Raw genomic sequence first — 57,671 nt, 5'->3', positions numbered from 1 at the left:
TATCAGCAGCAGATACGATAACCTCTATGGTTCGTCCAATTCCAAGTGTATAGATGTCAATGGTGAACTCTATCTTGAATATCGTCCTATAGGCGGAATATATTCATTCTACAACGATACGCCTGTTATCGTTGCATCGGAGAATTATGAAGAAGGGTACTCTATTAAGCTGAGAGCTAACTGTTATGGTTCTGATATAATAGTTGTTGTGGATGTTATTAGGGAAGACGAAAGATGGAAGATCATAGATGTTCAGTGATGACTTTTGATATTTGAAAAATAAGCATGATTATGGGAATTATCAGACAGTTCACGGTGAAAACAAAAGCCGTGGACTGTTTTTTATTGTCCTGCGATTACAAATTTGTGATTCTGCGCACAAAGCTAAAAAATATGCTATTATATAATCAAAGTATGAAAGAGTATTTATATTTATTTGGAACAGTAAAAGCTAAATTGTTCAGCTTACTCAGAAATTTATAGATGATTACACGGTTCGCTGGAGTATCCCTGAACGCTGTCTGATAGATAATGTTGTTTCGTATTGCAATGAAGAATCATTTTTAGACGATCTTCGTGAGGCATTAATAGTATATGGCGCTTTTGGAGATGAAAGTGATTTAAATAAAAAATGCAATACCATAGTTGATTTTTGAGCGAATCTTGTGACTGTTTTCACTTTCACTTAAATAACTTGAGATGGCTGTCATTATTATTACGAATTTTTTACAATATATTTAAAAAACTCCTTTTTTATTGAATCACCTCCTTAACGGTGCTATAATAGTGTCATGCCAGATAGCAATAAGGTCAGATCAGCAATATGTATATCCTTGCAGCAGAGGTTCTTGAAGAAAGGAGCGATTGTAAATGAAAAATATATCAAAAATATTTGAGATCATCGTTGAATTAAGCCTTTGTACAGCCATGATCACAAGCTGTGCATCAAACAGAAGGAACAGTAAAACCGATGTAACAGTCACAGAAACGACTGCTGAACAGAATGAAATTATAACTACAGAAACTGCAGCAAAGAGTGAACTTATAACCACAGAATCAACAACAAATATCGAATTATCAACTCGCTATCCCAGGAAAAAAATTTCTGATATGCCTACTATAGAAGAACAGGTCCTTGTGGATAATGAAACGGTAAAAATCACTGCCAAAGAATTTATCGTATATGATAGGTATGACGAAAGCATAAAGGTATATGTTGAAAACAAATCAGAAGAAGCCTTTGATTTAAAATGTGGGGATATTATAGTAAATGATTATATTTGTCACTCGTATTCTCAGCTTTCGTTGAAGGCAGGAGAAAAATCAGATTTTGAAATAGGATTTCATCCTCAATCGGATTATATAGAAAAAGCCTTCAAAATAGGCGAAATAAGGCTTAGATTTTCTTTGTTTGAATCTGGTTCATATAATGTAATACAGGAATCAGACTGGATTACTATTAATGCATCTGACATTGAAGTAGAAAAGGATAAAACTGATGTAGATGGTATAACATTATTTGATCAGGGCGGAATAAAGATCATTGCAACTGAAAATGACGGGTTTGACTTAGACAGTGCATCGATCTGGGTTTACGTTGAGAATAATACAGATAATGATATATATATAGATAGTAAAGATTCATATGTGAATGGTTATATGGTTGACGGTTCGATAATGAAAAACAACATCTATGCACATTCAAAACGCTTAACATATATAGATTTTTATTACTATCAAAATCCTGATAAAGAGAAAATAGGAATAATAGATGAAGTTGGCGTGTCATTTGAAATAAAAGACAATAATGATATTATACTGATGGATACAGAAAAGGTCAATTTCAGTGCTAAAGATTTAAAGGACTATGATTATTACATCAACATTTTTAACGAAATGTCTTCCCAGTGAATTTGTACCACATAGAAAATAAAAAGCTCCCTGTGTCAATAAGCACAGGGAGCAGTTTTGTAATCAGAGAATGTAACTTTTGAATTTAATATTAAATCATATTACTAATACATTGCGATACACAGCTATATAAGTGTGAATCCTTATAGACCAAAAGAAAACGGCATATACCAAAAGAAAACGCAACAACCAAAAGAATTCGTGGTATAGCAAAAGAAATCGCGAGGTACCAAAAGAAAACGCCCTTCTGGTTGTATCAAAATTGGCGTACTTTGGCAAATTATAAACCGCTTGAATTCGAGAAAATCCTGATTTCAAGTGGTTTTCTTGTATTCTGATTGCATTTATAAATTCCATATTTGCACTCAGAAAGTTAGTAAAAACACTGTAATTGTCAAGAAATGTGCAGTCAGAGAATACCCAAAATCTTGGATAGGCAGGAGTCAGGCAGCGTGGTGAGCCAGCCCAGTTGAAGTCCTTAGTGCCACAGGTGGGAGACCACCTTCATTGAAGCTATTGATCCTTTGCGTATTGTAGTAGCCGAAGATGTAACGGAAGATAACAGTTTTGACCTCTTCTCGCTTCATTCGGTATGTAGGTATCTGATACAGCTTTTCTTTTTTCAGTGTGGCAAAGAAGCTCTCCATACGGGCGTTGTCATAGCAATGAGCAGTGCCGCTGAGGCTTTGAATGAGCCCATTTGTTACAAGCTCCCTGCGGAATGCATAGCTTGTGTACTGGCAGCAACGGTCACTGTGAAGGACCGTTCCGTCGAGCCTGCCGTACTTCTCACGCAGCTGTTTTACGGTATCTATGCAGAGTTCTTTCTTCATATTATCACGCATTTCAAGAGCTACGATCTCGCCGTTGAAGCAGTCGAGGACAGGCGAAACATATAGTTTCCCGTCAGCGCATTGAACCTCGGTGATATCCGTCAGCAGCTTTTTCATCGGCTTGTCTGCACTGAAATTTCTTTTGATCAGATTTTCTCTGTTCTGGGTTTCAGTATCAGCCTTTGTGATACCGTGAGGTCTGCGATGCCTGTGAATGAGCCCGACTTCGCTCATAGTGCGGTATACCGTCCTGAGGCTTACATGAGTGCCTCGCTGTGCAAGAGCTGTCTGCATCCTTCTGACTCCGTAATTCTTGTTATCTGGATGCTCTGAAAGAATTCCTTGTATTTTGACCAGAAGAAGCTGCCTTGCACCGGGCTTGCCCTGATTCCTGAGCCAGCGATAATAGCCTGATTCGCTTATTTTCAGAAATCTGCATATTGCTTTCGCTCCGTACTTGCTACGGAACTCATTGACGAACAGGTGACGTTCGCTTGTCTTTACTTCTTCCGGTCTTTTGCGAAAAAACCGAGTGCGTCCTTGAGAATATCATTTGCTTTGCGAAGCTCGGCATTTTCACGCTCAAGCTCCGTAATACGCAGCTTTGCTTCATCATCGGTCATCTGATACTTTTTAGCTTTGGCAGCAGCATTTCGCTTTGTACGCCAGTCTGAGAGTGTGTAATACTGGATACCTAGCTGCTGAGCAGCCTTTTTCAGTCCAATCTCATCCGAGAGCTTTAATGCTTCTTCTTTGAATTCTTTACTGTACTTCATAGTCGTTTTCCCTTTCCGGTTTTGTTATTTATATTCTACCAGTTTTTTGGGTGTTTGTCGACTGCTCTTTCAGTATAACACTTCAAAGAATGAAAGCAAACCCGTATTAGGAACATGAAGCTACTAAAAAGCCTGAATCCGTGTTGAGATTAGCCCATTTCAGGCAATCAGACTCACGGATTCAGGATAAAATTATCTTATCTATAAAATTTTCTGTTCATCTTTCCGTTGTAGGTTCTTGCAACCTCATCAACCTCTTCGATCTTATTAGGAGTTTTGTAAGGCTCAAGGCTGTGTGAAAGCTGACGGCGGATTTCGTATGCATCCATAGTGCCCTTTTCTTTCATTACAACAAGAAGTTTAAGTGAATTGCCGTAAAGCTCATTTTTTTCTGCAATACAGATACAATCCTTTATTCCTTCAATGCGGATAGCGGCTGACTCAACCTCCTCCGGCGCAACCTTAAGTCCGCCTGTGTTGATAACATCATCAGCACGTCCTCTTACAAATACAAAGCCGTTTTCATCAACATAGCCGAAATCATTTGTATAGACTATTCCATCTTCAAGAATTTCAGCTGTAAGCTCAGGCTCGTTGTAGTAGCCTTTCATTACTGAATTGCTTCTGAATGCAAGTTTGCCCATGTTTTCCTTAGATGATTTTATCGGCTTACGCTCATCATCTACAACAATTGCTTCATTATTCGACAAAAGCTGTCCTATGCAGTATTCAAGACCTTTATGCTTATTGAAAACAAGATTTGAGAGAATACCTGCCTCAGATGAACCGTATGCGTTGTGAAAATTAGTATTCGGGAGCAATTTCATTGCAAGCTCCTTATCATGCTCAAGCAATGGTGCTGTACCGAGCTTGATGTCGCCTATTTTGTCAGCATATTTTGCAAATTCATCAGGTACCATAGTTATAAGGATTCTGAGATTTGCGGGAACAAGTGAAAGGACCAATTTTTCACACGGATAGTCAAGTGCCTTGAAGTATGCCTTTAAATCAGCCATTCCACGAAGGATGTAAACTGTTCCTCCGCTGCGGAGCATTCCTCCTGTTTCCCATATTCCCTTTGCGTGATTAAGCGGAGTAGGAGTAATAAACACACCATGCTCAGCGTAGTACTTCATATCAAGGAAATCAGCGATTTTTTGTTCAGATGCCCCCATTGCTTTGAATGAAATTTCAACACCCTTTGATGCGCCTGTTGTACCTGTTGTAAACATGATGATCTGTGTGTCATTTTCAGACGGAAATTCAAGACCGCTCATGTCATCTGCAAGTGAGCTGCTTTTTGAACGAATTTCCTGCATTGAGAAATATTTCAGATTATCAGGTAGATCATTTATGGCAATTCTTTCGGAAATAACAGCAACTGTTTTCAATTTTAAGGCAACTTGTACTGTTGAACTTGATGGCATATTTTGTTCAAGAGCACATGGAACAGCGCCTGCAAGCTGTAATCCGTAGTAGCAGATTAAATAGCTCGAACTCTGTGCAGCTTTTATGGCGACCAAATCCCCCTTATTTATGCCGTTTTCTCTGAAAAAATGAGCTGCTCTGCAGATTTCTTTCCAGAATTCTGAATATGTAAGCTGTTCTTTATTTGATATAACAGCAATTCGATTGGATTTTGTAACTGCGTAACCCGAAATTACGCTAAGAATGGTATTATTCATTTTAGCTCCTTTATAGATTTTTGTGCTGATTAAGCTATGTATCTATGGAGTGATTAAGTTCCCACACTCGATCAAACATTATATAGCAGTATCTGCACACAACACGTTTACATTATATCATTGAGCAATCAGTTTGTCAAGAAACAATTATAAAAATCACAATCATAAACAAGAATTAAGAAGCATATAATTATGTTGTTTATAGCGGCGGATTTACATGAAATTTGCTGTATTTCTTCGTTCAGGCAATAGCGCATTGATTTTACAGCCCAAGTTCTTTTCTGAGCTGTTTCTTCACTTCGTCAGTTGTAAAGGCAGAATCAACGGCGTTCTCAAGCAGCTGTTTTTCCTGCCGGGCAGTCAGACCGAAGTTCTTTTCCATATAGCGGAATTCATCTGCCAGAGTAGTTCCTTCGATACCCATATCGTCGGTGTTCAGCGTTACAGCAAGACCTTTGCTGAGATAATCCATAAACGGATACTGAGACATATCCTCAACTGCATGAGTCTGACGGTTGCTTGTGGGACACATTTCAAGAGCTATGCCTTTTTCTTTCAGCATTTCGATGACCGCAGGCTGCTCATAGCTTCTGACGCCGTGTCCGATACGGCTCGCTCCGAACTCAGCGGCGAGCTTTACGCTGTCTGCACCGTCGGCTTCGCCTGCGTGTATGGTGAAAGGAATATTTGCTTCCTTTGCTTTTTTGAACAGTTCGCGGTATTTTTCAGTAGGGAAAAGGGCTTCTGCGCCTGCGAGGTCAATTGCCACAACGCCGCCGTCCTTTACAAGGTATTTCTTTGCCAGCTCGACTGTTTCGTCGTTGGCAGCCTCGTTTCCCTCTCCGCGCAAACAGCACAGTATCAGATTGACCTTGAGCTCGGTTTCGGATATGCCTTTGAGAGCAGCCTTTACTGCGTCCTCCTGCGTCATGCCCTTTTCTGTATGGAGCTGAGGCGCAAAGCGTATTTCCGCATAGACAACGCCCTGTGAGCGGATATTCTCCGAAACAAGTCTGACTGCTTCGCTGAGCCCCTCTTTCGTCTGCATGAAAGACAGCGGCAGAGCAAAGCATTTCAGAAAATCATTCAGATTTTCGCAGCCATTTGGAACGGTTAGCTGTTTTTCAAGCTCTGAATCGTCCTGCGGAAGGGGAATGCCCTGTATTTTTGCTAATTTTCGAGCTATATCAGTTGTTACTGCGCCGTCCAGATGCAGATGGAGCTCTATATATTTGTCGGCATATTTCTGAGGTGCAACTGCTTTTTCCATAGTAAACTCCTTTCAATTCGGATATTACGCTCAGCAGCTGGCATTGTTTGCAGCTGTCACAGCTACGATAGCAGCAACTACTGCGGCTTCCTGCGCTGCAATGATAGCAAGTGTAGAAGCGGATACTGCCGCCTGAGCATTGTCGGTGCCTTCGTAAAGGTCAGCCGTAAGCATAGCTGCGTGCATGAGCCTTGTTTTCTTATCGAGACTTAATGCTCCGTAGCCCTTCTGACCGCTGAGCCTGTTATCTATATCTATAACAGTATCAACAAGCACTTTTTCGTCGGCTTCAATAACGGAAATTGCTGCAAGAGTTGAAAGCTCATAGTGCTTGCCGTACTTATGTCCTGCTGCCGCCAACATATCGAACATTCTGAAAAGCCTGCCCGCTTTTTCCTCGGGAGCTCCGCCTGTCATGGCGAGAATATGCGATACTGTCTGAACAGCGTTCTTGTCCGAGAACTTCCTTCTGAGAAGCTCAAAGCACTTCTCGGCTTCAGCCATAAGCTGCTGGTCGTTCTTTTCCGAAAAAGCCATGAAGCCTGCCATTATGTTGTCCTCGCTTGAAGTGAGTATGGGGTGCTCCTTTTTCATCATATTATAAAGGGCACGACCTCTTGCAGCTATGTACTCAGCTTCTTCTGCTGTAGCTTTCTCGGCAAGGAGAGTTGCAAGAAAAGCAAGGTATTCCGACCTGCTGAAGTGCTTTTTAAGGATAGCGTACATATCCATTACCTTTGCAAACTGAGCCTCGGGAGCGTCGGTCACAGCGAGCTTGGCTGTAAATACGGGGAGAATAGTTCCTTTAAGATACGACGCAAAGCCTGCATTTTTCTTGATGATATCCCTGCATTGGCGGAGCTTGTTTTCATCTGCCCTGACGCCTGCCGCACAGAATACATTTGCTGCCACAGGGTATATATATGAGCTTTCAAGCTTCATAACCTTTTTAATAGTATCTCTGTTTGTGATAAAGTCCATTGTGATCTGTTCTGTATTGTTATTCATAGTGATTTCTCCTTTTGGTGAAGTAGTTTTTTGCTTCTGTAAACATAGTATAACATATTATCGCATTAGTGTCGGTCTTTTAATATTACCGTATATTACAATTCTGAAATGTTCTGAATGCTGTGCTCCTGTCTGTTTCTTTAATTAAAGATTATCATAATTTTATTTCTGTGTCAATACTATTTCAGGCATATCAAAAATGAGCTTTTTATATTGCAATCTCAGACTCATCATGATATAATATGCTTGACAGTCAAAAAAGAAAAAAGGAGTGAAACTATGGAAAAGACAGTCAGCATAATGAGTTTTCTGAAGCGTTCTGCCGCTGTTGTGTGTAGTGCGGCAATGCTTCTTACTATCGGCAGTTTTAAAGTGAACGTGGATAACTGCGCAGAAGCTGCTTCCGTGACAGTGTCTGACGATATAGGACTTGTGGGAAATCTCTTCTGCATTGCCGACGGAAAAAAAGCAGACCATGCCGCTCTACAGTGGGCGACAACGCTCTCAGCGGACAGCTATACGCTCTACCGCTCAACATCGCCCGATAACGGCTTCGAGCCTGTATATCAGGGCAGCGGCAATTCCTATGAGGACGACGATATGGCTTCGGGAACGACCTACTATTATCAGCTCAAGGTCACCTCAAAGGGAAAGGAGCTTTTCTCATCGGTGAAGTCCCTTACGCCCTGCGCTCTGCCGTCAGGTCTGAGTACCTACGACAACCAGAAGGGCAGCAATCTTGTCTATGAAACAAGCGGCTACAAGGTCGGAAATACATACTACAGCTACTCCCTGAAAAAGCATAGCGGCAAGGATGATATTTACCTTGCGGAGACAACTTCGAGCGACGGCAGACACTTCGGGAACGAGAAAAACGTGGCTGACAGCACACAGAACTCCGCTCTTGCAAGCTGTAAGATAGAGTCGGTCCATATCGACTATATACCCGAGAAAAACAAGGTGGTCGTGTGGGCGCACTGGGAAAAGCCCAGCGGCTACAGCGACGGAAAGGCTCTCGTTATCACGGGAACTCCGGGAGGACAGTTCACGGTGCATCATGTGTATAATCCACTCGGCATACAGGTTCGTGACATGGCGATATTCTTTGATGACGACAGCACAGGCTACCTTATTGCGGCTGCAAACAAAGAGGGGCAGGGCGCTAACGCTACCATGTACATCTTCCGCATGAACGACGACTACAGCGATGTTACCGAGGTAGTGACTACACTTTTCGAGGACCAGTACCGCGAGTTCCCGAACCTTGTCAAAAAGGACGGCTACTACTTCCTGTTCACCTCGCAGGCGGCTGGCTGGTACCCCAGCAGCGGCGCCTACAGCGTTACAAAGGATATCGCAGGCAAGTGGAGCGAACTCCGCAGTATAGGTAACACCTCTACATTCTCCTCACAGTCGGGCTGGATAGTGAATATGCAGGACAAGAACTACCTCATGCACGCATACCGCTGGCTGAGAGCTTCTTCCACCAGCGGAACTACCCTGTGTCCGCTGTATTTTGACAAGGGCTTCGCGTTCTACGACTACTATCCGTATTTCAAGTACAATACCTCTACAGGCGACCTCTTCCCTGTTCAGCAGGGACAGCTTCTCTCGCAGGACAGACCTGTCTCGTCATCACTGGCGGCAAAAAGCGGAAATGCTCCTGCAAAAGCTGTTGACGGTTCATATCAGAGCTGTTTTGCGGCGATAGGAGATTACAAGAAATGGCCGTTTTACTTGCAGGTTGACCTTGAAAAGGTATGCGACCTTGCAAATGTTCAGACCTCGTGGTACATATGCAAGGGCTCGGAGGGCTACTACACCTACACCGTTGAGGGAAGTCTTGACGGCGTCAACTGGACGAAGCTCCTTGACCATACCGACAAGAGCAGCGAGACAGTAAGCAAGACCTACGGCTTCAACAGCGATATGCTGTCGGGCAAGGCAAGGTATGTACGACTTAATGTGCAGAATGCAACGCTCCAGAACAATCCAAACAATAACTGGTATACGCCTACAGTCTATGAGTTCAAGGTATTCGGAACTCCTGTGAGCTCGGCGGATAAGCCCAAGCCCTATGTGGATATCGACTTTGAGGATGGTACGGGAAATCTCAGCCTTAACGGCGGAGCTTCCGTGAAGCAGGACAGCGAAAAGGGCAAGGTGATTTATCTTGACGGCAGCGATGATACATACGGAGAGTTTCCCACGGGTATGCTTGACGGGCTTCGTGACTATACTGTCAGCATGGATATAAAGTCGGAGTCAGAGGGCAATTTCTTCACCTTTGCCGCAGGAAAGAATGACGAGAAGTATGTGTTCTTCCGCGTTGCAAAGGAGCTTTTCAGATTTGCTGCAACTACCGATTCATGGCGGGACGAGACCGAGCTTGTATGCGACCTTGACGGTTCACAGTGGCATAATTATACCCTTGTGGTGAATGGTGCTGATACAAAGCTCTACATCGACGGCAGTGAGACTCTCCACACCACCGAAACTCACGGTCAGGTGGCTGATATGGGCTCGGGAACAAGCTGCTATATCGGAAAGTCCTACTATTCCGACGACAGCTATTTCAAGGGCAGTATCGACAATATCAGAATATACAAGACTGCTCTGACTAAGGGCGAGATAGTCGGAAAAGCCGATGTAAAAGGCGACGTCAACGGCGACGGTCAGCTCTCAGTGGCAGACCTCGTGGCTTTGCAGAAGTTCGTTCTCGGTATCGGCGAGCTTGCCGACTGGCAGAAAGGAGACCTCTGTCAGGACGGCAGGATAGACTCCTTTGACCTTTGCCTTATGCGCAGACTGCTAATAATCGGTTCTTAACAATAACGATAAAAGGCTGCTGATTTTTACATACAAAAGGAGTTATAGTAAATGATAAGAATCATGTTCGTTTGCCACGGCAATATCTGCCGTTCCCCAATGGCTGAATTCATAATGAAAAAGCTTGTCTCGGAAGCAGGGCTCAGCGAAAGATTCTGTATAGCTTCAAGTGCTACAAGCACCGAAGAATTGGGCAATCCCGTTTATCCCCCTGCGCGCTCGGAGCTTGCCAAGCACGGCATAGGCTGCGCAGGAAAATACGCTGTGCAGCTAAGGAAGTCCGACTATGAAAAATATGATTACTTCATCGGCATGGACACTGCGAATATCCGCAATATGAACCGTATTTTCGGCAGTGACAGGGACGGAAAAGTTTACAAGCTCCTCACCTTTGCAGGCAGAGGCGACGATGTTTCCGATCCATGGTACAGCCGTGATTTCGGCACCGCCTATGCGGATATCGAGGAAGGCTGCAAGGGACTTCTCAGCAGTCTTGCGGAGCGTTAAATGAAGACGATAGAAATAATCAACGACGGCCTTGCACAGGGCGGCTTCACATCAGGAAATAACGGTATATGGACGAGAAACGAACCCTTTGATCCGCCTACCGAAGATTATACCGCTCTCAGCCGCAGACTGGACATTCCCCTTTCCCGATTCATACGTCCCTATCAGGCAAGCGGCGACAATGTGAAAATAGTCACCGCTGAACACGGCGGTTCGGGAGTTATCAAGGACAACGAGCTGAAAAAAGTCGACGGACTTGTAACTGCTGAAAAGGGCGTAGTTCTCAGCGTTATCGCCGCCGACTGCGTACCCGTGTATCTTATTGCAAGAAGCGAAGGAGTTATAGGGCTTCTGCACTGCGGCTGGAGGTCAGCGGCAGGAGGACTTCTTCACAACGGGATCGCAGCCATGAAAGAGCTGGGAGCTTCTCCTGCTGATATACAGCTCATTATCGGACCGCATATATGCGCCGATTGCTATGAAATGGGAGAAGAAGTCAGAACTGAATACGCTAAGGCTTTCTCTGAAAAAGAGCTTGAAGCAATATTCAAAGTCCGAAATAAAAGGCTGTATCTTTCGCTTTCAAAAGCTTTACAGCTTAAAGCAGAAGCCGAGGGCATACTCCGAGACAAAATCTCCGCTGTAAATGAATGTACCTTCCATGATAAGTCCTATCACTCCTACAGACGCGGTGACCGCGGCAGACAGGATCTGGCATATCTGATACTTAAATGATAGAATTAATGTAATGCAGTCCATTTGGGCTGCATTGGTTTTATAATATGCTTTTTCTGCAAAAAAACGAGAGAAAAGACCTGAGAATGTTTGACGGACAGGCTTTACGATATAATGCTCAAAAATTGCGAAAGTCCGAGTTTAAAGCAAAAATTGCGGCTTTTTGTTATTATTGAACATAATTGTTCATGATTTATTGACTTTTCATTACTGCAATGCTATACTTGAAGCATAAATACTATTTCATAGTGAAAGGAGCTTTTGTAATGAAATTTAACAGAACGGTTTCGAAGCTTATTGCAGGTTCTCTCGGAATGCTTCTTGCATTGGAAGCTTTTCCCGACAGCGGCTTTATTGCTCCAATGAAAGCTTCTGCCGAAACTATCAACGCATACGGAACTATCAACTACAACACCGATGACAAATTGTATGTGTATACTCTTTCGGGCTTCACCTATGACCATTCCGACGTTTATAACGGTACTCCATGTATCACTATCCAGAACAGCGAAAGAACTCATCTCGAAGGAGTCGGCGACGAGCTCAACATATACGATACAGATGAAAATAATCTTAAACTGCTTGAAAAGCTCAAAAGCGGCGAAAGCTACGATATCACCTTTGAATCAAAGGTGTTCTATGACTTCCTGAACACTGAAAAAGGTCCCTCTTTTGAAGAACTCACACCTGAAGAAATGGGGCTGTTATTCAAAGGAGAACTTGAGTTAGGTCCTCCCATAAATCCCGACCTTGGCTTTGATCCCTTTGATGACTGTGATCCGGGCTACACAAGTACTTATGATGATGGTACATGGAGCGACTGGAGCGCCTTTGGCGGCTACAATACGAAGTATTATTCTCTCCGCGCCGATAAGCTCATTTCAGTCAAGCGCCATAATTTCAACTACTACGGAGATATCAACGGCGACGAGGTAGTTGATTCCTTTGACAGACTTGAATACGGCAAATACATAAACGGCTGTCTCGGCAGGGAGCTTACAAGAGACCAGTTCCTCAATGCCGATATCAACAAGGATAACAGAATAGACGAGGAAGATTTTCAGCAGATAACTGACTTTATCCTCGGAAAAGTGACTGAATTCAACGGCGTTACGGAAATAGGCAGTATCCGCCTCGACGACAACATCGACGTTCAGCGCTCTGAGGGCAAGGAAGCAGATGAGAAATTTGCAGAGGCTCAGATGAAGTTCGGCGTTGACCTGCTGAAGCAGTGCTTTGATCCCAAGAAAAAGGAAAAGAACGTACTTGTTTCGCCGTTCTCGATATCATCTTCGCTTTCCATGATGGCAAACGGTGCCGACAATAACACATTAAAGGAAATGGAAGAAGTCCTCGGCGGTTCAAAGCTCTCATTAGACGATATCAACGAGTATATGTCATATTTCCTCAGCAGGACTCCCGATGAGGATGGCAAACACCTCAATATTGCCAACTCGCTCTGGTGCAAGGACGCTGAATACTTCAAGCCCCTTGACAGTTTCCTTGAGACCGATAAGAAGTATTACGGCGCTGAGATATACAAGACCAACTTTGATGACGGAACCGTAAGCGATATCAACAGCTGGGTGAACAAGAACACAAACGGAATGATACCTACTGCCGTGCGCAAAAGCGATTTTAACGACCTTACCCGCATAGCTCTTATCAATACCCTTTACTTTGATATGGAGTGGGATAAGAAGTACGAAAAGACCAACGACGGAAAATTCACCGACCTCGACGGCAATACCCACAGTATCAAGGAAATGAAGAGTAAGGAATACCTCTATTATGAGCTTGAGGACGCAGACGCTTTCAAGAAGCCTTACCTGAACGGCGATTATTACTTCCTTGGCATAATGCCGAGAGACAAGGATATAATCCAGTACGTGAAGGACCTTGACGCCGAGAAGCTTTCAGAAGCTCTCACAAAGCCCTATGAGTCCGATGAAGTTCCTCTCGACCTTCATGTAATGATACCCGAGTTTGAATACGACTATTCAGCAAGTCTGCCCGATACTCTCAAAGCACTGGGCATGAAGGACGCTTTTGATTATAAAAAAGCAGATTTCTCAAGGCTCTGCGACTGTACTGTTCCGGGTTCTGATCCTATATATATCGGTGATGTTATCCACAAGACCAAGATAGAGGTCAGCAAAGAGGGCACAAAGGCAGTAGCAGTTACTGTAACCTTTGGCAACGCAGGCGGTATGACTCCACAGGTGAAGACCGTAAATATCAGGCTCGATAAGCCATTTGTATACATGATAGTGGATAAGAACAATATTCCGCTGTTTGTAGGCGCTGCTACAGAGCTTGGCAAATAATAACTAAGCAGGCTCCGCGTAACCGTAATACTCATATAGAAGCTTATAGTTAATTATGGGGGAAACCTTTCTGAAGAAAGGTTCTTCCCCATACCCCTTTCCAAAGACTTTTATCTGGTTTTTCCTCAGATAGGGCGCTCCATAAATGAAAAAATCCTGTAAAAATGCAGGTGCGCCCTATCTGAGAAAAAACAAAACGAAAGTTTTAGGGAGAGAGTTTGAGAGTGACTCCCCGCAGTGCGGGGAGATGTCACGCAGTGACAGAGGGGACGTCCTCCGTCAGAGGTGCCCCTTTTTCAAAAGGGGTTCTCTCAATAATAAGCATAAAACTTCTATATAAGTACTACGGTTAATGCGGAGCTTGCTCTTTTAGCGCTTTTATGCTATAATAAAAAAAGTCTTTTATATTTCGCTATAAATGCTGTAATTACCGAGGAATACGACAATGAATATCATTTTAAAGAAGCTTATACGTTTTTCTATGAGAGATTTTACGAAGCTCAGCAGGCTTGACAATCCCGAATTCGGTGAGGGACTTGCAGAGCTGAAGAAAAAGCTGCCGCAGGACTCCGCTCCGTCAAAAAGAATAAGACGTGAAATGAAAGTAAAAAAGCGCCGTGTCAAGAACGGGATATATTACGTTGCCCGTGACAGGCACAACAGAAGCAATAAAAAGGTGCTGTTTATCCACGGCGGCGGATTTTTCCTTGAAGCTTTGCCCCTGCACTGGAGACTTTGTCAGCGTCTTGCAAGAGATACGGGCTGCGAGATAATATTTCCGCAGTATCCCATGGTTCCCGAGAGCAACGCAAAGGAATGCCACATTATGCTCATGGAGGTCTACAGTGAGCTCATGAAAAACAGCCGTCCCGAGGATATAACCATTATAGGCGACTCCGCAGGAGGAACTCTGTCCCTGTCGCTGTCTATGCTGGCAATAGGAAGGGGACTTCCCGCTGCCAATGAGATAGTCCTTATCTCTCCCGGCTTCATAATAGGAAAAATGACCGAGAAAGAGCAGAAAAGAGCCGATCACATCAGGCAGCAGGACTGTATCATAGGTCATTTCCCTGTGGAAAAGGTAAGCGAGCTTTGGCTGGGCGACCTTGATGTGAACAACTACAGAGCCGACGCCACAAAGGGCAGCATAGAGGGACTTCCTCATATCACCATGTTTTCGGGAACTCATGACATAATGAATATTCCTGCAAGGCGGTTTGCCGCAAAAATGAAAAAAGAGCGCCACCCGTTCTCTTATTATGAGAAAAAAGGTGGAGCCCATGATTATGCCCTGTTAAAAAAGAGCCGTAAGGAATACGATATCATCGTATCCAGAATATTATGTTCAGAATAATTACTGCCCACAGAGTTTTTCATCTGTGGGCAGTTGTTTTTTTGAGCGATATACTGGCTCTTTACTATGTCAGGATTTGTCCGCTGTCAAGCGCGTGTGTGTATCTGACCGCCTGCAAGTGTCTTGCCGTGAGCCTTAGCCATATCAGAGATATTTACGTTCTGATAGCCGTTCTGAGCCAGCCATGGGAGAACTTCTTCCATAGCAGAAGCTGTTGTAGCATATGTCTCGTGGCAGAGCACGATAGCGCCCTCAAGGGAGCCGTCCTGAGCAGCCTGCTTGATCTTGTTTACGATCTGATCCTTGCTTGCGTTGTTCCAGTCGCCTGTGTCGATAGCACAGCTTATAAGCGGTACATCGTAGAGAGCTGACTTGACCTGTCCGCTTCCGTCGAGATATGGGAGTCTCATGATGTGTGACGGCTCAGCGCCGATAATGCTCTTGAGCTTGCTGTTGCACTGCTCCCACTCGCTGCGAACCTGCTGAGAGCCAAGTGAACCAAGCTTTGGATGTGAAGTGGAGTGGTTTGCGACCTCCATGCCGTTCTTGTATGCGAACTTGACCTCTTCATTGTCGCCTGCTGTTGTTGTCCAGTTACCTACATAGAAGAAAGTAGCTGTCATTTTGTTCTTGATAAGAGCGTTGAGTATTCTCATTGAAGTATCAGATGAGTTGTTGCCTACAGCGCCGTCATCGAATGAGATAGCGCAGAGCTTCTTGCCTGCCTGAACGCCCGGTGTTGTAACTGCCGGAGCTTCGCCAACGTGTCCCTGACCTGTTACTACAGAAGATTTTGTGCCCTCGGTACCTGCAAGTACATCGTCAATATAGAAGTTCATAAGGTCACCAGACTCCTGAAGTGTTTCAAAATAAAGTATCATATCGCCTGAGTTTTCAGGGATAGTGAATGAAGTGTTCTCGAGCTTTGTCCACTCGTTGTTTTTGCAGGTAGCCTTAGCGATAGATGTGTATGTTGCATTATCGCCGTCACCCTGCTGGAGTGAAAGCTGGATAGCAGCGTCCTTGCCTGACTGCTGGAGTACAGCAGCGCTGAAGCTGTATGTTTCGCCAGCCTTGAAGTCTGAACCGAGAGTTAAAGCTGCGCCGTTCCACTCAGCTGATCTGCCTGTTACGTACAGGGATTTGCCTGAGTAGTAGCTGTCGCCGCTTATCTCAACAGAAGCATTGCCTCTGCCTGCCCAGCTTTCAGTGCTTGAATCGAAAGAATTTTTTAAGATAGTCTTTGCAGCAGGAGCCTGAGTTGTGGTGGTTGTTGCCTGAGTTGTAGGCTGTGTGGTCGGCTGAGTTGTTGGTGCCTGTGTAGCAGGCTGAGTAACAGGCTCAGCAGTGAGGTTGCTTGACCAGCTCTCAGGGAGCTTTGTGATAAGGCTTAACAGATATTTCTGGATAGAAAGTGCATCGTTTGAAGTAATGCCGCTTCCTGCTTCAAAAACGTCCGCATTGTAGCGGCCTGGCTCTGAAAGCTTGTATTTATTGGGGTTAGCGAGTGACTGCATGATAAGAACTACGTCGCCCATATCAACTGTGCTGTCGTTGTTAGCGTCGCCCCACTTTGAAACCTTAGCTTCAAGTGCAGACTTAGGATCCTGTGTTACAGGAGGTGCAGTTGTAACAGCTGTTGTAGTAGTGGTCGTTGTGGTCGTAGTTGTAGTAGTAGTTGTTGTTGTTGTTACAGCAGCAGGACCGTCAACCTTTATACCTGCCTTAGCAACGACAACTTCGTCAATGCTGAAATCGCCTGTGCCCTCTTCTGTCTCAACATAGAGAATATAGCCTGAGCCCTCTGGGAGCTTGAAGTTTGTGTTTGAAAGCTGTACGTACTCGCCGTTGGAAACGCCGTATGCAATATGTGCATAAGCTGTTGTGCCCGTAGAATCCTTGTATTCAAGGGACAGCATCATGTTTCCTGAGCCCTTTGCAGCAACGCTGAAGCTGTACTCCTGTCCAGCCTTGAATGTCAGCGAATCAAGAGCCTTAGCAGCACCGTGCCATGCGCTGCTTCTGTCGGAAACTGTAAGAGCCTTATTTCCCTTGTAAGCTGTGCCGCCAGTGTTTACAGAAGCTCCGCCTCTGCTCTCCCAGCTGCCGTTATCATCTTCAAATGTATCGTGGTAGTAGTAACCGTTTGCGTCTGGCTCTATCGGCTCTGGAGGAACTGGATCCTTGCCGCCCTCGAAGCCCTTGCCGTCGCTTACAAGGCTTACAACGAATGTGGAAACGCTGTTTGCAGGGAGCTGTGAGCTGAATCCGGAACCGCTTGAAGCGATACCTGTAGTCTTCTTTATGTTTTCGCTGCCTGATGTTCTGTAGCTTGTAACGTCAGTGATAGTTCTGCCGCTGAGGTTGAACTGCTGATTTACGTTGTTGTTGCCCTTGTTGATAGCAACTATGGTAGCCTGTGTATCGCTGTGCTTGTAAGCCGATACGAGAATGTTGCTGTCTGGCTGTTCTGTAGCGTCGATACGTACATCACCTGGGCGAACCCACTTTGAGAACTGAGCCATAGCATAGCCACGCTTTGAGATCTTACCTGTATCCCACATCGGACTGTACTGACGACGGATATACCACCAAACATAGGCGTTCATATTGCCCACAACGAGAGCATTGTGGATATTTTCAGCAACCTTAACGCCCTCAGGCCAACGGTCTGCCGAGTTATTATCGCTGTTTGGAACATAAACCTCGGTCATCCATATTTCCTTGCCGCACTGTTCAAGTGCAGGGAAGTCCATCTGGCTGCGCTGAGTTCCGTAGAAGTGAGTGCCGAACATATCGCAGTTTGCCATAGCTTTGGAGTTATTCAGAATTGCGTTGTAGAAGCTCTTGTTGTAGCTGAAACTCTCAGGCGACATCAGCTTTGTAGTTGTGCCTGCTGTTACGGATTTACCGTAGTTTGCAATGAAGTTTGCAGCTCTGTCGGCACTCCATGCTGTCCACTCACCTGACCAGTCAGGCTCGTTCTGAACTGAAATGGAGTTGAGCTGAACGCCCTGATTGTTACAGTACTTGATGAAGTCATTGAGGTGCTGAGCGTACTGAGCTTCTGCGCCGTTTTTGAGAACGTACTTACCGCCTGAAGGACCGCCCGAGCCATTCTGTCTCATTGATGCAGGCGGATTCCACGGTGTTGCGAATACGGTTGCGCCAAGCTTCTGAGCTCTCTGAGCTGTCGGGATAGCGTTTTTCCATGCGTTCTTGTCATCGCTTACGAAGATACGGAGGATTGTCAGACCAAGCTCGTTATCGCCGTTTCCGAATGCCGTCTGCACCTGTGCGGCTGTCATGTCTCCGGGAGCTCCGTTCTGAGCGTTGTAGCTCTGCCACTCAGGGTGGTTCATACCGCCGAAGCCGCGGATAGTCTGGTATTCCTTGTTTGTGTTGATGTTGCACGCGCTGGCAGCATCAGCTACCATAGGTGCAGGCGACGGGAAAGAGGATGCTGTGCCTATCAGCATTGCTCCCGCCATAACTGCTGAAACAGCAGTTTTGAATTTCTTTGAGATATTCATTATTTTAACCTCCTGTACGCAATTTTTTAGCCTATGTTTGCGTAATTTAGCGTTTTACTATTATTCATTTTACCATGATTCACATATGTTGTAAACTCAAAAAATGCTGTTTGGGTGGACAAAACGCCACTTGTTTGACTTATTTGTAGAGCGCAAAAAACTTTTAACAGCAAGACTCGTTGAAAAAGCCGATTTCAGACGCGGTTGAAATAAAAAGGGATATATTATATAATTAGAAAGAAAAAATATTCAGAATATATGTTACACTTTGGAAAGTTTCAGCAAGTGTATTATATGAAAGCACTTACAGGTGCCGAGCTTTTGAATAATATAAGGTGGTGATCCTATGACGGATAGCGAATACAAAAAATTATATGAAAAAGATCCAAGTGAAGCCCAGACGGCATTGTTCAACGAATATCTCAGCTATGTTTACGCCATAGTTTACAATAAGCTGCGAAGCTGCGGAAGCCGCGAGGATATGGAGGAATGTGTGGGAGATGTCTTTTCCGCTGTCTTTATAAGCTATGACCGAAAGGGCTGCTTTGACGGCGATATGAAAGGCTTTATCGGCACTATAGCGAGCCGTACCGCTATTCAGATGTACCGCAGACTTGTGCGCAGCAGCGATACGGTCTATATCGAGGACGAAAATACAGAGATAGCCGATTCACAGCGAGTTGAGCGTATAACGGAACGCAGTGATATGCGCAATACGCTTCTGCGGCTGATAGAAAGCCTTGGCGAGCCCGATTCTGATATCATAATACAGAAATACTACTACAACATGAATTCAAATGAAATAGCAAGCAAACATTCCATGTCGCCTGAAGCGGTCAGAATGAGATGCAGCAGAGCGCTAAAAAAGCTCAAGGAGCTTCTTACCCGAGAGGGATATGATATGAAGGAGGGAAATGTATGAGCGAGAATAAAGAAATAGGCTTTGATATCCTCGAGGATTCTGATATAAACACAGTTGAAGAAATAGGAACAGAGAAAATGGAAATAGATGAAGAAGCAAGAGAGAGAATGCTTAAAATTACCATGAAGAAGTACGAAAAAGAGAAAAAGCTTCTTGGTAATGAAACTGAGGGAGCAGCTTCGGCTGAGGGATATGCTGATTCGGTGTCAGGCGTGGACAGCTATAAGCAGCATAAGATAACGCATTTCATATATATTGCCCTGTGTTCGGCAGCTGCCGTGGCAATAATTGCAGGAAGCCTCTTTATGCTGAAAAATAATGGCAGAACATATAAGCCTCAGATATCTGACCCGATCATTGAAGCCACAACAGTAACCACTTCTGCGGCAGTTACAGTAACTGATGCAGCAGTTCAGACAACGGATAAGTCAGCAGCTAAGTCATCGACTGCCAAGAGCACTACATCTTCGACCACAACGACAACATCAACTACTACTGCCGCTGTGACTTCCACAAATGCTCCTGAGCCTGTAACAGACGCTCCCGAACCTGAACCTGAACGTGAACCGACAGAAGAAGACAGGGAAAAAGAGGTACTTGACGCTGTTTACAATATTACACACGACGGTTATTATCCTACCTATACTGAAACTAATGGTACTTTTGAGCATTATACCTCCGACGGTACTCTGGTAGATTTCAAAAACATTATAAACTATATGGCCTATGAAGCTGAAACCCTTCCCTTTGACAGAACGCTGGGAGCTGTTGCTGACGAGCAGGACGCTATAGATAAGGGAAGATACGTGTTACTTACCTGTAAAGGTCAGGAGTTCATGGATTGGCTTGAAAAAGAACCCACACGTTATCCTGATGTTGAGTTTGTACGTGATTATCCGCCGATCATAGCAGAGTATTATGATGAATATGATGTGTGGTATATACACACTACAGGTCCGAGCTGGAGCCCTGTAGACGGAGGATATCCACATATCGTTGCATTGACCGAGGGAATATCATATCAGATGTTTGTACGCGGCAGTGACGGTAAGATATTAGGCAGCTTTATCAATTATTGATATATTACAGGCATAGCTATTGATTTGAGAACGGGACTGTGGTATACTGAATATGTTCAAAAATCTATCTTCGGAGGAAAATAATATGAAACTTTCATTTGAAAAAGGCTTTTTCGCACCGCTCCCTGTACTTATCATCGGAACCTACGACGCAAACGGCACGCCTAATGCCATGAACGCAGCATGGGGCGGTCAGATAGGCATGACTCAGATATCTGTCAGCCTTTCGAGCAGCCACAAGACCACTGAAAACATCAGGCTGAACAAGGAGTTCACCGTTGCCTATGCAACAGCTCAGCAGGTAGCTGCCTGCGACTATGTGGGCATTACATCGGGCAACAAGGTGGAGAACAAGTTGGAAAAGTGCGGATTTACCGTAACCAAGTCTGATAAGGTCAATGCTCCTGTTATAGACCAGCTCCCTGTAACTATTGAGTGCAAGGTCATTGATATACAGGAGGAATTCGGCGAGACAAGAGTTGTTGCCGAGGTAGTCGGACTTAAAGCAGACGAGAGCGTTATGACCGACGACAAGGTGGATTACAGCAAGGCAGGTCTTGTTATATATGATACGGTTTCAAAGACCTACAGATCTGTCGGCGAAAGCGTAGCTGCTGCCAGAAGCGTCGGAAAAAAGTTTGAATAAAAAAAGCTTCTCATAACCGTGATACTTATATAGAAGTTTTATAATTATTATTGAGAGAACCCCTTTTGAAAAAGGGGCTTCTCTCAAACTCTCTCCCTAAAACTTTAGTTTTGTTTTTTCACAGATAGGGCGCACCTGCATTTTTGCAGGTCTTTTTTTTATTTAAGAAGCGCCCTATCTGCGAAAAAACCAGATAAAAGTCTTTGGAAAGGGGTATGGGGGAGAACCTTTCCTCAGAAAGGTTTCCCCCATAATTAACTGTAAGCTTCTATATAAGTGTTGCGGTTATGAGGAGCTGTTTTTATCTTTTCAGATAATACTCATGCACCAGACTTCTGAGCCCTAAGCTGCGGATATCCTCATATCTGACATTGAACCGTGATTTGGTGCGCTTTCCGCTGACAAGAAAACGGACGCAGTCCTGAGCAAAGTTGTCGATGATTCTTAGACTTGTATCAGTATTTATAACCGAGAAAAACCACTTGTTCCACGTAAGGTCGCTGTTTTCGGAGCATTCAAAAAGCTTGCTGTTGAATATGCGTATAAAGGCAAGAGCAGCCTTTTCGCCGCTGAGCTCGTTGCGCTGCCTCCAGCGCTGTAGGGCTCTGGTCTTGCGGCGCATTTTGTTCTTCATCTTTTCAACAGAAGCAGGAGCTATGTCTATAACTCCGCTTTTGTACGAAAAGCCGAGGAAAGTCCAACCCTCATCGGGAGTGCAGAAGCTTTCCTTTTTCGGATTTATATCCAGTCCCCGTTCGGTGATAAAGCTGCGGAGAAAGTCTGCGTATTCCCTGCATTTTTCCTCAGTTTCCGCGAAGAGTATCACATCGTCGGAGTACCGCCCGTAGGGGATATTCTTTTCTGCAAAAGTACGGTCAAGCTCCATAAGGTAAAGGTCGGCGTAAAAGGCGGACAGGGGAGTACCTGCCATTATGCCCTTTTCCTCGATAATGACCTTGTTTCCGTCTATAACTCGGGGCTCGGTGAGCAGACGGCTTAGGAAAGCATAGAGCTCCTCATCGTCGGAAAGCACCTCTTTCAGCATGGGCAGCAGCCTTTCAATGGGAACAGAGTTGAAATAGTTGCTTATATCCGCCTTGTAGGAATACATTTCACTGATATGAGGAGTCCTCGTCAGCTGCCGAACAGCGTCCTTTGCCGTTTTATTGGGACGGAAGGAGTACAGTCCAGTGCTGAAAAGCCCGTCGTATTTCCTAAGAATCAGATAGGTCAGCAGCTTCAAAACCATGTTTTCGGCGTCGGGATAGGTGTATACCACCCGCTTTTTCTGAGTATCCTGCTTGCTGATGACGGACTTCCGAGGCAGGGGAAAGGCTTCGCCGCTGATTATACGCTGATACACAGGGATATATTTTTCGCTGTCGATGAAGCTGCGCAGCTCCTTGACCAGCTGACTGCCGCCGATAAGCGAGGACTTGTATTTATAAAAGCTCTCCCAGCATTCACGCTGAGAAAGCTTACTGAGTAATGACATAATTATCTCCTTGAAAATGGAAAAACAGAAAGAGAAATCGTTAAATCCAAGAAAATTCTTGGATGTACAAGATCGTACACGGTTCGGCTACCTGCGAAGCTCTGTGCTGAACCGTGCCTGATCCGCCGCAGGCGCAAAGCGTTCTCTTTCTGTTTTTTTCAGTTTTATAGTCCGAGGGCGTTGCTGGCACGGTGTTTCACGTACTCTCTTGTGTTCCACCAGCCGTCATAGTCGTAGTAAAAGCGCAGATAGGGGATACCCTCTGCCTTGCAGTCGGCGCGGAGCTTGTATACCGAGCTCTTTCTTGAGAGGAGCTCCACCACCAGCGCCTTTTTATCGCCGCTCCAGAAGGTAAATACTGTAGTCCTGCCGCCGTTTACGTCAACGGATTCTATGTGATAGTTAGGAAAATCGCTTCTGAACACATGGTCGAAGTATTCCTTGTAGGTGCCGTTGAAGTTATACTGATTCTCTTCGGGGGGCATAACAGGTCCCCATGAAAAGCCCGAAGGACCTGTCTCACGGTCAGTTTCGATGACTTCCGCATTGTCGTTTCCGTAGGTGGTCTCGGTCTTGGTCTCCTCGTTTTCGTGCAGGTTTACGGACTCCTGCTTGATAGCGTTGGCAACGTCCTTGATAAGTCCTCCCAGCTCGGAGTTTTCACCGAGAAGCTTTGAAAACAGTCCCATAGTATAGTCCTCCTTTGGCATTAAGCTAAATTTATATCCTTATTTTAACATATAGGCAGAGCAGCTTCAATCTGCATTTTTACTAAAATTTTCAGGAGCTCATTGTTTGCTTTGAACAAAGGCAGAAGTTGTCAGCCAAAAGGATATAAAACAAGCCATATTCTGCTATTTCAGCAGGATAGGGCTTTAAAACAGCGCTCATATATTGTCGTTATCTCCGAGAACATCAAAATGACGGCTGTAGCGCTTGGGGATATTTATTCCCACAAGATAGCCTATAGAGTGCAGAAAATCGGAGATGACCGCAAAGCCGTCCTTATAGAAGGCTTCAATGCGCTTATCCTTGAATGTTATGTTTTTGTAGTCGGGCGGACAAACAAATGTCCAGTCAGCTCCGCTTCGGTCAAGGACTATGCGGAAGAATTTGTCTATATCCGTATCCTTGAATCCTGTATTAAGGAGAAGTACATGGTGCTCGACGGCTTCGTCGACCTGACTCATCACAGCTGTTTTGCCGTCAAATGAAATAAGGACAAGGAGAGGCTCATCTGCTGCCATTGCCTTTGTCACGGCTTCTGCTGACGGGTATTTTATTATATTCATGGGATATCCTTTCATTTTGGTTGAAAAACAAGTATTATAGATATATTATATCATTGAAGCGCCATAAATGCAAGAGAAAAACGCAAAAGCTCATGTATATCAAAAGGGACGGCAGCAGCCGTCCCTTGATATATATATCTTTCTTTGTTCGTGTTTTTATTTATTCTTTTGGTAATTTGGAACTCTCAAGTACTTCGTCGAGCATTGTCTTGACCTCTGCGTAATCAATACCGCAGCCGTCAGAGCCGTAAGGCCACCATTCGCCGTTTTCAAATTCATAGTAGTATACCAGCATATGACCGTATTTGTGTATATAGTAGTTTGAATATTTGAGCTTTCCGTCTTTATCTATATATTTTCTTAAAATATTATATTCCACAGCCCAGTCCTGAGCTTCTATGTCAGTTGGAACAGGTATTCCCATATCAAGAAACGGATCGAGCTTCTCCTTGGAGAAAGTGTTAAGGGCTGCAAAGTCATGGGTTTTAGGCGAAGCGATAAGCTTATCGTTCTTATCCCAGATATAGACGCCCGTTTTGGCGGAAAGGAAAATATCTCTGCGGTCTTCAGGCTCATCATTTTCTTCCGAAACTGTTGCGGGCTCGGTATTTTCAGGTATCTGCTGTTCCTGACGCTCGTCAGGTGCGGCAGTTGTTTGCTGCTCTTGCTTTTCGGTTGTTGGCTGAACGTCCTCGTGTTTTTCTGTGTTATTTTTGTTCTCGGTCTCATGCTTGGGTTTGTCAGCATACTTTGCATCATTTTTGCCGCTTAAAACGTCATTGAGCGCAGCGTCAAACTCTTTGACATCAATGGAAAAATTCACAGGGAACTGCGGTATTGAATCGCCGTTGGCGATGACATACGCACAGAGGCTGACAGAACCGTTATTCGTGATAAAATAGGTCTCTCTGCGTTCTGTATCGTCACCTGTCTTATAGTAACGCACAATGGTGTAATCTGCTTCGCTGTTTTCATTATCGGTTGAGTCGCCTTTTTTCAGCATATGCATGAAATCATTTTCGAGGAAGCCTTCAAGAGCTTTTCTTGTTGACTCTTTTTCAGGTGTTACTATTTCACTGTTACCGGTCTTTTCAAGGTACAGCTCGGCATATAAGAACTCTCCGTCGAAATACTTCATCAGGTCTCTCTGTGACAGATATTCGCCCTTATCGGACACGTTTTGGCTGAGTATATCCTTTACGCCTGCGTCAAATGCTGCATAATCGATTTTATAAATATGGCTTTCGATATAGTTGTAATCAAAGTAACCGTTGTTTGGCTGACACTTTTGTACTATATAATACACTGTTTCATTATCAAGAACAACTACAGAGTAATTAATATCAGCTTTATCCCAGCTGATAATATATCCTTCGCCCTCATATTTATAGAAATCAGGGATATCAATTGGCTCGATATCTGTGCCTTCACCCCAGTCAAGAGAGTTCATGAACTTTGCAAGTCTGTCATAGGTAGCGCTTGAATAGTCTTCGTAATCATCAAATGAGATATCCTCGTGAAGGATACTTAGACTTAAATTCGCTTTTCCCATATCACCGAACGGTGAGACCTTACCATTGTCTTCATTAGTGAGCTGTGTCGTTTCTTCTGCTTCCGTAGAAATGGTACTATTATCTGTCTCAGATGATTTCTGCGGCTTATTCTTGTTAAGGAGCAGACCTGTAGCGCCTATGCCTGTTACAAGCACAGCTCCTGCTGCGATTGCACTTACCATACGCAGCATACGATGTGAGGTCTCAATGCGTTCAGTGCCGCTGACTACTTCGATATATCCGTCTTCACTTGTTTTTGTCTCTTCTTTTTTGGTTTTTGGCTTTATGGCAGAAATTATATTTTTGAATGTAGAATGTTTCATTTTCTTCTCCTCCTCATATTGAGCTATGCGGCGGTGTACATTCTCGATCATCTCTTCATGTTTCAACATATTCAAAACCCTCCGTTTCAAGCTGTGATCTGAGTGATTTACGAGCACGGTAAAGGATAGATTCCAGACTGCGCAGACTCTTTTTCATTATCTTTGCAGCCTCTTTGTTGCTGAATCCTTCAAAATAAATGAGCCATAGCACCTGCTGATATTTCTGGGGCAGCTTTCGCATTGCCTTGTGCACTGTTATCTGCTGCTCTTTTTTGATGTAGGCTTCTTCAACAGCAGCCTCATCGTCTGTCAGTTCAGGTGTATCATCAATAGAAACACAGTTCTTTTTTGAATATTTGCGAAGATGATCTATCGCAATATTTCTGCCTATGGCGTAGAGCCATGTCTTAAAGGAGCTTTTTTCCTTATACTTCGGCTTTTTTGTGCCGAGCAGGACAAAAGTGTCTTCCGTAAGCTCTTCCGCCGTCTGAACGTTTCCGACTATGCTTGTCAGGTACAGTATCAGACCGTCGCTGTATTCTATTATGATCTCATCTAATCCTTGTACATCACCATTGTCAAGAAAACGGCGGTAGCTACTTGCACCGTTGTCCATAGACTTACTCCTTTCTGAAAGCCTGTTCCCGAGCTTTCACTTATTAGACGGGATGAGAAGAAAAAACTACGCGCTTATTTCTGCAATTTTTTGTAAAAAGCCAAACTTTGTGCAGTTTGCAGTAATAAGCGCTCTTGTCTTTGTTGATTATGCTGTGATTCAGTCCCTTTTGAAAAGGTCGCGGGTGTAGACCTTTTCCGCAACATCGTCGAGGACGCTGCTGTATCTGTTTGCGACTATGCAGCCGCACATCTTCTTGAATTTTTTCAGGTCGTTGACTACCAGCGAGCCGAAGAATGTACTGCCGTTTTCGAGGGTAGGCTCGTATATGACTACAGTAGCTCCCTTAGCCTTTATGCGCTTCATAACGCCCTGAATAGAGGACTGGCGGAAGTTATCGCTGTTGGATTTCATAGTCAGGCGGTAGATACCAACGACTACATTCTTTTCCATGCGGCTGTCAAACTGATTATTTGACATATAGCTGTAGCCCCCTGCCATTTCGAGGACTCTGTCAGCGATGAAGTCCTTTCGCGTCCTGTTGCTCTCAACGATAGCCGTCATCATGTTCTGGGGTACGTTCTGATAGTTTGCAAGGAGCTGTTTTGTGTCCTTGGGCAGGCAGTAGCCGCCGTATCCGAAGGACGGGTTGTTGTAGTAGTCTCCCACACGGGGATCAAGGCAGACTCCCTTTATAATATGTGCGGTGTTGAGATTCTTGACCTCTGCGTAGGTGTCAAGCTCGTTGAAGTATGACACGCGTAGAGCAAGGTAGGTGTTCACGAAAAGCTTTGTAGCCTCAGCCTCTGTGGTAGCCATGAAAAGCACGGGCATATCAGCTTTTACAGCGCCCTGCTGAAGCATAGCCGCAAAGGTCTCTGCGGACTCCTTGTTTGCTTCGTCAAAGCCCACTATGATACGGCTCGGGTAAAGGTTATCGTAGAGAGCCTTTGATTCGCGGAGAAATTCGGGGCTGAATATGATATTGTCCATGCCCAGCTTCTCGCGCACCTGCACGGTGTAGCCAACAGGGATAGTTGATTTTATAACGACAGTGGGCTTTTTCTTATGGTCAGCCGTGACTTTTTTTATGAGCTCAAGGACTGCTTCAACAGCGGAGCAGTCAAAGAAATTAGTCTTTGGATCGTAGTTTGTGGGAGCGGCAACGATGATAAAATCTGCGTCCTTATATGCGGCTTCGCCGTCGGTTGTGGCTCTGAGGGAGAGCTTCCGCTCCTCATGCTCGGCGAGGTATTTCTCGATATAATCGTCCTGTATGGGACTTGTCCAGTTATTGAGCTTTTCCACCTTTTCGGGGATTATATCCACAGCGGTAACGTCGTGGTGCTGAGAGAGCAGTACAGCAAGGGAAAGTCCAACGTAGCCTGTTCCTGCAACGGCTACCTTTTTTCGCGGGACAGTCATGACCTCTGCCGAGTCCTCAACAAAGAGGTCGGTGTAGTCAAAGCCCAGAACATCGGACAACGCAAGGAGCTGGTCTACAGAGGGGCTGTAATCGGCGGCTTCGAGCCTTGTGAACATGGTTCGGTTAATGCCTGTCTTTTCGGACAGGGCAGTCTGTGACATACCTGCGGCTTTTCTCTTGGCGATGACCGTTTCAGCAAGCTTCTCCAATGATAAATGTTTCATGATATCTCTCCTATATAATGTCGTTTTTGATGACAATTTGTCGTATTAGTATATGCATATATTATATCAAATGTTAATAGTAAAGTCAATACTGTGCTCGGAATATATTTTTGTATAAAACCTACAAAAACGCCCCTGAAAAATTCTGCATTTTTTCTCTGAAATAGGTGAGAGTTTCTGCATTCTCAAACGTCTAATAAGTGAGAGCTATACAGTATTGGCTGATTTTGGGCTTTAATAAATAATTTTTTATGAAATATATTGCATTTTCCCATGATATGTATTATACTGATAGCAAGAACAGATATACAGGGGAGAGAGGTGGTAATTCTGGATTATACTATCAGCATTACAAACAAATGCAATCTTAAATGCAGTTACTGCTACGAAAGACACCTTAACACGGAATACGGCTGTATAAACGATGAAACCCGTGATAAAATTGCTGATTACATAAAAAGTCAGAATAATGCAGGAACAGTTTATCTTTTCGGCGGCGAACCCCTTCTCTATAAGGATACAGTAAAATTCTACTGCGAGAACCTTACTGCAAAGGAGTTTGTCATCACCACAAACGGTACTCTCCTTGACGAGGATTTTATCAAATGGTGCGCAGAGAGAAAAATAATCATCAATATGTCTCACGACGGCATAAAATGTACCGACAGAGGCGCTGATACGGCGCTCCTTGACGCTAATCTGAAATTACTGCTGAAATATCAGCCCGAGACTCTTGTACAGCTTGTCTATACGGAGCAGACTCTTCCCGAGCTGTACGATAATATCATGTATCTGAAAAACATGGGCGTGAAAAAGGTCTCTGCGGCTATGGACGCATTCCTCGTTCCCGACGACGCCGACAGCTTCGGCGATATAATGAGGGAGCAGTGGCGCAAAATAGCGGAGATACCCGACCTTTTCGTGTACGAGCTGGCTGTAAAAAAGAAGAACATCAGGGAAAACAAGAGAAGTCTCTGCGAGATATGCAAAAAGAAGATTTTCATAAACTGGGACGGAAGCTTTTATCCCTGCGTTCAGTTCCAGAACATACCCGAATACCGCTGCGGCGATGTTTTCGTGGGTATACAGGCTGAAAAAGCAAGAAAAGAGCACCCCGACTATTCAATGGTCTCGGAGCGGTGCAGGGGCTGTGAGATAGCGGAATACTGCCGCAACTCATGCGCCTGTCGAAAAATGGCAACAACAGGCACGGTAAGGGATATTTCCGAAGCCGCCTGCATGGAGGAACAGGTGCATATACTGACCGCACTTGAAATTATCGCTAAAGAAAATGGAGGTAAGAAGATATGAGAAAGTTTACGAAAGAGATATCGTCACTTTTAGCTGCTGTAACTGTCAGCGCTACAGTGAACGCGACTTATGTTTCATCGGAAGAGAACATACAGCTGTCAGGTCAGATGACAATGTCTGACGCCGACTATTTAGAGATACCTGAGACGGCAGGTGTAATGGTTCTTCCTGATGAAGAGCCCCCTGTCGTTGGAGCAGAAGCTCCCTCGGATATTGTTACAAAGCCGCCTGTAACGACTACTATACCTCCTCTTATGGGAGATGTAGCACCTGAAACTACTACAACAGTCACAACTCTTCCGCCTCTGGCAGGCACTATGACTGCTCCGAGAACGACGACCACCACTACTACTACTATTCCTTCTTTTGCAGGAGGAATGATGGGACCTTCGACAACAACTGCTGAGGAAATACCGCCGTTCATGGGAACGATGACTGCCGCGACCACTACTACGATAGTGACTACAACCACCACATCTGAGGAGGAGATCCCGCCGCTTATGGGCGAGATGGCCGATATTCCGGGTGATGCAAATGGTGACTTTGAGTTCAATGTTGCGGATATCATCACACTTCAGAGATATATCCTGCATATGCCCGATGCAAAGATATATGACTGGTATCAGGCTGATATGTGTAAGGACGGAGAGATAAACATCTTCGACCTTGTAGTCATGAGACGCGAGCTCTTGAAGCAGATGAGATATGACGCTGAAAGAGTGTTTGATAAATAATAAAGGCAATAGAACAAGCTCCGACTGTATTTGCAAGGTACAGTCGGAGCGTTTTTTTTGAAAAAAGCACAAAATATGTCTTGAAATTACCATTATACAATGATATAATGAGTAAAAGCCATATGGCTGCAAAAAAATAATATAAACGGCAGGTGATAACAATGAAACTTAATAAAATTACGGCTGCTCTTATAGCGGCTGTAACAGCTTTTGTTCCATTTTCCACAACATTTTCAGTATCGTCTGAGCCCTCAGCTGTGTATGCGGCAGACTATACCTCGAATCTCAAACCCGTAAAGGTCAATGCAACGACCTTTCCCGATCCGAATTTCAGGTCGTATATCTCCAGCGCCTTTGATAAGGATAAAAACGGCACCTTAGACGCAGATGAGCTTCTTGTTGCAAGAAACATCTGGTGCAACAACATGAATATCAAGTCCTTGCAGGGTATAGAGTATATCACGGAGCTCCGCGGACTTTACTGCATGGATAACCAGATATCCACCATGGACCTCAGTAAGAATCAGCAGATAACAGGCATATGGTGCTCGGGAAATCTCTTTACCTCGCTGGATTTCTCATCAACTCCGACGTTGCAGTGGGTATACTGCTATGACTGTAAGCTTACCTCGCTGAACGTTGCGCAGAATCCCGAGATGTCCTATATCGAGTGCAACTCAAATCCGCTGAAAAAGATAGACGTAAGCCACAACCCCGTGCTGGAGCACCTTATGTGCGGAGACTGTGAGCTGACAGAGCTTGACCTCAGCCATAATCCGAGAATGCAGCACCTTGACGCGTTCAGAAATAAATTCAAGACGCTGGACGTTACCTGCTGTCCGCTGATGAAAAGGCTTGATGTATGGGATAACCCGGATTTAGGAAGTATCGACGTCAGCAAGTGCCCGGGACTGCAATACTATAACTGCTCCAACAATAACGCCACAAGCGTTGATGTCAGCCATAATCCAGAGCTTAACAAGCTCATATGCTCATATAATAAGCTTAAAAGTATTGATGTATCAAAAAATCCCAAGCTTGCCTACCTTGACTGTATGCAGAACGAGCTGACAGGTCTCGACCTGTCACACAATCCTAATCTGCGCTTTTTGCAGGCTTTCATAAACGAGTTTACCGAGCTTGATATCGGCTACAATCCGTTCCTCATAAAGACTCACAACGAGGGAAAGGACGAGGATATCTGGAACTACGGCAAATTCCACGCATGGAAGATAGATTACGGCGGAGATACCTCCACAGGCGGAGACAATATCTTCTTCATCGCCTTTGATAACAAAGTAAAGCTTGATAAAACTCCAAAGGCTGCTGCTGTTGAATATGCTTCCGATGATGACAACATAACAGATACAAGCCAGCTCATCACCCGTGAAGCAGCTGTGCAGACTCTCTATGAAATGGCAGGAAAGCCAAGCGTAAGCGGCTTGAAGTCAAGATTCAAGGACGTAGAGCACGGCGCATGGTATGAGAACGCCCTTCTCTGGGGCGAGAAGAACTCCATGTTCTTCGGTTATCCGAATGTTCTTTCCGATACCTTCGGCGTTGGCAAATGGGTGACAAGAGAGGACGCAGCTCTTATGCTTATGAGATATTCTGAATACAAGAATTATGAGCGTGCTATCGACTTCGGAAGAAGCGACGATTTCATGGATTATTTCGATGTTGACTTCGACCACTGGGAGGCTATATGCTGGGCTTGCACATGGCATATCATGGAAGGCAAGGGCGAGGAAGGCGCTCCAAAGGAAGAACGCCGTCTTGATCCAAAGGGAAAGGCTACACGCACAGAGTACACCGAGATGATAAACAGAATGCTGGAGGTAAACAAGACCTCGGCAGAGTTTACTATCCCTGAAAATCCCAAGACTACTGTAACTACGGCGTCTCCTGTAACAACTACAGCTGCGACAACTACCACAAGACCTGTAAAGCCCGAGATAACAGCAGATTATTCGCTTGGCGACGTAAATAACGACAAGGCGGTAAATGCAGTTGACGCTTCAACAGTCCTGACCTATTATGCAATGACTTCAACCAATAAAAAGGGCGACCTCAGCGATAAACAGATGACTGCGGCTGACGTTGACCGCGACGGTAATATAAATGCCGTGGACGCTTCTCATATCCTGTCTTATTACGCTTACGTTTCCACTGCAAAGGCAAAGATAGAAACAATGGAAAATTTCATGAAGCAGCAATAAAAATCAGCGATACACTATAACCATAGTATTTATACAGAAATTTTATGTTAATTATTGAGAGAACCCCTTTTGAAAAAGGGGCTTCTCTCAAACTCTCTCCCTAAAACTTTCGTTTTGTTTTTTCACAGATAGGGCGCTCCTGCATTTTGCAGGATTTTTTTATTTATGAAGCGCCCTATCTGCGAAAAAACCAGATAAAAGTCTTTGGAAAGGGGTATGGGGGAAACGCTTTCCTCAGAAAGGTTTCCCCCATAAATAAATATAAGCTTCTATATAATTATTGCGGTTAATGTGTATCGCTGATTTTTATTATCTCTTAGGTTTACTGCTGCCTGTATTTCTGTTTTTATTGACGTTTTTGTTCTGTATCTGAGCGTCTGTCATCTTCGGAGCAGGCAGGATACTTCTGTTCGGAGCAACGAACTTATTGTACTTCTTGTTGGTCTTCATATCGTTGATGATGAATCCAAGCATATTTGCCTCGAAGAACTCGATTCTGCTCATTGCAGAGTCGATATCGGCAGCCGATGTTTCCTTGTATCTTACTACCATTATCATGCCCGAGACCTTCTTAGCGATTTCAACTGCGTCAGTGAAGAAGTTTACGGCAGGTGTATCTATAATGATGTAGGTGTACTTTTCCTCAAGCTTTTCAAGGAGCTTATCCATATTCTCGGAAGCTACCAGCTCTGACGGATTAGCTACAGCGTCGCCTGCTGAAAGGATATCCAGCTTATCCATAAAGGTCTTCTTTATGCATCTGTCAAGGTCGGAAATATTGGTAAGAGCATTTGCAAGACCTTTTTTCTCGCTGATGCGGAATATCTCATGCTGAACAGGATTTCTCAGGTCGGCGTCGATAAGGAGCACCTTGTTTCCGCCCTGTGCAAGGGTGATTGCGATATTAGCAGCAGTAACGGATTTGCCCTCGAATGGCTCTGCCGATGAAACGGAGATGACCTTCTTGTCGTAAGATGAAAGGGAGTAGATTATACTTGTACGGATAGCCTTGTAGTTCTCAACAACAGTAAATGGAACGTATTTGTTGAAAAGGCTGACAAATCGGCTTTTCTTTTCGCCGCTTCTGAACTTGTTCTTGAAGTGTCCGACCTCACCGATAACGGCTGTGCCATATCTGTTGCTGAGAGTATTTACGTTTCTTACGGAATCGTCAAAGAAGTCCATAATGAATATAAGGAGCAGTGAAATGAGTATACCTGCTACCATACCGAGAGCAGTATTCTTTACCTTATTAGGAGAAACAGGGACATCGTTGTACTTTGCCCATGTCATATACTTAGCTATACATTCGTTTCCGATAGCCTTCTGGAGATACTGGTCGGAATATACTGCGAAGTAGTTGCAGATAGCAACGGATACTTCAGGATCCTTGGTTATTACCTTGAGCTTGAGAACGAGAGTATCGGGAACACTCTCGATAAAGATAGTGCTGCGGAGCTCGCTTGCAGGGATATTGTGTTCCTTGTCGATAGTGAAAACAGGTCTTATCCTGTCCTCGCCGAATCTTTTTATAAGCTCGCTGCTCATATCCTGCATAACGAGGTCGTCATTGAGGACCTCGATATAAGTATTTGTGAGCTGTTTCAGGTTGTTTACGTCGTTTCCTTTATCGCTTGCAGAGCTGCCGTTCTTGACAATGGCAGCGCTGCTCTGAACATAAAGGTTAAGGTGTGCTTCGTACTTTGGTGTGATGAAATACTTGGTTACGCAGAAAGCAATTAAACCGCCGCAAAGGGCGAAAAGGATTATAAGCCATAATCTTCTGAAAATAAGAGAAAAAATCTCCTTAAAATCAATTACGTTTTTTTCATCATTCCTCATGGTTTCAGCCTTTCTAAAAAGTGTATTTTTACAGCCTTCAATGATATTTCATCAGCTTTTTCTCAAGCCGAGGATTATATCACATATCTTTTCAACTATCTCCTCGCTGAGGTCAGCATACAGCGGAAGTGTGAGCACACGCTTGCTGACATGGAGAGCAACGGGAGTCTGGTTTACGTCGTACTTTCCGTGGAAGCACTCAAATGTATTGGAAATGGGGTAGAAATACTTTCTTGCATTTATGCCGTTTTCAGCAAGAGCCTTGAATACCTCGTTTCTTGTTGCACCGAAGAGCTTTTCGTCGAATACAACAGGGAAATATCCGTAATTTGGCTTAACGTCCTGCTGAGGCTTGCAGAGTTTTATACCGTTGACGTTTTCGAGGCGGCTTCTGTAGAGCTCTGTGACCTTGCGTCTCTTTTCTATCTCTTCGTCGATGTGTCTCAGGTTGCATATACCCATAGCAGCCTGAAACTCGTTCATCTTGGCGTTTCCGCCTATGTATGCGACGTCCTCGGGACCGTGTATGCCGAAGTTCTTCATATCGTTGAGCTTCTGAACGAGACTGTCGTCCTTGAAGCAGAGCGCACCGCCCTCGATAGTATTGAATACCTTTGTAGCGTGGAAGCTGAACATGGACGCGTTTCCGAAGCGGGCTGCGCTTTCGCCCTTATATGTAACTCCGAAAGCGTGAGCGGCGTCGTATATTACCTTGAGGTCATACTTGTCGGCTATCTTCTGTATCTTTTCAACGTCGCAGAGATTGCCGTATACATGAACAGGAACTATAGCACAGGTATTGTCTGTGATGAGCCTTTCGATAAGGTCTGTATTTATGGTGTAGTCTGTGTCATTGATATCGCAGAATACGGGAGTAAGTCCGTTTCTTACGATAGCGTGTGTAGTTGAAGCAAATGTAAAGGGGGTGGTTATTACCTCGCCGCCCTTTGGCAGGTTCATAGCAGCGATTATATTTTCCAGAGCAAGGTGTCCGTTGGTATAAAGTGTAACGTGAGGAACGTCGAATCTTTCCTCAAGCTCTTTCTGGAGCTGCATATGCTTTTCGCCCATATTTGTGAGCCAGTGGCTGTCCCACATATCTTTTATCTCGTTGCAGTATTCCTCAAAATCGGGCATTGAGGATCTGGTAACTAAAATATTATCATTCATTTCCTTTTATCTCCATATATTCCTCTTTAAGAATAGAATACAGATACATATCTATATATTCGCCCTGCTTGAACACAGCTCTGCGCTTAACGCCTTCCTTTACGAAGCCGCAGTTCTCATACAGCTTTGCCGAAACTGCGTTTGAAGCCAGACAAGCAAGCTCTATTCTGTGAAGATTAAGATTTATAAATGCGTGGTGAAGAAGCTCCTTTACAGCAAAGGTGCCGATACCCTTGCCGCGCTGTGCGATATCGCCGATCATCAGGTGAAGCTCGGCGCACTGATTGAACTGATCTATATTTGTAAGACTGATAAGACCGTAAAGCACATCGTCGTTTTCATCAACGATAGAGCACCTTACATTGCGTGAGCGTGACTTCATATAATTCTCGAACCATTCCTCGTCAACTCTCAGGTTGATGTATCTGTAGGGTGCGCCGAGATGACTTATCAGCTCGGGATCGTTTCTCCATGAGTTTATTGTGGCAAGATCCCTGCTTTCCAATTCGCGGAGTTTATACATTATTTATCGCCTCGATTACATATTTGATTTCGTTGTGTGAATACCTCTGATCGCAGGGCAGAGGGAGTATGTTTTCTGCCATGTCGTATTCCGCATCTGATTTAGTGCAGTTTTCAAGTACATTAGGCCATAATGTTGGGATATATATCTTCATATCCTGAAGTTTTTTTCTTATAGCCTTGCCGTTTTCGATATACAGCGGATACATGAAAGCTCCGGCAGGGATATTTAGCTCCAGCTTATTTACGGAAGCGAAAGCCTCATGATAGGTCCTGAAGTTTTCCGTTCTTTTCCTTTCGATAAGACCGTAGTCTATCCCGTGGAGGATATTCTCCGTAAGCCGTGACATTCTTTTGACAGGCTCGTCGAAGAACATATCGTTGTTTGCGGCATATTCACCGTAAAACTCGGAGGCTGTTCTCTCGAATCTGCCAAGAAGGAAATTCATTCTTCCGAAGGATTCGTCAACAGGGAGCTGTCTGTCAAGCTTTGCGTCGGTGTAAAGTATGGCTCCGTCGGCGACTCCGAAGAATTTTCGGCAGGTATAGACAGTATCTATGCCCTTTACAGGTCTGTGGAAATATGCCTGCGCATTGTCAAGAATTATCCTGTCGTATTTTTTCTTCAGCGACATGATATATTCGTCTGTGAGCTGACCGTAGTAATTCACCACGTACAGCCATTCATCCTCATCTAAAGTGATATCCTCCATTTTCAGGTCACTGCCTATGGAGTAATATCTCACATTCAAATCATAATTGCTGAGCACCTTGTCATTTGAATCGCACATCATTTTCGGAAAGCGTACTTTTTTGATGTTTCTGCTCTCGATAAGATATGCAAAGCCGTTTCTGCCGCAGTTCAGCTTAATGCCGTCGTCATACAGCATATCCGAATAAAAGGTCTCAAACTCGATGTATCCGCCTATCTCTTTCATATATTATCATTTGCTCAGTCCTGATATTCGATTTTGAGCCACTGTGACGGATCGGACATAGCCTTGTCAAGCTCCTCACGGGTATCAAATCTCAGGAACAGGTCGCCGAGAGTCATGTTAGCGCCTGTGAATGGCTTTACAACATCGCCTGCCTTAGCAGTTATCATAGTGTATTTTACGTTGTTCTTTTCTATCTCGGGATCAATGGTGATAGCCTTGAGGATACGGTCACGGTCTGTATCGGAATGGATATCGAACTGTACCCAGTGACCGTCGCACTTGCCCTCCTCTATCTTTGTAAGAGGAAGTCCTACTGCCTTTCTTATCTCATTTTCGATAAGGTCGGCATTTTCGCCGTATGCCATATTCTGTATCTCAGCGATTCGGCAGCCGCCTCCGCGGGGAGATACCTCCATGATGTAGGGCTTGCCGTTTGCGCCTACGCAGGCTTCGATGTTATAGATACCTGTTTTCATATTGAGCAGATCCATAAGTCTCTGGAGGTCATCATGGAGCGCCTTGTCGTCATCGGCTGACATTGTAGCAGGCCATATCAGCATAGCAGGTGTGTATGGATTAACAGCCTGCTTGTCGAAGAGCTGGTCTGCAAATGGACCGAATACTATCTTTCCGTCCACTGTAAAGAAGTCTCCGTCGCTGTGGAAGCCCTTGAATGTAATGAAGTCCTCGATGATGAACTGTCCGTTGTGACCGCAGTCCAGAGCAATCTCGATAGCCTCGGGGAGCTTTGCAGGATCGTCAACTCTTGTAACGCCCTTGCTGCCTGCTGAGTCAACAGGCTTTACGATAACAGGCCAGTCAAAGAAGTCGATATCATTGAAAGGCGCATTCTTGTCGCTGTAGCTCTTTGAATGAGGGCAGTTGAAGCCGTTGTCGGTAAGGAATTTACGGAAAAGTCCCTTATCCTGAAGAATTTTTACTGATTCATATGGCCCCTGGAAGGGGAGTCCCATTTTGTCTGCTGCGTAAGCTGCCGAAGCAACGCCGGGATCGCAGGCAAATGAGATGATGCCGTCTACATTGTGCTTTTTAGCAGCCTCGAGAACAGCCTCCTTGTCGATAACGCTTACGTTGCAGTATTCGTCGGAATACTTATGAGCGATATTATCGGGAAGATAATCGCAGGTAATAACATAGCAGCCCAGCTGGTGAGCCTTTTCTATGACGGGGAGTATGAAAGCCGATCCGCCCAGTATCATAAGTTTTTTCATATTTCTTTATCCTTCTTTCGGTTTAAGAGACTTTTTATTACATCAAGCAGGTAGTCAAAGCTGTCGATATGCATCAGCTTTGAGCAGATGATATATACTATAACGCCTAATGGTACCTGAATTGCCAGCATGAGCAGATAGTGGATATCCACAAGGTTGATAAGGTATATAACAGCGCCCATTATAGTTGACGCGATTATCTGTGGTATCATATCCGCTACCTGTTCGAGGTAGCTGTAGTTCAGCAGTTTTTTGTTAGGCCATGCGTTGATGACCTGACTGATGATAGACGCTACAAGTACACCATATACCATAGCTTTTACAGATATGAACATTGTTGCAAGTATAGAAGCGAAGTCCACGAATTTCTTGATTATTTCAAGCTTTAAGTAGGTATCGCTTCTTCCGATAGCCTTTATAGCGTTGAGATTTGCAGTATGTATGGGCATGAAAGCATAGGAGATACACAGTATCCTGAGGTAAGGTATTACCGGCAGCCAATCTTCTGTCAGAACTATCCTTACTACAGGTCCTGCACAAACCATGATACCCACCATGAATGGCATGAGTATGTAGGTACCTATCTTTATGGCGCGTCTTGTCATATTTTTAACATTTTCGCGCGAATCCTGAACGCTTGACATTGACGGCAGCAGTACGCTGTCTATGGAGGAATTGAGGATACTCGTTATAAACTGAGGGAAGTACTCGCCGTAGGTATAATACGCAAGGTCCTCCTTGGAGTATTTTCTTCCTATTATAAGACCTCTCAGTTTAAGGTAGATGACCTCCATAAGTGATGAAGCGAAGAGCTTCCAGCCGAAGGAGTAGAGCTGCTTCAGGCGCTGGAATGAAAAGGCTTTTTTCGGACGCCATTTTACCGTTATCCAGAGGATACAGGTATCAATGGTCACGTTTATGAGGTTCTGAGCGATGATAGCCCATAGTCCGAAGCCGAAGTACGCCATTGCGATTCCTATTACAGCGGCGGTCAAAGTACCGATAAGCGTTGCAAAGAAGAAGCGCTTGAACAGCATATTTTTGCTGACATATGCCTGCTGAACGTTTTTCAGTCCCGAAACAACAAGCACAAGGCTCATTACCCTGATAGCAGATGTAAGCTCGGGAGCTTTATAAAACCATGCTATCAGCGGCGCTGCGAAGAACATCAGCAGATATGCCGCACCGCATATCACGCAGTTGAAGTAAAATACGGTGGAAAAGTCAAGGTCGTCTGCGCCTTTTTTCTGAATGAGAGCATTTCCGAGTCCGCTTTCGATGAATACCTGCAATATCTCGATGAATATGAGGATAAGACCGATAGTTCCCCATATTTCAGGCGCAAGCATTTTCGCAAGTATCATCTGTACAAGGAATTGTACCATTTTTGCGCCGAAGCGTTCTCCCAGTCTCCAGAAAAGGTTGGTTACTACTGTATCTCTCTTCATTTTCCGCGCACCGCCTGTATCTTATCGTTCAGCTTTCTGACTGTTTTATGAGTCATAGTTCTGCAAAAAGCGGCGAAGCAGCGCGGCGAAGCTAACAGGAACGCATATTTGTTCTCAAGCACCATTATCTTGGCTTCCTCACGGTTTATAGCCTTTTTGATAATAGGTGAGTACTTATGCCTTGTGTATTCATCTATAGACTGGAAGCCCTTGATGATGTTCTTATGCTGTATAACCTTTTTGCTGTTGTCCGAATCCATCATAGATGACCATGAGCCAATGGAATTCAGTCTGTAGCATGACATTATCTTGGGTATGTAGTGGATATAGCCTATTGAAGCAAAATACAGCGCCATAGGATAATCTCCGATGCCTTTCATTTCAAAGGCAGGATTTTTCTCCCTGAAAGTATCGTTTCTCCACATAAGCGAGCTGAAATGGAAATATGCCGACGGCTCCGAAAGGGCGATATCCTTGAAGTTGTAATCCCGTTCCTTGCGTGAGGGATTGAAGCTTTTTCCTGTAGATGTGCCGTTTTCAAATATCTTCTCCGTGTCATGTACACAAAGAGAGCAATCGGGGTGTTTTTCCATGTATTCGACCTGCATCTGAAGCTTGTTCGGATCAGTCCAGTAGTCATCGCATTCGCAGGATGCTACATACTTGGTGTCGATTTTGGGCAGGATATATTTATCCTCGATATCTATGCCCTGCTGATATTTGTTCTCCTCCTGCATTATGGCTTCAAACATATCGGGATATTTTTCCATATACTCTCTTATTATATCGGGAGTACTGTCTGTTGAAGCGTCATCGTGTACGAGGACCTTGAATTTGAATGTGGTCTTTTGCTTAACAAAGCCTTCAAAGGTAGTTCTGATATATTTCTCGTGGTTATATGCGAGACAAAATACCGTCACTAAACAATTATGCACTTTTTATCTCCTCAATTTCTGATTCATATTCATAAGCGCTGTCGTCTCGGCAGCATACGTTTGCAAGCAGGATTATCATCCAGAATGAAGCCTGTCTGTGGTTTGCAAGTGTGAATGCCTCAAGGAATATGGCAACGTACACAGGCACTACTTCCAGTTTTATATGCTTTAGATTGGAGTATATCCACGCAAGAAGAATAAAGAAGGGGAGAACTCCGTAATAATAGCACAGTGATATCCATGTTGAATGGAGCTCTTCGCTGTGTCCGTATCTCGGGAAGGAGAAGCCCTCGCCGTATCCGAAAAGGAAGTACTCGGGGTGTTCCTGAGCGACATTGAGCGCTCGGTCATTGATAAAGCTCTGGAGCACAGAATCATTGCTCTGGAGCTTATCTGAAATACGGAAGTGATCCCAGTCGATATGGATGATATCTGCCATAATGAGAATGATAACAGCTCCGATACCGAGTATTATAATAAATAATAATGTATAGGATATACCGCCGTTATCCATAGCTTTTTTCAGTATTATCATAGAGTCGAGACCTACCAGCAGGCAGAGGGTTATGAGCATACCGCCCGACGAGGTCTGAACTATAAGCAGTGCCGCTACAAGGACGTACAGGTATTTCCATTTGTCCTTGAGCAGGAAGAGTATCGCCAGTGTGGAAACTACCGCGAATCCCATCTGGTTAGGATCGGTATAGGTTCCCATGTATCTGTATGTGCCCTCCCAGTAGGCGCCCCTGTGGAGCAGGAATATCGCCAGCTGTATCAGCAGGTTGAATTTGCAAACAACTCCGAGAGCATTCAGCCATTTTCTGTCATACATAAAGTGCCTGAAGCACAGTATGACTATCAGGTTGAATATGTAATACAGACAGGATTTCAGGAATTCACTGCCGTGAAATATGAAAAAGTAGATAAAATTAATGATAAAAACACAGACGAGGAATAGCTCGAATATCTGATCCTCGTTTCTGAGTCCCTTTTTCCTTTCATATACCAGAAAGGCAAAGGAAAGCAGCAGGAAGAAATCGCCCAGCTGCAAGGTGCCGCTGTCAAAAAGATAAAACGGCTTTAACAGAAAATATATCAGAAAGCAAATCGAAGATAAGCTGAATGATACCTTGTTATCCGTTCTGGTCATAACAATAATTCCTTATAAAACATCTTTGTAGATCTTTTCCCATTCAGCAATTACAATGCTGATATCGAAATTTTTTACGGACTGCATATTCAGTGTGCCCATAGCCTTTCTGTCCGATGCAATGCAGTCCTTTAATCCCTCGGCGAATTCAGCCGAAGAAGACGGTGCACAGAGATGACCGCCGCCCTTTGGCACAAGGTCGGTGTTGCCGCGTATTTTCGATACAACACAGGGCAGACCGCAAGCCATAGCCTCCATAAGCGAGCGTGAAAGACCTTCTCTGAATGAGGGCATTACGAAGATGTCGCAGGCTGCCAGAAGCTCCTTGACATCATTTCTGTAGCCGAGAAAGTGTATATTCTCCGTAAGTCCGTGTTCGGCGGCAAAGCTTTTTATCGCAGCCTCCTCCTGACCTACGCCGCACAGGAAATAATGGAGGTTCTTGTTGTTTACCTCTGCCATAGCCTGTGCAATGACTATATTGTTCTTGTTTTTGTTGAGCTCGCCCACTGAGATAACAGCAATGTCATCATCGCCGAGACCAAGCTCTCTGCGTTTTTCGGCTCTGTGTTCCGAAACTCCGTCATATGCAGAAAGGTCGATGCCCACGCCGTGAACATAGCGTACCTCGCCGCCGTTCCTGAGCTTGAAGGTCTTGGCTATACCGAAGTCTTCCTTATTTATAGTTACAAGAGTATCGGTGTACTTGGCTAAAAACTTTTCTACGGGATAGAACAGAGCGCGGTTCACGAAAGGAGCGCCCTTGTAGAAATGGAAGCCGTGTGCCTGATAGATAACGGTCTTTATTCCGCATTTTTTTGCGGCTAATCTTCCGATTATGCCGCCGATAGGCGTATTACAGTGTATCAGGTCGAATTTTTCACGCTCCATGATGGCTTTTATCTGACGATAAGCCTTATAGTTACGAGGATCGTAGGGAGTGCGAATAAAATCGACCTGATAGATCTTTATACCGTATTTTTTTTCATCGGCTTCTCTTGCTGCGTCGTTTGGATATCCCCAGTTTCCTGCGATAGAGAACTCGATACCCAGTTTTTGTGCAGCTATCATTGCGGAATATGAGAAATTATTGACTTTTTCCGCAAGATTAAGGATATACAGCATTTTCACTGACATTTCAGCCCCCTTAGCCCCCGAATCTGTATTCGTTCATTTCTCTGCCCTCGGGAGAAAAATAACTTCTTGCCAGTTCAAAGCCGTTTTTCACATAGAATCTGTTTACAGCGTCGTTGTTTTCTGCGTCTGTTTCAAGGTTTATATAGGCGTAATTGTTAAAGTCCACCATACCCTTGAGATGGTCTATGAGCTTAGAGCCTATGCCCTGTTTGCCTATTTTCGGTTCAACGCATATAGACGCGAGCTCAACGTATTTTTCTTTTTTGACTACGGAATCGCTCTTTTTAAAGGCTCCCAGCAGTCTTTTGATAAATGAAGGGTGTCTGACAGCCGCTCCCAGTGAGCAGAAAGCGAATCTAAGCAGATGATGCTTTATCAGTCCCTTGTAGAAATTCGGGTAATCATAGGAATAAGCGATGAATCCTGCAAGTCTGCCGTTGTCCTCGGCAACTATTATGCCTGACCTTTCGTCGTTCAGATACCCCTTGTAAAGAGCGTCAAGAAATCCTACACCAAGCTGTGTGAGGAAGAAATCAGGAAATGCACGGGTATGGAGCCGTGACAGCTTTCTGATGTTTTTTTCTTCTGACGCAGACATTTTTCTGATGGTGACCATCTGACAACTCCTCAATCATATTCTTTTCCTAAAACAGCAAGAACGGTTCTGACCATGGTCAGAAGCTCGCGGAAAAATGAAAAACGTTCAATGGAATTAAGGTTCCATACCATTTTTCCGGGGAGCACCTGCTCTATATATGTTTTATCAACGTCCTCGGAAGCGCTTAAAAGCTTATATTCGTCCTTGTATCTGATAGAAGCCTCGCTTGTTATGCCTGCGGGCATAAGAAGTGTAGCGTTGAATTCGGGACGGTACATTTTCACATATTTTGAAGCTTCGGGACGGGTGCCCACAAAGCTCATAGTACCCTGAAGCACGTCTATGAGCTGCGGAAGCTCGTCAAGTCTTAATCCGCGCAGTTTTGAGCCGACACGGGTTATTCTGTTGTCGTTGCTTACAGTAACAGCCGAACCCACTCTGTCGGCATTCTGTACCATAGTACGGAATTTATGTATGCGGAAGCGCTTTCCGTACGTTGTTATTCTTTCCTGACGATAAAGCACAGGTCCCTTTGAATCCAGCTTTATCAGTACAGCGATAATTATCATCGGTATCGCTGTTATCATCAGCAGAAAAAGTGCGGTAATGAGATCAAATGCACGCTTTACTGCAAGATGTCCGCGTTTTTTCCATAATATCTCCCAATACGGTCTTACCTCTTCCGTTTTCATGAATGAAGGGAGATCTTCCCAGCGGCGCAGTATCAAAGGTAATCCTTTACTATATTTACATAATTGCTTACTACATAGTTTTCCATTTCACCGGTAAGACAGGTGTGAAGCGGAAGTGTTATCTCGTTCTTGAAGTGCTCGTAAGCGTTAGGATAATCAGCGATATCAAAGCCGAGATTCTTATATGCTGTATGCATAGGAAGGGGCTTGTAGTGTACGTTTGTCGCAATGCCCTGCTCAGCCATGCGTGTGATTATCTCGTTTCTCTCCTCTAAGGATATACCCGGAACTCTTGTGATGTAGAGGTGTCCCGAAGATGAGTACTCGTTGGTGTAGTGTGGGAGAGTCTCGATGCCTATCTCGTTGAGAGCCTCATCGTAGTAATTGATTATCTGATGTCTGAGCTCCAGCATACGGGGATATCTCTCAAGCTGCTTGAGTCCAATCGCAGCAGCTACATCAGTCATATTGCACTTGTACCATGTTCCGACAACATCATACTCCCAAGCGCCCAGCTGAGTCTTGGCAAGTGCGTCCTTGCTCTGACCGTGGAGGCTGAAAAGCTGGAGCTGATGATATATCTCCTCGTCTGAGATACCGTCGATAGGACGCCATGTAAGAGCGCCGCCCTCTGCGGTAGTGAGGTTTTTTACAGCGTGGAAGCTGAAGCTGGAGAAATCAGCGATATTGCCGACATTCATATTGCGCCATTTTGCGCCGAAGGCATGAGCTGTATCAGCGCTGATAACAACACGTCCGATAGCCTCTTGGATCTTGTTCTTAGGCTTGAACAGAGACTTTTTGCTGTCTACTATCTGAAAAAGTCTTGCATAGTTGCATGGTACGCCGCCGAGGTCAACAGGAATGATGACCTTGGTCCTTTCTGTGATAGCCTTTTCTACCTGATCGTAATTGATCTCGAAGCTGTTTGGCATAGTGTCTACAAGAACAAGCTTTGCGCCAACATGGCATACAACAGCAGCTGTAGCAGTGTATGTATAAGCAGTTGTGATGACCTCGTCGCCCTCGCCTACGCCGAGAAGTCTTAATGCCATTTCAGCACAGGCGGTCTGTGAATTAAGGCAGCAGGCTTTGTTGACGCCGATCATTTCGGCAATGTTCTTTTCAAAGCGCTTTGTCATCGGTCCTGTGGTTATCCAGCCTGATTTCAGTGCTTCACATACCTCATGAATTTCGAGGACCGAAATATCGGGTGGTGAAAATGAAACTTTCATAATGATTCCCTCCAAAAAGTATAAAATCCAGACACTTGGTTTGATCTAATCCTAAAACAAAATTCAATAACTATTAGTATAATCCAAACAATTAGTTACGATTCGTATTTTTCGAGTTATTATATCATATTTATATGGGGATGTCAACCCTTAATTTGTCTATTCGTAATATTACATAAAAATAACACTCGAGGTATAGCTGACAGTATTCAAATTATCGAAACGAGCAGTTTTCAGATGACCAAATATTGCTTCTTTCTTTCAGAATGCTACCAATAATTGTGACAGCGTTGCAACAATTGTGAATTTAATATTATCCACCATGTATTTTTAACAATTAGTTGGCGCTGTGTAACTTGTTTTAATTATTTTTCTTTGTATGGCATATATTATTTTTATATGATTTTTTATGCATATCGGTTGTCAGTCGGTTTTGTTCGGCAAATAGGCAAAATAATACAAAAGATTATGTATGGTTTTGATTTTACAGAATGTAATAAAAATAGCTTCGCCGCATTATTCACATTATACAATCAGCGTACGTTTTTATTGTAAAAAAAGCGGTTTTTTATTTATTTGGCATAGTTTTTGTTGATTTTTCCGAGGCGCAGTGGTATAATATCGATATAAAGTTAAAGCACGGTATTATGTGAGAAATTTTCCTGACAGTAATTTTTATCACAGGTTTTACACTTTATTCTATTTTATATTGCATTATATATTTTTATGATGGATCAAAATAGAAATTATCAAATTTTTTATGCTGAGGTGATATCTATGAACAATAATATCAATGTAAGGAATTTTCTGGCTGAGCTCCGCAAATTTCTGCCTGAAAAGACTATTTATTTAGCTCTTTCCTCTCTTCCTGAGGATATTTTTGATAAAGAAGAAAATGTAAATGTACCGTGTTTTGCAAATGATGAAGAGGTTCAGGAATTTATAAACAAGAACGGCTTTGAGGAACCCGATAATCTTGCAAACTTCTTCCTGAAGCCATATTATGACAGTCTGGAAGATGAGATAAACGCTATTCTCAGGGATATGGAAGAATCTGAAAGAGCCGGATCCGAGATTGAAAGCGTTACCTATGATCTTGAATATATGAGCATTAACGGCTAAAAAAATACAGCTTCCTTTGCGGTTTCGCATAAGGAAGCTGTTTTATTTTTTCTGAGTTTTTTTATTGTCCGTATATAGCTGTTTTGCAAGGGAACAGCCTAAAAGCGCTCCCATAAGAGCTCCGATAGTGTTGTGGAGCAGGTCGTCTGTCTCGAAATATCCACGTGTGGTGATAAGCTGTGTTATCTCGATGGCAACCGAGACAAAAAAGCATATAAGGACGACTTTTTTCGGCTTGTCAGCCTTTCTGAACCATATGGGCAGAAAGAATCCCAGCGGAAAAAGCAGAAGTATATTCCCGATTATATCAAAAAGCATTTGCCTGTTTCCGCCTATAAGCTGGGCTATTTCCCAGAACGGCGGCTTGAAGTTATGGGTGTATGTGGGCTTTCTCCATATCAGCGTTATGAACAGGACGCCATACACATAGGGCAGCGACAGAAGCCTCAGCAAAATGAGCAGTATTTTCTTGATTATATTTATTCCTCCCGAAAAAAGACGATTTTTGCAAACAAGGACTATTATACACTGTATCGGCGTTAATGTCAAGGACACAGGCTCGGATTCAGAATTGAAAAGTATTATTAAGCTTCTGATATTTAGAGCCGTTCGCTAATGGGACACTTTTACCAATCAGAAGCAGACTTTGTTGTAAAATGCTACAAATCTCAAAAACGGCTGCAACTGTTTACAAAATAAACAATATCTTCAATACATTAATATGATATTATATTATAAGAAGAACTGTTTGCGAAATTTCTTTAATAATATATTTCTGAATTATAGGGGGGGATTCAGATGAATGGCTCTGCTATTTATATTTCTTACGTGGTAACGGAGATGTTCTGCATATTCTTTTCTATCGGCATCATCGTCAAGGCTAACAAAAACGTTGGTACAGACCTGCAAATGCGGCATTTCAGAGGAATGGCACTGTTTTTCATAATCTACCTTATGAGCGACATTTTCTGGGCGCTGGGACAGGGCGGACTTGTGCCGTTCAATACTACGCTGAATAAGCTTGCCAATACTGTGGGACTTATTGCAGTAACGCTTCTGACCTTAGGCTGGTGCATATTCGTTATCTACCGTATAGACCAGAATAAATCAAAGAATATGAAGCTCCTTATGGGAATGCACTACGCTATTGCTGCCGTAGACTGCATGATCACCATAGCTTCTGTTTTTAATGGATTTTATTTCTATATCGACGAAAAAGATATATTCCAGTTTGCGGACGGCTATATCGTACATATTATCTTTATTTTTATACAGCTTTTCGGCAGCGGAATATACTCCTTTGCGCAGAGCTTTTCAAACAAGCAGGTAAAGCTGAAAAAAGAATACCGTCTGCCCCTGTTGTTTATAATAATCCCCTCGGCAACTGCGATATTGGAGGGTATCCTGCCCCTTTCTCCTATCGTTTCCCTTGGAATTTTCCTGCCAATACATTTTGCGTTCCTTGAGATACAGAACAGCGAGATATACTCCGACGCCTTAACAGGACTCAACAACCGCAGACGTATGGAGATCTTTTTGCAGGACATGATACACGGCGCCACGGAGGAAAAGCCGTTCAGGATACATATGATAGACGTCAACGACTTCAAGCAGGTCAATGATAAATTCGGTCATATAGTTGGAGACAAAACGCTCCAGCTCGTTGCGGACGCTCTGCATAATGTTTCGGATAAGCTTCACGGCTTCTGTGCCAGATACGGCGGCGATGAATTTGTGCTTATAGTCAGCGATGAGGCAGATGTTCAGGAGGCTATACAGAACGAGGTGAACGCTCTCCGCCAGAAATGCGCCGACCTTATCCCAACTATATCGGTTTGTACGGGCTGCGCTACCTGCCGCTCGGGAGCTATTACCGCCGCACAGCTGATAGCACAGGCAGATGAACAGCTGTATATCCAGAAGGAGATATTCCACGGCAGAAGAAAGCCGACGGAGGATACTAAGTAAAAGTACGATTCCTAACTATAATTCTTATACAGAAGTTTATATTTATTTATCGGGGGAAACCTTTCTGAGGAAAGCGTTTCCCCCGAACCCCTTTCCAAAGACTTTTATCTGGTTTTTTCGCAGATAGGGCGCACCATAAATAAAAAAGCCCTGCAAAATGCAGGAGCGCCCTATCTGTGAAAAAACAAAACGAAAGTTTTAGGGAGAGAGTTTGAGAGAAGCCCCTTTTTCAAAAGGGGTTCTCTCAATAATAAGTATAAAACTCTATATAAGGACTAAGATTAAGGAATCGTACTTTTACTTAGTAGTCCTTCGGGTTCTTGCATACAGAGCAGACCTTGTCGAAAAGACCTTTGAACTCTCCGCCGCAGTATCTGCACCTGCCGTTTTCTATATTTGCAGGCTCCTGAGCCTTGGTATACGCAGGAAACGCCCAGTAATTCGGCTGGATCTTGCTGTAGCTTACATTCAGGAGCTTCGGACAGTTATAAAAGGTAGCGGCATTTTTCTCGTATTTATAAGGGTTGCTGCCCTTGTAAAGCTCAGTATCGCCCTCAAAGGTCACCTGTTCAAGGCTGGTGCAGTCCGCAAAGGCGAGGGGATAGACAGCCTTGATGCTCTTTGGGATAAGCAGCTTTTTAAGACTTGAACAGCCTCTGAAAGCCTGATTGCCGATGAACCTTACTGTTTCGGGGATATTTATGCTGCTGAGATTTTTGCAGTTTTTGAATGCGTTCATGCCTATTCTGAAAATTCCCTCAGAAGTGCCGTCGTCATAGTGGAGACTTTCAAATTTTACTTCTTCGAGACTTGTACACTCGGCAAAAGCGTAGTCCTCTATAGTTTTGATTTTTTTCGGGATAAAAACGTATTTCAGACCTGTACAGTCCTCGAATATCCTCCACGGAAGAATCTCAAGCTCTTTTGGAAGAGTTACGGCTTCGAGACTTGTGCAGCCTATAAAAGCGCCTGCTTCGATATTTTTGAGATTATCGGGGAAATTGATGTTTTTCAGTCTCATGCAGCCGTTGAAGGCTTCTCTGTCTATAGTTATGAGACTATCGGGAATGTGGATAGCCTGCAAATTCTTGCAGCCCGAAAAAGCTCCCTCGCTGATAAGCTCGGCGCCGTCGGGGATATAAACGGATTCGATGTTGTTCATGCCCTGAAAGGCAGATTCTCCGATAACCGTGATACCGTCTGGTATCCTTACGTCCTTTTTGGTGTAGCCGTTGTAGCGGATAAGCACGCTTCTCTCTACAACGAAGTCGCTGTCGTAATCATAAGATGCCTTTTCTACGTCTATGTCATGCGGTGCAGTGTCATTGAAGTTTTGGATAGCCTTTTCCACGATAAAGGGCTTGCCGCAGAACGGGCATACAGAAGCGTCCTCTGAACCGTCCACAGCCATAAATCCGCCGCATTTGTAGCATTTGCCCTGTACATACATTTTGCTCCACCTTCTTTCGTTCCAAAATAAAACCCGAACACTTCTCATTATATGTATTATATCATATTGTTTCTCAATAGTCAATATATTTTGTTGATTATAGCTGAATGAGACAAAAAGCTCCCGAAAGCTGATACTTTCGGAAGCTTTTGCGTTATAATGTCAGAATTTGTAATCTGCTATCTTCCATTTTCCGTCTATGAGATAAAGCTCTATATACAATGGAGTTTCTTCGCCGTTTAAAATAAAGGAGGTCTCAACAGTCATTGACGAGTCTGTTTTGTCGGCTATCTTAGTCTTTGAGGTGAATTCAAAGGGCTTAATGTCGTCGATAGTGCCGTTTTGCAGGCAGTAGAGCTGATCGCCTTTTGCGCAGTAACCGCCCTTTATGTCGTTTATCAGGATATCTCTGAAGTCTCCGTATACACGGTCTGAGACATAGTCAACTACATCGTCCATTGAACTGAAGCGTGCGTCTGTAACTCTGTAGTAATCCACGTAGTATGTTTTCCAATCATCAAAGAGCTCCTGAGCGTTTTCATCATCTGCATTGAAGATATTTTCAATAGATCCGTCAGCCATACAGTCGTTTTTATCAACTTCGACATCGATTCGAGCGCAAACCTTAAACACGTCATTAAAGTCTATTTTAGCCTGATATGCAATAGCCATAGGATCAGCATTTTCATTAAGATTATCCTCTGAAGCTGCATAGCCCATAGACCATGAATAGTTGTTTATCTTGTATTTTCCGTCGATCTTGGCTACCTTGAAGTTTACCTGACCGCTGCCCGAATTGCTCTTGTTATTGACTGTCATAGAAAATCCATTGCCGTCGTCGTTTCTTGTTATCTCGGGCTCTCCCTCGAAATAGAAGCGGTGACCTGTTACCTTATCGGTAAAGAGTATATTTCCGTCTCTTTCGATAAAGGCAGGAGTTTCACCATCGAACAGTTTGTATTCAAACTCAAGTATAATTGGCTCTGCAAAGGTATCATTCAGTAAAGTGCGTATCTCGTCAAGTGAATCTATCCCTTCGATCTGCTTATAGCTGACTCCCTTTATATCGTCTATCAATACAGCTTTTGGATCGGAACTTTTGAACTCAAATCCCACAGGTATACCGCCTGCAAGAGTGTCCAGTGTTTCTGCGTTTTCAAGAAGCTGTTTTGCAATGCTTTGAAGCTCCTCATTGCTCATTTCAACAGCATCTGTAGGCAGTATATCATGCTCTGTCCGGGAATCTGCGGTGGTAGCTTCTGCCTCGGTAAGCTGCTGTGAGGGAGCTCCGCCCTTTCTGCTCATGGCATATGTGCCGCCTGCGATACCTCCCAAAAGGAGCAGGCAGGCTGCCGCAGATGTGAACATCTGCCATTTCGGGCGCTTGTAGCGCTCAACGCCGCTTACTTCGACTTCGTCATTGCTTATGTTTATATTGCTTTCTCTGTTCATAGTGTCCAGCTTTTTCTTACTCATAGCCAGCATCCTCTCTTTTTCTTCTTTTGTAAGAACAGGTACCTCCGAAAGAAGGTCAACTGTCTTATCGTCTGCATTATCCAGCATATCAAAACCACGCATTTCTTTCATATTACTCAGCTCCTTTACAGTGTGATACCGACGTTTGCCAGTTTTTTTCTCAGCTTTTCCAGAGCTCTTGCGGCTCTCATACGTACAGCCGAGGATTTCATTGACAGCATTTCCGCTATCTCAGCCGAGGAGCGCTCGTAATAGTATTTCTGGAGTATGATCGTTGAATCGGGCTCGCCCAGCTCATTTATCTTGCTCAGCAGTATGCTTCTCGTCTCGGCGCTGTCGGAATCGGCTTCGATATCCTTATCGGAGCTTATAGTGACAAGCTCCTCGTCGGCATTGCCCGAGAAGTGCTTCTGCCTTGCGGTGAGACTGTGAAAGGCGTTTATAGCGCGGCGCTTTGCAACAGTGCCGATATAGCCTCTCATGTCCTCTTTCACGGCGGATTCGGCGGAATATCCGAAGAAAACATCTGCAAAAACGTCGCTGACGCATTCTTCAATGTCCTCCCGTGAAGCAATACCTCTCAGTCTGTTGTAAACTATAGCGTAAACGTAATTGCAGTATTCTTCAAACAGTGCGTCGTATGCCTTGTCACGTGATTTATGGTATAGTCTGGAGTATTCTTTACCCGTCATAGATCTCCTCCTTTCTGAAAGTGCTCCATGGAAAACGTGCTTTCAATAATAACATTCAAGAGAGTGTGCCTGAGTGTCACATTTTCTTTATCATATATCATATCTTTCCCTTTGTCAATGCAGAGAGCGCAGCTTTTTTGCCGCGCGTATTGCTATTTTTGGTATTTGATGATATAATTAGAATACAGATCAGTTCGGAATATCAAAACAGGAGAATAATTATGAGAGTACGTTTTCATCTTCCCGATTTTTCGGGCAGCTTCAAGCTCAATCTGCTCTTTGCGGAAATGCTGAAAAACCGTCCCGACTTCTTCCGCGAGGGCGTGGAGATTGCCTCTGTATACGGAGTCTTTCCGCCGTGTCTCTGGAACGGCGGCAGGTCTCAGGGCGGCAACACCGATAAGAACTACATGAAAGCAGTCATCAGGGAGTTCAATAACCGCGGTATACCGCTTCGCTTTACGTTCACGAATATAATGCTTGAAAAGAAGCACCTCAGCGACGAGCGCTGCAATATGATGCTCCACCTTGCAAACAACGGCATGAACGAAGTCATCGTGGCGTCGCCCATACTTGAAGATTATATCCGTAAGGAGTTCCCGCAGTACAAGCTTACAAGCTCTACCTGCAAGCGCCTTAACTCGAAGGAAGCTCTCATGGCGGAGCTTGAAAAGGATTATCACGTTGTCGTTGCGGATTATGACCTGAACAATAAATTCGATATCCTTGAAGATATGCCGCGTAAAAAGGACATAGAGCTTCTGGTGAACGCCTGCTGTCAGCCCGAATGTCAGGGCAGGCTTCAGCACTACAAGGACATAAGCCAGCAGCAGATAGCTTTCTGCAATCACATAAAGAAATACCCTAATGTGCCTTTTGACCTTGATAAATACGATCCCAATCATTTCAGCGCCTGTCCCTACTCAAAGCGCAGCATTTTCGATATCAAGGAGCTGAAAACTCATATCTCTCCCGAGGCTATATGGGAGAAGTACGTTCCTATGGGCTTTGAGCAGTTCAAGATAGAGGGCAGGACTGCAAGCACTCTTAACAAGGTCGAGACCTATATGTACTACATGGCTAAGCCCGAGCTCCGCGAGGAGGCTCGTTATTTCCTCCTCGGCATGATGGAGGAGAGCGGCGCACTTATCTTTACATGATAAAAAGCTCCTTTGCTTAACCGCAATACTTATATAGAAGCTTATAGTTAATTATGGGGGGAAACCTTTCTGAAGAAAGGCTTTCCCCCGAACCCCTTTCCAAAGACTTTTTTAGCTGATTTTTTCTCATATAGGGCTCGCCTAAAATAAAAAAAGCCCTGTAATAATACAGAGCGAGCCCTATATGAGAAAAAATAAAACTGAAAGTTTTAGGGAGAGAGTTTGAGAGAAGCCCCTTTTTCAAAAGGGGTTCTCTCAATAATAAGCATAAAACTTCTGTATAAGCACTATGGTTAAACAGAGGAGCTTTTTTGCTTGGTTTTATGAAAAAGTCTGTTCGGAACGATTTTTATTATCGTTTATTGATGTTATATGATAAAAAAGCTCACAGGGGATTTTTTATATTAAAAATGACGTTTTTTCAGTTTCTATCAAAAATATTGACTTCCCGCAAAAAATGTGGTATAATATTTATGTCTATTGTCGAATTATTAATATTTGATATAGTCAGAGGCTTAAAAGCCTTGTGATTGTTCTTATGTCTATCATCTGAATAATAACTTATCATTAATACATTATAATTTGAAAGATCCAAAATATTTCCTGTTGCACCGTTAAATATGGAAGGGTAAAAATATGGTATATGGCTATTGTTGTATCACCACGAAGAAACAGTCGATAGAGAGACAGATAAGGAATATCAAAAAGTCTTTTCCCGAAGCAGATATTATAAAAGAGACGTTTTCGGGAGCGTCATTGAATCGCCCCGAATGGGAAAAGCTGTTCCGAAGGCTTGAAAATAACGATGTTATCGTATTTGACAGCATAAGCAAAATGGGAATCGATGCTGCCGAGGCATTCGTTCTGTATAAGGAGCTGGTCTGTAAGAATATACGGCTTGTCTTTATCAGAGAACGCTATCTGGATACCGAGTCCTACAAGGAAGCATTGAACGGAGTCATCTCCCTTTCCTTTTCTGCCGAGGAACAGGCTGCAAATAACCTTTTAAAGGGCGTTATGTCAGCTGTCGATCATTTTATTATGAATAAGATCGAACAGGATATCTGCAAAGCCTTTGCTCAGTCTGAAAAGCAGGTAAAGGAGCTGAGCAGGCGTACCAGTGAAGGTATCGAAACTGCACGCAGCAACGGCAAGCAGATCGGTACTGTTAAGGGCGCTGTTCATGAAACAAAGAAAAGCAAGACTGTTAAACCGCTTATAATCAAGTTCAGCAAGGATTTTGAGGGTGAGCTCTCCGACAGGGAGTGCATGAAACTGATCGGGCTTTCTAATAACACGTACTATAAGTACAAAAGGGAACTTAAAAGGGAACACATTGAACGGGGGGCTTAATATGGATCTTTCAAAATTTACACTTTATGACTCAGCATTAAAAAAAGCAATGATTTTTTTCAAAAGCCGTCTTCAAAAAATAATTAAAGAAAAATGAGAGGGAAGATGTTTTATGCTGAGAATTGAAGACTACTACACCGACGCGCTGTCAGCAGGCATTATCACTATGCTTGAAAAACCCGAAGTCGTAAACAGGCTTTTGAATACGCTTATATGCAATTTCAGCGACTTTGACTTTATGAAGCTGAAAATAGATATGTATCCCGTTAGGGAAGAGCTTGAAGAGTACAAGAACCTCAACAAGGAGTTCCTTGACCAGATACGCAAGCTCCGCGCTTATTATGACGGTCATCAGCTTGCTCTGAAGCGTATCTTCAGAGATATCAATTACGATACTAACCTCAATACAAAGGTATATTCTCCTGTTGTTGGCTGTCCTATAGGCTGTAAATACTGCTTTACCAAAAAGGTAGTAGATCATTTTGAGATAACTGATGATTATAGAAAGCCTGTATTCCGCGGCTTCTATAAGATGACAAAGGACGATGAGGGCAATGACGTTCCCGAGCTTTTCAACGTGGAGAACGAGTGTCCTATCGACTGGTTCCTTACATATATGTCGGATTTCGGCTGTTGGAGACCTGAGTGGCAGGAAAACGTTTTAGAGCAGATAATCGCGGCAAACAACCTCAAGCGCAGAAAAAACAAGTGCGTTGATACATTCCAGCTGGTAACAAAGCGTCCAAACGGCATAAACCTCAAAAATATCCCGAAGGACACAGATATACGCAACGTTGTTATCTCCTGTACCGTTGATAAGAACAAGTATACAGACCGCATTACCCAGCTCATCGACAAGACAAAGGATCACCTTATCACAGCCTGCGTCGTATATCAGCCGGTGCTTGAATACATAGAGCCTGTTCACCTTGACGAGCTGGTAAAGACCTTTGGCAGGGAGTATTCATGGGTAATAATCGGCGGAGAGGTCGGCGAGGGTTATCCTCCGCTGAAATTCGAGTGGATAAAGGATATCGTTGACAAGTGCGCCGAGCTTGGCATTCCTGTAAAAATGCAGCCCGATATCAGACTGATAGTAGCGGCAAGCGGCTATGAGTTCCTTGAACAGGGACCTAAGCCGATAGTTGAATCGAAGGAGATCCGCCGCTGCAATCTGGCTAAAAAGGATAAATTAAAAGCTTGTTCGTAATAAGGATAAATAAAAGCAGCCCTTGGGCTGCTTTTATGTTATGTGAAAAGAGGAGACAGGTATGAGGATATTTATAGACGCTGACGGCTGCCCTGTAGTGGATATCGCAGTCCGAGCAGCAAAAAAACACGGCTTGGAATGTACCATAATCTGCGACACAGCCCATTCCATACAGCGTGAGGGCGCTGAGACTATCATAGTTGACAAGGGGGCGGACAGCGCTGATTTCCGCCTTGTGAACCTTGTGGGAGCAGGGGATATCGCCATAACTCAGGACTACGGTCTTGCGGCGATGTGCCTCAGCAAAAGAGCAGTTGTCCTTAATCAGGACGGCAAACGCTACACCGAGGAGAATATTTCGGGACTGCTGGAATTTCGCGCAGTCTCTGCAAAGATTCGCCGCAGCGGCGGACGCACAAAGGGACTTTCCAAGCGTACACCTCAGGAGGATACTGACTTTGAGAGAGCACTGAGCGAATTGCTGGAGAAAACAGAATAAACAAAGAAACAGAGCCATGACAAGTTGTCATGGCTCTGTTTCGGTAAATGGTAAATTATGTCTTATAAGCTTTTTATCATGCCGAGAAGGAACTTCTGGATAGTTAATGCGTCGCTTGGTGTAAGTCCCTCGGAAGCCTTGTCGACGTCTGCGTTGACCTCGCCCTGTGGGGTAAGAGCCTTTGCGTCAGAGCCGCCTATGGCAAATTTATCAGGGTTAGCAAGAGCCTGCATTACAAGAACTACATCAGACATATCTACTTCGCCGTCGCAGTTTGCGTCGCCTGCCTTTGTTGCCTTGAGTGCAGGAGCTGTAGTAGTTGTTGTTGCTGCTGTTGTGGTAATTGCTTTTGTAGTTGTAGTAGTTTTGATAGCTGTAGTTGTTGTAGCAATTGTTGGTGCAGAAGCCTTTTCATACTCGTCGATAAGGCCTGAGAAGAGGTTGCCTATCTTTTCATAGCCTTCAGCGTTAGGATGGATTCCATCGCCGAGGTCAGCTGCGCCGTTGAGGCAGCCGTGAACGTCTGCAAAAGTAACGTGCTTGCCGCTGCTCTTGTATTCTTCAGCTACCTTCTTGATAGCTGCGTTGTAGCTTGCTATCTGAGAGGACTTGTCTCCGCCGCCGAACATACCGCCGCTGAGCTCAGGGATAGTGCCGAGGAAGAGCATACCGCCTGATGGCATATCAGCGAGGATATAGTCCAGAAGATCGCGGAGATCCTTTTCACAGTCGCTTGTTGAGCGGTTAGCGTTCATATCGTTTGTACCGATGATAAGGAGAACGATATCAGGCTGAGCCTGCTTAACTGCATTCTTTTCCTTGAGCTTTTCATATAAGCTGCTGTCGTTGCCCCAGCTTGCACGCTGCTTTATCTGGAATCCACTGTAGCCTGCGTGGTTGTCATCATAGGTCAGACCGTTTGTGGTGGTGCTGTTAGTACCTTCGGGACCTACCATATCTACGCTGTAGCCTTTTTTCTTAAGGCTGTTGTAGAGGAACTTTCTGTATCCGCCTGTATCGCCCATACCATAGGTAATGGAGTCGCCTATAGGCATTATTTTTATAGTACCAGTACTCTGTGTAGTAGTATTGGTGTTGGTATTTGTATTAGTGTTGGGCTGCTGAGTATTAGTATTGTTGCCGCCCTGCTGACCGCCGCCGAACTGGCTCATATCAAAGCCGCCCTGCTGACCGCCGCCGAACTGGCTCATGTCAAAGCCGCCCTGCTGACCGC

The 57,671-nt window shown here is 44.2% G+C and carries 48 protein-coding genes (1 of these 48 running past the window's edge); 19 read left to right on the top strand and 29 right to left on the bottom strand.

The features are described from left to right. Both T497_RS0115260 and T497_RS0115255 read left to right on the top strand, forming a co-directional pair. Positions 1 to 259, top strand: partial view of an SH3 domain-containing protein gene (locus tag T497_RS0115260; protein WP_028516360.1) — the final stretch only. 704 nt of this gene lie to the left of the window's left edge; 259 of the gene's 963 nt are visible here — the last part of the coding sequence; the start codon falls outside the window, past its left edge; it ends in the stop codon at positions 257 to 259. A gap of 611 nt (positions 260 to 870) precedes the next feature. Continuing rightward, a complete protein-coding gene (locus tag T497_RS0115255; protein ID WP_028516359.1) occupies positions 871 to 1,911 on the top strand; it encodes a hypothetical protein in 1,041 nt (346 codons plus the stop codon). Between the two features lie 443 nt (positions 1,912 to 2,354). On the opposite strand, the gene T497_RS0115250 is transcribed toward T497_RS0115255, so the two are convergent. The 5 genes from T497_RS0115250 to T497_RS0115230 form a co-directional block, all read right to left on the bottom strand. Further along, positions 2,355 to 3,227, bottom strand: a complete 873-nt coding sequence (locus T497_RS0115250; RefSeq protein WP_155266930.1) for an IS3 family transposase — start codon at positions 3,225 to 3,227, stop codon at positions 2,355 to 2,357. Positions 3,228 to 3,244: 17 nt separating this feature from the next. Next, entirely contained in the window at positions 3,245 to 3,520 is a 276-nt protein-coding gene (locus T497_RS0115245; RefSeq protein ID WP_028516357.1) for a transposase, read from the bottom strand. 197 nt (positions 3,521 to 3,717) lie between these two features. Next, on the bottom strand, positions 3,718 to 5,205 hold the full coding sequence (locus T497_RS0115240; protein ID WP_028516356.1) for a class I adenylate-forming enzyme family protein: 1,488 nt from the start codon (positions 5,203 to 5,205) through the stop codon (positions 3,718 to 3,720). A gap of 262 nt (positions 5,206 to 5,467) precedes the next feature. Then, positions 5,468 to 6,475 carry an adenosine deaminase gene (gene add / locus T497_RS0115235; RefSeq protein ID WP_051530714.1) on the bottom strand — a complete coding sequence of 336 codons (1,008 nt, stop codon included), beginning with the start codon at positions 6,473 to 6,475 and terminating at the stop codon, positions 5,468 to 5,470. A 30-nt stretch (positions 6,476 to 6,505) separates the two neighbouring features. Further along, positions 6,506 to 7,483, bottom strand: a complete 978-nt coding sequence (locus T497_RS0115230; RefSeq protein WP_028516354.1) for a DUF4003 family protein — start codon at positions 7,481 to 7,483, stop codon at positions 6,506 to 6,508. Between the two features lie 279 nt (positions 7,484 to 7,762). On the opposite strand from T497_RS0115230, the gene T497_RS0115225 reads away from it, so the two are divergent. The 5 genes from T497_RS0115225 to T497_RS0115205 all read left to right on the top strand — a co-directional run bounded on the left by T497_RS0115225 (position 7,763) and on the right by T497_RS0115205 (position 15,235). Then, the gene (locus T497_RS0115225; RefSeq protein ID WP_028516353.1) at positions 7,763 to 10,312 is read left to right on the top strand and encodes a LamG-like jellyroll fold domain-containing protein; all 2,550 of its coding nucleotides are present in this window, start codon (positions 7,763 to 7,765) and stop codon (positions 10,310 to 10,312) included. Between the two features lie 51 nt (positions 10,313 to 10,363). Beyond that, a complete protein-coding gene (locus tag T497_RS0115220; RefSeq protein ID WP_028516352.1) occupies positions 10,364 to 10,819 on the top strand; it encodes a low molecular weight protein-tyrosine-phosphatase in 456 nt (151 codons plus the stop codon). Beyond that, positions 10,820 to 11,554 carry a polyphenol oxidase family protein gene (locus T497_RS0115215; protein WP_028516351.1) on the top strand — a complete coding sequence of 245 codons (735 nt, stop codon included), beginning with the start codon at positions 10,820 to 10,822 and terminating at the stop codon, positions 11,552 to 11,554. It abuts the gene before it with no gap. A gap of 266 nt (positions 11,555 to 11,820) precedes the next feature. Continuing rightward, a complete protein-coding gene (locus T497_RS0115210; RefSeq protein ID WP_028516350.1) occupies positions 11,821 to 13,881 on the top strand; it encodes a serpin family protein in 2,061 nt (686 codons plus the stop codon). A gap of 445 nt (positions 13,882 to 14,326) precedes the next feature. Further along, entirely contained in the window at positions 14,327 to 15,235 is a 909-nt protein-coding gene (locus tag T497_RS0115205) for an alpha/beta hydrolase (protein WP_028516349.1), read from the top strand. A gap of 86 nt (positions 15,236 to 15,321) precedes the next feature. Here the strand turns inward: T497_RS0115205 and T497_RS18190 are convergent, their stop codons facing one another. After that, on the bottom strand, positions 15,322 to 18,768 hold the full coding sequence (locus tag T497_RS18190; RefSeq protein WP_080693415.1) for a carbohydrate binding domain-containing protein: 3,447 nt from the start codon (positions 18,766 to 18,768) through the stop codon (positions 15,322 to 15,324). Between the two features lie 346 nt (positions 18,769 to 19,114). On the opposite strand from T497_RS18190, the gene T497_RS0115195 reads away from it, so the two are divergent. The 3 genes from T497_RS0115195 (at position 19,115) to T497_RS0115185 (ending at position 21,415) form a co-directional block, all read left to right on the top strand. Next, positions 19,115 to 19,690 carry an RNA polymerase sigma factor gene (locus T497_RS0115195; protein WP_028516348.1) on the top strand — a complete coding sequence of 192 codons (576 nt, stop codon included), beginning with the start codon at positions 19,115 to 19,117 and terminating at the stop codon, positions 19,688 to 19,690. Beyond that, the gene (locus T497_RS0115190) at positions 19,687 to 20,769 is read left to right on the top strand and encodes a hypothetical protein (RefSeq protein ID WP_028516347.1); all 1,083 of its coding nucleotides are present in this window, start codon (positions 19,687 to 19,689) and stop codon (positions 20,767 to 20,769) included. Before T497_RS0115195 ends, T497_RS0115190 begins: the two co-directional genes overlap by 4 nt. A gap of 85 nt (positions 20,770 to 20,854) precedes the next feature. Next, positions 20,855 to 21,415, top strand: coding sequence for a flavin reductase family protein (locus T497_RS0115185; RefSeq protein WP_028516346.1), 561 nt, complete (start codon positions 20,855 to 20,857; stop codon positions 21,413 to 21,415). 301 nt (positions 21,416 to 21,716) lie between these two features. On the opposite strand, the gene T497_RS0115180 is transcribed toward T497_RS0115185, so the two are convergent. The 6 genes from T497_RS0115180 to T497_RS0115150 all read right to left on the bottom strand — a co-directional run bounded on the left by T497_RS0115180 (position 21,717) and on the right by T497_RS0115150 (position 28,344). Beyond that, positions 21,717 to 22,910 (bottom strand): reverse transcriptase/maturase family protein, encoded by a 1,194-nt coding sequence (locus T497_RS0115180; RefSeq protein ID WP_028516345.1) that lies wholly within the window; start codon positions 22,908 to 22,910, stop codon positions 21,717 to 21,719. 164 nt (positions 22,911 to 23,074) lie between these two features. Continuing rightward, the gene (locus tag T497_RS0115175; protein WP_028516344.1) at positions 23,075 to 23,599 is read right to left on the bottom strand and encodes a hypothetical protein; all 525 of its coding nucleotides are present in this window, start codon (positions 23,597 to 23,599) and stop codon (positions 23,075 to 23,077) included. Positions 23,600 to 23,797: 198 nt separating this feature from the next. Continuing rightward, positions 23,798 to 24,202 carry a hypothetical protein gene (locus tag T497_RS0115165; RefSeq protein ID WP_028516343.1) on the bottom strand — a complete coding sequence of 135 codons (405 nt, stop codon included), beginning with the start codon at positions 24,200 to 24,202 and terminating at the stop codon, positions 23,798 to 23,800. 160 nt (positions 24,203 to 24,362) lie between these two features. Next, positions 24,363 to 26,147: a hypothetical protein gene (locus tag T497_RS0115160; protein WP_028516342.1), complete on the bottom strand. Its 1,785-nt coding sequence runs from the start codon at positions 26,145 to 26,147 to the stop codon at positions 24,363 to 24,365. Further along, positions 26,134 to 26,694, bottom strand: coding sequence for an RNA polymerase sigma factor (locus tag T497_RS0115155; RefSeq protein WP_028516341.1), 561 nt, complete (start codon positions 26,692 to 26,694; stop codon positions 26,134 to 26,136). The genes T497_RS0115160 and T497_RS0115155 overlap by 14 nt, the downstream gene beginning before the upstream one ends. A 159-nt stretch (positions 26,695 to 26,853) precedes the next feature. Next, on the bottom strand, positions 26,854 to 28,344 hold the full coding sequence (locus T497_RS0115150) for a nucleotide sugar dehydrogenase (RefSeq protein WP_028516340.1): 1,491 nt from the start codon (positions 28,342 to 28,344) through the stop codon (positions 26,854 to 26,856). Positions 28,345 to 28,665: 321 nt separating this feature from the next. Here T497_RS0115150 and T497_RS0115145 point away from each other — a divergent pair, with 321 nt between their 5' ends. The 3 genes from T497_RS0115145 (at position 28,666) to T497_RS18895 (ending at position 32,608) form a co-directional block, all read left to right on the top strand. Next, on the top strand, positions 28,666 to 29,655 hold the full coding sequence (locus T497_RS0115145) for a radical SAM/SPASM domain-containing protein (RefSeq protein ID WP_028516339.1): 990 nt from the start codon (positions 28,666 to 28,668) through the stop codon (positions 29,653 to 29,655). Then, a complete protein-coding gene (locus tag T497_RS0115140) occupies positions 29,652 to 30,389 on the top strand; it encodes a dockerin type I repeat-containing protein (protein ID WP_028516338.1) in 738 nt (245 codons plus the stop codon). The genes T497_RS0115145 and T497_RS0115140 overlap by 4 nt, the downstream gene beginning before the upstream one ends. Before the next feature lie 161 nt (positions 30,390 to 30,550). After that, a complete protein-coding gene (locus tag T497_RS18895; RefSeq protein ID WP_028516337.1) occupies positions 30,551 to 32,608 on the top strand; it encodes a dockerin type I domain-containing protein in 2,058 nt (685 codons plus the stop codon). Positions 32,609 to 32,917: 309 nt separating this feature from the next. Here T497_RS18895 and T497_RS17155 read toward each other — a convergent pair whose 3' ends face one another. Genes T497_RS17155 through T497_RS0115075 form a run of 12 tightly spaced genes read right to left on the bottom strand, consistent with a single transcriptional unit; the run spans position 32,918 to position 45,507 of the window. Beyond that, a complete protein-coding gene (locus T497_RS17155) occupies positions 32,918 to 34,450 on the bottom strand; it encodes a polysaccharide biosynthesis tyrosine autokinase (RefSeq protein ID WP_051530713.1) in 1,533 nt (510 codons plus the stop codon). Positions 34,451 to 34,501: 51 nt separating this feature from the next. Continuing rightward, positions 34,502 to 35,620, bottom strand: a complete 1,119-nt coding sequence (locus T497_RS0115125; RefSeq protein ID WP_028516336.1) for a DegT/DnrJ/EryC1/StrS family aminotransferase — start codon at positions 35,618 to 35,620, stop codon at positions 34,502 to 34,504. Then, positions 35,613 to 36,143 (bottom strand): GNAT family N-acetyltransferase, encoded by a 531-nt coding sequence (locus T497_RS0115120; protein WP_028516335.1) that lies wholly within the window; start codon positions 36,141 to 36,143, stop codon positions 35,613 to 35,615. Before T497_RS0115120 ends, T497_RS0115125 begins: the two co-directional genes overlap by 8 nt. Next, positions 36,136 to 37,080: a DegT/DnrJ/EryC1/StrS aminotransferase family protein gene (locus T497_RS0115115; protein WP_028516334.1), complete on the bottom strand. Its 945-nt coding sequence runs from the start codon at positions 37,078 to 37,080 to the stop codon at positions 36,136 to 36,138. The genes T497_RS0115120 and T497_RS0115115 overlap by 8 nt, the downstream gene beginning before the upstream one ends. A gap of 14 nt (positions 37,081 to 37,094) precedes the next feature. Then, the gene (locus tag T497_RS0115110) at positions 37,095 to 38,312 is read right to left on the bottom strand and encodes an ATP-grasp domain-containing protein (RefSeq protein WP_028516333.1); all 1,218 of its coding nucleotides are present in this window, start codon (positions 38,310 to 38,312) and stop codon (positions 37,095 to 37,097) included. Beyond that, entirely contained in the window at positions 38,309 to 39,760 is a 1,452-nt protein-coding gene (locus T497_RS0115105) for a lipopolysaccharide biosynthesis protein (protein WP_028516332.1), read from the bottom strand. Before T497_RS0115105 ends, T497_RS0115110 begins: the two co-directional genes overlap by 4 nt. Beyond that, a complete protein-coding gene (locus T497_RS17150; protein ID WP_080693413.1) occupies positions 39,757 to 40,695 on the bottom strand; it encodes a glycosyltransferase in 939 nt (312 codons plus the stop codon). The genes T497_RS0115105 and T497_RS17150 overlap by 4 nt, the downstream gene beginning before the upstream one ends. Beyond that, entirely contained in the window at positions 40,688 to 41,845 is a 1,158-nt protein-coding gene (locus tag T497_RS0115095; protein WP_028516331.1) for a hypothetical protein, read from the bottom strand. Before T497_RS0115095 ends, T497_RS17150 begins: the two co-directional genes overlap by 8 nt. Positions 41,846 to 41,857: 12 nt before the next feature. After that, positions 41,858 to 42,982 (bottom strand): glycosyltransferase, encoded by a 1,125-nt coding sequence (locus T497_RS0115090; protein ID WP_037325401.1) that lies wholly within the window; start codon positions 42,980 to 42,982, stop codon positions 41,858 to 41,860. A gap of 10 nt (positions 42,983 to 42,992) precedes the next feature. Beyond that, positions 42,993 to 43,598: a GNAT family N-acetyltransferase gene (locus T497_RS0115085; protein WP_028516329.1), complete on the bottom strand. Its 606-nt coding sequence runs from the start codon at positions 43,596 to 43,598 to the stop codon at positions 42,993 to 42,995. An 11-nt stretch (positions 43,599 to 43,609) separates the two neighbouring features. Continuing rightward, the gene (locus T497_RS0115080) at positions 43,610 to 44,272 is read right to left on the bottom strand and encodes a sugar transferase (RefSeq protein ID WP_196243058.1); all 663 of its coding nucleotides are present in this window, start codon (positions 44,270 to 44,272) and stop codon (positions 43,610 to 43,612) included. Positions 44,273 to 44,304: 32 nt separating this feature from the next. Next, positions 44,305 to 45,507, bottom strand: a complete 1,203-nt coding sequence (locus T497_RS0115075) for a DegT/DnrJ/EryC1/StrS family aminotransferase (protein WP_028516327.1) — start codon at positions 45,505 to 45,507, stop codon at positions 44,305 to 44,307. Positions 45,508 to 46,284: 777 nt separating this feature from the next. Here T497_RS0115075 and T497_RS0115070 point away from each other — a divergent pair. Next, entirely contained in the window at positions 46,285 to 46,629 is a 345-nt protein-coding gene (locus T497_RS0115070) for a hypothetical protein (RefSeq protein ID WP_028516326.1), read from the top strand. A 42-nt stretch (positions 46,630 to 46,671) separates the two neighbouring features. Here the strand turns inward: T497_RS0115070 and T497_RS17845 are convergent, their stop codons facing one another. Continuing rightward, positions 46,672 to 47,082, bottom strand: coding sequence for a VanZ family protein (locus tag T497_RS17845; protein WP_051530711.1), 411 nt, complete (start codon positions 47,080 to 47,082; stop codon positions 46,672 to 46,674). A 345-nt stretch (positions 47,083 to 47,427) separates the two neighbouring features. Here T497_RS17845 and T497_RS0115060 point away from each other — a divergent pair, with 345 nt between their 5' ends. Further along, a complete protein-coding gene (locus tag T497_RS0115060) occupies positions 47,428 to 48,597 on the top strand; it encodes a GGDEF domain-containing protein (RefSeq protein WP_028516325.1) in 1,170 nt (389 codons plus the stop codon). 301 nt (positions 48,598 to 48,898) lie between these two features. On the opposite strand, the gene T497_RS0115055 is transcribed toward T497_RS0115060, so the two are convergent. The 3 genes from T497_RS0115055 to T497_RS0115045 all read right to left on the bottom strand — a co-directional run bounded on the left by T497_RS0115055 (position 48,899) and on the right by T497_RS0115045 (position 52,215). Further along, positions 48,899 to 50,047 (bottom strand): leucine-rich repeat domain-containing protein, encoded by a 1,149-nt coding sequence (locus T497_RS0115055; RefSeq protein ID WP_028516324.1) that lies wholly within the window; start codon positions 50,045 to 50,047, stop codon positions 48,899 to 48,901. Between the two features lie 162 nt (positions 50,048 to 50,209). Then, positions 50,210 to 51,634 (bottom strand): hypothetical protein, encoded by a 1,425-nt coding sequence (locus tag T497_RS0115050; RefSeq protein ID WP_028516323.1) that lies wholly within the window; start codon positions 51,632 to 51,634, stop codon positions 50,210 to 50,212. Positions 51,635 to 51,648: 14 nt separating this feature from the next. Further along, on the bottom strand, positions 51,649 to 52,215 hold the full coding sequence (locus T497_RS0115045) for an RNA polymerase sigma factor (RefSeq protein ID WP_028516322.1): 567 nt from the start codon (positions 52,213 to 52,215) through the stop codon (positions 51,649 to 51,651). A 221-nt stretch (positions 52,216 to 52,436) separates the two neighbouring features. On the opposite strand from T497_RS0115045, the gene T497_RS0115040 reads away from it, so the two are divergent. From T497_RS0115040 to T497_RS0115015, 4 genes are all read left to right on the top strand, one after another. Further along, entirely contained in the window at positions 52,437 to 53,375 is a 939-nt protein-coding gene (locus T497_RS0115040) for a hypothetical protein (RefSeq protein ID WP_028516321.1), read from the top strand. Between the two features lie 636 nt (positions 53,376 to 54,011). Beyond that, positions 54,012 to 54,728 carry a recombinase family protein gene (locus tag T497_RS0115030; RefSeq protein ID WP_028516319.1) on the top strand — a complete coding sequence of 239 codons (717 nt, stop codon included), beginning with the start codon at positions 54,012 to 54,014 and terminating at the stop codon, positions 54,726 to 54,728. 112 nt (positions 54,729 to 54,840) lie between these two features. Next, positions 54,841 to 55,938, top strand: coding sequence for a DUF5131 family protein (locus T497_RS0115020; RefSeq protein WP_028516318.1), 1,098 nt, complete (start codon positions 54,841 to 54,843; stop codon positions 55,936 to 55,938). A gap of 61 nt (positions 55,939 to 55,999) precedes the next feature. After that, positions 56,000 to 56,437, top strand: coding sequence for a YaiI/YqxD family protein (locus T497_RS0115015; protein WP_028516317.1), 438 nt, complete (start codon positions 56,000 to 56,002; stop codon positions 56,435 to 56,437). A gap of 62 nt (positions 56,438 to 56,499) precedes the next feature. On the opposite strand, the gene T497_RS17840 is transcribed toward T497_RS0115015, so the two are convergent. Then, the coding region (locus tag T497_RS17840) for a GDSL-type esterase/lipase family protein (protein ID WP_242840033.1) at positions 56,500 to 57,671 on the bottom strand (1,172 nt) is incomplete at its 5' end.

The organism is Ruminococcus flavefaciens MA2007 (assembly GCF_000621845.1).
In the GTDB taxonomy this organism is placed as follows: Bacteria; Bacillota; Clostridia; order Oscillospirales; family Ruminococcaceae; genus Ruminococcus; species Ruminococcus flavefaciens_E.
The sequence above is the reverse complement of the archived record's forward strand: the minus strand, read 5'-3'. Positions and strand labels throughout refer to the sequence as shown.

Coding starts and splice junctions, on each gene's coding strand:
- T497_RS0115255 (WP_028516359.1), top strand. CDS start 871: ATGAAAAATATATCAAAAATATTTGAGATCATCGTTGAATTAAGCCTT.
- T497_RS0115245 (WP_028516357.1), bottom strand. CDS start 3,520: ATGAAGTACAGTAAAGAATTCAAAGAAGAAGCATTAAAGCTCTCGGAT.
- T497_RS0115240 (WP_028516356.1), bottom strand. CDS start 5,205: ATGAATAATACCATTCTTAGCGTAATTTCGGGTTACGCAGTTACAAAA.
- add (WP_051530714.1), bottom strand. CDS start 6,475: ATGGAAAAAGCAGTTGCACCTCAGAAATATGCCGACAAATATATAGAG.
- T497_RS0115230 (WP_028516354.1), bottom strand. CDS start 7,483: ATGAATAACAATACAGAACAGATCACAATGGACTTTATCACAAACAGA.
- T497_RS0115225 (WP_028516353.1), top strand. CDS start 7,763: ATGGAAAAGACAGTCAGCATAATGAGTTTTCTGAAGCGTTCTGCCGCT.
- T497_RS0115220 (WP_028516352.1), top strand. CDS start 10,364: ATGATAAGAATCATGTTCGTTTGCCACGGCAATATCTGCCGTTCCCCA.
- T497_RS0115215 (WP_028516351.1), top strand. CDS start 10,820: ATGAAGACGATAGAAATAATCAACGACGGCCTTGCACAGGGCGGCTTC.
- T497_RS0115210 (WP_028516350.1), top strand. CDS start 11,821: ATGAAATTTAACAGAACGGTTTCGAAGCTTATTGCAGGTTCTCTCGGA.
- T497_RS0115205 (WP_028516349.1), top strand. CDS start 14,327: ATGAATATCATTTTAAAGAAGCTTATACGTTTTTCTATGAGAGATTTT.
- T497_RS18190 (WP_080693415.1), bottom strand. CDS start 18,768: ATGAATATCTCAAAGAAATTCAAAACTGCTGTTTCAGCAGTTATGGCG.
- T497_RS0115195 (WP_028516348.1), top strand. CDS start 19,115: ATGACGGATAGCGAATACAAAAAATTATATGAAAAAGATCCAAGTGAA.
- T497_RS0115190 (WP_028516347.1), top strand. CDS start 19,687: ATGAGCGAGAATAAAGAAATAGGCTTTGATATCCTCGAGGATTCTGAT.
- T497_RS0115185 (WP_028516346.1), top strand. CDS start 20,855: ATGAAACTTTCATTTGAAAAAGGCTTTTTCGCACCGCTCCCTGTACTT.
- T497_RS0115180 (WP_028516345.1), bottom strand. CDS start 22,910: ATGTCATTACTCAGTAAGCTTTCTCAGCGTGAATGCTGGGAGAGCTTT.
- T497_RS0115175 (WP_028516344.1), bottom strand. CDS start 23,599: ATGGGACTGTTTTCAAAGCTTCTCGGTGAAAACTCCGAGCTGGGAGGA.
- T497_RS0115165 (WP_028516343.1), bottom strand. CDS start 24,202: ATGAATATAATAAAATACCCGTCAGCAGAAGCCGTGACAAAGGCAATG.
- T497_RS0115160 (WP_028516342.1), bottom strand. CDS start 26,147: ATGTTGAAACATGAAGAGATGATCGAGAATGTACACCGCCGCATAGCT.
- T497_RS0115155 (WP_028516341.1), bottom strand. CDS start 26,694: ATGGACAACGGTGCAAGTAGCTACCGCCGTTTTCTTGACAATGGTGAT.
- T497_RS0115150 (WP_028516340.1), bottom strand. CDS start 28,344: ATGAAACATTTATCATTGGAGAAGCTTGCTGAAACGGTCATCGCCAAG.
- T497_RS0115140 (WP_028516338.1), top strand. CDS start 29,652: ATGAGAAAGTTTACGAAAGAGATATCGTCACTTTTAGCTGCTGTAACT.
- T497_RS18895 (WP_028516337.1), top strand. CDS start 30,551: ATGAAACTTAATAAAATTACGGCTGCTCTTATAGCGGCTGTAACAGCT.
- T497_RS17155 (WP_051530713.1), bottom strand. CDS start 34,450: ATGAGGAATGATGAAAAAAACGTAATTGATTTTAAGGAGATTTTTTCT.
- T497_RS0115125 (WP_028516336.1), bottom strand. CDS start 35,620: ATGAATGATAATATTTTAGTTACCAGATCCTCAATGCCCGATTTTGAG.
- T497_RS0115120 (WP_028516335.1), bottom strand. CDS start 36,143: ATGTATAAACTCCGCGAATTGGAAAGCAGGGATCTTGCCACAATAAAC.
- T497_RS0115115 (WP_028516334.1), bottom strand. CDS start 37,080: ATGAAAGAGATAGGCGGATACATCGAGTTTGAGACCTTTTATTCGGAT.
- T497_RS0115110 (WP_028516333.1), bottom strand. CDS start 38,312: ATGAAAAAACTTATGATACTGGGCGGATCGGCTTTCATACTCCCCGTC.
- T497_RS0115105 (WP_028516332.1), bottom strand. CDS start 39,760: ATGAAGAGAGATACAGTAGTAACCAACCTTTTCTGGAGACTGGGAGAA.
- T497_RS0115095 (WP_028516331.1), bottom strand. CDS start 41,845: ATGACCAGAACGGATAACAAGGTATCATTCAGCTTATCTTCGATTTGC.
- T497_RS0115090 (WP_037325401.1), bottom strand. CDS start 42,982: ATGTCAGTGAAAATGCTGTATATCCTTAATCTTGCGGAAAAAGTCAAT.
- T497_RS0115085 (WP_028516329.1), bottom strand. CDS start 43,598: ATGGTCACCATCAGAAAAATGTCTGCGTCAGAAGAAAAAAACATCAGA.
- T497_RS0115080 (WP_196243058.1), bottom strand. CDS start 44,272: ATGAAAACGGAAGAGGTAAGACCGTATTGGGAGATATTATGGAAAAAA.
- T497_RS0115075 (WP_028516327.1), bottom strand. CDS start 45,507: ATGAAAGTTTCATTTTCACCACCCGATATTTCGGTCCTCGAAATTCAT.
- T497_RS0115070 (WP_028516326.1), top strand. CDS start 46,285: ATGAACAATAATATCAATGTAAGGAATTTTCTGGCTGAGCTCCGCAAA.
- T497_RS0115060 (WP_028516325.1), top strand. CDS start 47,428: ATGAATGGCTCTGCTATTTATATTTCTTACGTGGTAACGGAGATGTTC.
- T497_RS0115055 (WP_028516324.1), bottom strand. CDS start 50,047: ATGTATGTACAGGGCAAATGCTACAAATGCGGCGGATTTATGGCTGTG.
- T497_RS0115050 (WP_028516323.1), bottom strand. CDS start 51,634: ATGAAAGAAATGCGTGGTTTTGATATGCTGGATAATGCAGACGATAAG.
- T497_RS0115045 (WP_028516322.1), bottom strand. CDS start 52,215: ATGACGGGTAAAGAATACTCCAGACTATACCATAAATCACGTGACAAG.
- T497_RS0115040 (WP_028516321.1), top strand. CDS start 52,437: ATGAGAGTACGTTTTCATCTTCCCGATTTTTCGGGCAGCTTCAAGCTC.
- T497_RS0115030 (WP_028516319.1), top strand. CDS start 54,012: ATGGTATATGGCTATTGTTGTATCACCACGAAGAAACAGTCGATAGAG.
- T497_RS0115020 (WP_028516318.1), top strand. CDS start 54,841: ATGCTGAGAATTGAAGACTACTACACCGACGCGCTGTCAGCAGGCATT.
- T497_RS0115015 (WP_028516317.1), top strand. CDS start 56,000: ATGAGGATATTTATAGACGCTGACGGCTGCCCTGTAGTGGATATCGCA.